This window comes from Colwellia sp. TT2012 (assembly GCF_001440345.1).
GTDB lineage: Bacteria > Pseudomonadota > Gammaproteobacteria > Enterobacterales > Alteromonadaceae > Colwellia.
Genome location: NZ_LJYX01000015.1, coordinates 1 through 57671, shown reverse-complemented (window position 1 = coordinate 57671; position 57671 = coordinate 1). Strand labels below are relative to the sequence as shown.

The following is a 57671-nucleotide window of genomic DNA, read 5'->3' as shown; positions in this document are numbered from 1 at the left end:
ATTTTTTATTTTTTCAGTTGGCATAGTTTTAGCCTACTCATTTTTATTGGTTTTAGTTGCTATATTGTCATACAAAAAATGAGGGTTTTTTATCAAAATCATCATCAGGTCAATCTATTACGTGCTTTAGGTACTTCGAGGACTGAACAGGTGTACATCATTGAATCGTCAATCCCAACGGCATTCACTGGTGGGTTACTAAAACCATCATGTTTTGTTTCTACAGGTCTCATCGAACAACTAAGCAGCGATGACATTGACATAATAATTCAGCATGAACTCGCTCATTTGTACTATTCTGACCCATTAAAAAAATGGTTTTTTTCATTTTTTTCTGCTTATTTCACTGCTCATGTTAGAAAATTATTGAGTGCTATGATGTCGCTCTCAATGGAGCAAGACGCGGATTCATTTTTTATTAACAAACAACAACAACAACAGTCATATAAGGTTGCCAGCACCTTGATCAGGTTTACTAAATTGGCAGCTAATTACTCTATTCATCCACAATACAAAAATGAATTATTTGTTCATTTCTGTCGTGATTCACTCGAACAGAGGGTGATGCATTTACTCAACGACAATCAACTAAAACCATTTCCTCTAAGCGTTGTTTTGATAGCAATACTGCTCTTAGCTTTAGTTTCAACCATGTCGGTAGATAGCCTTCACCACGTAATTGAAACGCTATTTACTCATTAAACACACATTTATAATCTTACTCTAAGGTATTGAGAATGACATTTTTTTTAAAAACACGTTCTTGTAAAAAACCGATTGCCAGTCGGTTTTTTGCAAGGGTTCATCCCAAGCGTAAGAGTATTTTATTGATGCTTGCATCACTCTTACCAATCTCGGCTTTTGCCCAAGAAGCTCCTTTGATTGCCGTTGATTTACGTAGCGCTGTTGATTTACGTACTGCCATAGTAAAAACAATAAGTATGCATGTAGAACTTAAATCATTCATCAACCAAACAGAGGTTTATGCTGGCTATGCTCAACAAGCAGGGGTTCAATCTAGGCCAATAATCAGCTTTTCAATTGAAGATGCCTTAGGGACTGGTGAGCATAGCGGCTTCAAAAGTGCCCAATCTACCTTGTCGATATCTTGGTTATTAGATGGAGAGTTAGTGAAACGTAAAATGGCAACAGCCAAACGGTATGGCTCAACCGTTGCTTTAGAGCGTGAAATTAAAGCGTTAGATTTAGCCGCACAAACGGCACGTTATTTTATACAGGTCTTAGTTAATAAAGAACGATTGAAATTAGCAAAAATCAACTTAAAGCAAGCTAATCATTCATTGAAAGCAGTGAATAAAAGGGTAAAAGCGGGAAAGTCTTCTTTAGTGAATAAATTAAAGTCTCAAGCTGAAGTGGCTAAACGAGCACTAGAGGTCGAGGACTTAACACACGAAGTTGATGCCAGTAAATTTCAATTATTTGCACAATGGACACAAAAAAACAGTGGGGATTTCGATAACGAACAACATAAGGAAACTAAGGTAATTGGATCATTGCTATCTTTGCCATTAAGTGACAACTCTGATTTTGATTCATTTTCTAATAAATTATTTAGTAAACTAACGCAAACACCTTCAGTAAACCTTTTTGCAACTAAGCAGCGGATTGCCCAATCAGAAATAGAGCTTGCACGCATTGAAACCAAACCATTATGGAAGTTTTCAACTGGCTTACGTCGTTATGAAACAACAGATGATTTTGGTTTAATCGCTGGTATTTCAATTCCTTTTGGTGATTCAAATCAAAATGAAGGAAAAATAAGAGCCTTACGTGCCTCCAAAAATCAGTTAGAAACAGAGTCACTCGCTCTCGTTCATAAGCTTAACACTCAGTTATATGTACTTATCGAGCAAATTAAGCACGCATCGCATGTTATTCATGCGGTAACATACAAAATCATTCCCGTGTTAGAAGAAGCCTTTATCGAGGCCGAGAAAGCCTACAACGTTGGCAGGTATAGCTATACCGAGTGGATGAATACTCAACAAGAATTACTCAATGCTCAATCAGATTTGATAGGCGCTTATCAAAACGCTCACTTAAATAACATTGAAATAGAGCGTTTAACCGGTATGTCCCTATTTACCATCAATAAAGCCTCTAATGCTCCCTTTAACACCCCTTTTAACGAAAAAAGTAACGAGAAATAACCATGAGATCAACATTTCAAATATTAGCGCTAATAAGCACACTCTGTTTTGTTAGCTTAAGTGCAAGTTTCTCAAGCTACGCAGTTTCTCAGCAAAAGGTTGAAGAGGCAGAACCAGAGAAAGGACCCAATCGTGGTCGAATGTTACGTGAAGATAATTTTGCTATTGAGTTAGCCATTTTCGAAACAGGCGTTCCTCCTGAATTTCGTGTATGGGCAACAAAAGATGGCAAAGCAATTGATTCATCAAAGGTTAGTCTTAATGTAAAGCTTATCCGATTAGGCGATGGTACAGATGACATAGGCTTCTACCAAGAAGGAGAGTATCTTCGTGGTGATATGGTTATCTATGAACCTCACTCATTTATTGTTTCTGTCACCGCTAAATATCAAGGGAAAACTTACAATTGGCAATATGACAACTTTGAAGGACGGACAAAAATTGCTGGAGACATAGCACAAGCAATGGATATTTTTACTGAAGTTGTTACCCCATCTACCTTTCATGAAACAGTAAAAGTTTATGGAAAACTAGTTTTACCTAGCGATGCAACCAGTCATGTTTATGCTCGCTTCGAAGGGGTAGTGAAAACAGTTCATGTCAAATTGGGTGATACAGTTAAGAAAGGTCAATTACTCCTTACGGTAGAAAGTAACGAAAGCCTGCAATCATACCAAATATTTGCCTCTCAAAATGGCATTGTTAGCGCTGTTCATGTTACCTCAGGCGAACAATCTAAAGGCCGTGCTTTACTCAAAATAACCAACAATGAAACTTTAATTGCGGAGTTGGCTGTTTTCCCAATGGATTTACCCACGGTGAACATTGGCGCAAAAACAACGTTAAGCATTAATGGTGTTGAAGAAAAACAACTCAGTAAAATTGATAGCCGAGTGCTAAAAATTAGAAGTGATCAAGCAAAAATATTCCGTGTCTTAGTCAATAATACGGAGTCTTTATTTTCTGAAGGTTCATTTGTGAGTGCGGAAATTGAAATTGGCTCATTTGATGTGGCGATAGCAGTAAAGCGTAACGCCTTGCAGAGCTTCCGTGACTTTACCGTCGTGTACGCCAAAGTCGGTGATGAGTATGAAGTAAGAATGCTTGAATTAGGGCGAATTGTGGGTGATGAAATTGAAGTACTAGGTGGTATTTCCATTGGTACCGAATACGTCACCAAGAATAGCTATATTCTCAAAGCCGATATAGAAAAATCTGGCGCATCACACGATCACTAAGTGTTACTGACAAAAGCTTATTAAGGTTTAGCTAATTTTTAGCTAAGTAAAGGAATAAAAATGCTCGAATATTTACTTAGATTTTCTATCCGTAGAAACTCAATCATTATGCTGGCAGTGCTCGCTTTTGCAGGGCTTGGCATTTGGAATTTTACTAATCTAAGGATTGATGCCGTACCTGATATTACTAATGTTCAGGTAATAATCAACACTGAAGCACCAGGTTATACGCCACTTGAAGTAGAACAACGGGTAACTTATCCATTAGAAACAGCATTAGCTGGCATACCTAATTTAGTCAGCACACGTTCAGTATCTCGCTATGGATTAGCGCAAGTTACCGCCATATTTAGTGATGAAACCGATATTTATTTTGCTAGACAGCTAGTTAATGAAAGATTAATGTCAGCAAAATCAGATTTACCTTTTGGCTTAGAGCCAGAGCTTGGTCCAATAGCAACCGGATTAGGCGAAATCTTCATGTTTACGGTTGATGCCGAGCCTGGTGCACGCAATGATGAGGGTAAACTTATAACACCTACGGATTTAAGAACCGTGCATGATTGGATCATTCGACCCCAGCTAATGCAAGTGCAAGGTGTGGTGGAAGTGAACCCCATTGGTGGTTTTAAACGTGAAATACTCATCGCTTTTGAGCCTGAAAAATTATTGGCCTTTGGTGTTAGTCAACAAGATGTTATTCAAGCAATCCAAGATAATAATAGCAATAAGGGTGCAGGTTTTATTGAGAAAAATGGTGCTCAGTGGCTAATACGTATTCCAGGACAAGTGCAAAGCTTGCAGGCTTTAGCTGATATTCCATTAAGAACCACCGATGGTAGTGTGATCCGAATTTCAGACGTGGCAAAAGTACAAGAAGGCAAAGAATTAAGAACGGGCGCTGCAACTCAAAATGGTAGAGAAGTGGTGATGAGCACTGTCTTTATGCTCATCGGGGAAAACAGCCAAAAAGTAGCTAAAGCAGTTGGCATTAAATTAGACGAAATAAAAAGCTCTTTACCCAAAGGGATAACGGTTACTGCTGTTTATGATCGGACAAAACTGGTTGAAAAAACACTTGATACGGTAAAAATGAACCTACTTGAAGGCGCTTTGTTAGTCATCGTGGTGTTGTTTTTACTACTTGGTAATATGCGAGCGGCACTGCTTACGGCTGCCGTGATCCCATTTGCCATGTTAATGACAATAACAGGCATGGTACAAGCGGGAGTGAGTGCTAATTTAATGAGTTTAGGGGCACTGGATTTTGGTCTACTGGTTGATGGTGCGATTATTATAGTTGAAAACTGTTTGAGGAGGCTGAGTTCAGCGTCGGTCAATGGCCGTACGATGCCAGTCAATGAACGTTTAACCTTGGTATTTGAAGCGACGAAAGAAGTTATTCGTCCGGCATTGTTTGGTGTGTTTATTATCACAGTGGTTTATTTACCTATTTTTGCCCTTACGGGGGTTGAAGGTAAAATGTTCCACCCTATGGCCATTACGGTTGTGATTGCTTTATGTTGCGCCATGCTCTTATCGGTCACTTTTGTGCCAGCAGCAATCGCTATTTTATTTAAAGGTCCTGTTAAAGAAAAAGACAACATTATCATGAAGTCATCTTTGGCACTGTATCGCCCGACATTGAATTTTGCCCTTAAAGCTCGTTGGTTGATTGTAGTATTAGCGGTTGGACTGGTGGGCTTAGCAGGATTCTCCACGACTAAACTCGGTAGTGAATTTGTGCCAAACCTTGATGAAGGTGATATAGCCATGCATGCCTTACGTATTCCAGGCACATCGTTATCGCAATCCGTTGAGTTACAAAAGATATTAGAAGAAAAAATTGCTCTAATGCCAGAAGTAGAACTGGTCTTTGCAAAAATAGGGACCGCAGATGTTGCGACAGATGCTGTGCCACCGAGCGTTGCTGATAACTTTATTATTTTAAAACCACGTAGCGAATGGCCTGATCCAAATAAGTCTAAAGCACAATTTGTCGAAGAATTAGCGGCAGTTGTTGAGCCGATACCCGGTAATCGATATGAATTTCTTCAACCGATACAAATGCGCTTTAATGAATTACTTGCAGGTGTTCGAGCTGAACTTGCTATTAAAGTATTTGGTGATGACTTTGAAACATTAACGGCTTTAGGAAGCAGTATAAATGCTGCAATTGCCAACGTAGAAGGTATTGCAGATGTTCAAGTTGAGCGAACTACGGGTTTACCTATGTTGACCATTAATCCTAAGCTTGAGCAACTGGCAAAGTATGGTATCAGCATAAAACAGTTACAAGATCAGTTAGCAACCGCCTTAGGGGGGACAGTTGCGGGTAAATTCTATCAAGGTGATCAACGTTCTGATATTGTTGTACGTTTACCTGAAGCATTAAGAACCGATATTGATGCCCTTGCTTATTTGCCCATTCAAATGATTGATAACAGCTATGTGCCATTACAAGAAGTGGCTGAGCTACTCTTAATTGAAGGCATAAATCAGGTTAACAGAGAAAATGGTAAACGTCGTATAGTGGTTACCGCTAATGTTAGGGGGAGGGATTTAGGTTCATTTGTTCAGGATATTCAACGGGTAATCGAAACATCTGTTGACATCCCAGCAGGTTACTGGATTGAATATGGCGGCACTTATCAAAAACTACAATCAGCAGTTAAGCGATTATCTATTGTGGTTCCTATTACTTTAGTCATGATCATAGGTTTACTTTTCTTCGCATTAGGCTCATTTAAAGATTCGATGATTATCTTTACCGGTGTGCCTTTGGCCCTAACTGGCGGCATATTTGCTTTATTACTAAGAGATATACCTTTTTCAATTTCAGCGGCCGTAGGCTTTATCGCGTTGTCGGGCATAGCGATATTAAATGGTTTGGTTATGGTGTCATTTATCAGAGATTTGCGTCGAGACGGTGCTGCATTAGATACCGCTATTATTGAAGGAGCTTTGACCAGACTAAGACCTGTACTTACAACAGCACTTGTTGCCTCACTAGGTTTTGTGCCAATGGCGCTTAATACTGGCATTGGCTCTGAGGTTCAACGTCCACTAGCAACGGTAGTCATTGGTGGAGTAATTTCATCGACACTATTAACGCTATTTGTTCTTCCTGCGTTATACCGTTTATTACATAATAACAAAGAAAAATTTCATTCAAAGGAAACAGTTAATGTTTAATATTTCACAACGTTATGGCTTACTTAGTTTTATTGCCCTAATTGCCATATGGTTACCTATCGAAGTTTTTGCCCATGGTGTCGATGAGAGTACTCGTGCCTTTTTGCAGCAGAATACGGGCATACAAATAATTCCATTTTTGTATATCGGTGCTAAGCACATGGTGACGGGGTACGATCATTTATTGTTTCTCGTCGGTGTAATTTTCTTCTTATATAGAAGCCGAGATGTTTTGTTGTATGTCAGCATGTTTACACTGGGGCACAGTATAACGTTGCTTTATGGCGTGATCAGTGACATTCAAGTTAACGCCTATTTAATTGATGCAATCATCGGCCTCTCAGTTGTCTATAAAGGCTTTGACAATTTAGGTGGCTTTAAACGGCTTTTCGGTAAATCACCCAATGCAAAGTTAGCTGTGCTGATCTTTGGTCTTTTTCATGGTTTTGGTTTAGCCACCAAATTACAAGAATTTCAACTACCTGATGACGGTTTAATTGCCAATCTAATTGCCTTTAATGTTGGGGTTGAACTAGGTCAATTTACCGCCTTAGCCTTCATCCTATTAATTATTAACTTTTGGCGTAAACATAGTAGTTTTACTCGTTTTGCGACGAACACTAACTGCTTGCTGATGAGTGCTGGATTTACGTTAGTAGGTTTTCAACTGACGGGCTATTTCATTAACTAATTTACTAATTTACTAATTTACTAATTTTTTAAGTATTAAACTTTTACCTATTTTAAGAGATAAAACGATGCAACAAACAACTCCACAAACTATTACATTAACGAATGCAGCGCTGATCAAATACACAATGTTCAGCTTAGTATTCGCAATCGTCACGCTATTCACCATTATATTACCTGCTGAATACAACATCGATCCCACAGGTATAGGGCATGAACTTGGTTTAACAATTTTTCACCACGAAAAAGCTAATACCTCTGCTCAAAGCTCTACACAGAAAACATCAGAAAAATCAAAAGGTACAACAGAAACAATCGAAGTGATTGTTCCTGCTGGGCGCGGTGTTGAATACAAATTTATCATGACACAATATCAAAAACTTGAATACGAATGGATTACTGATGGTTCTACATTGTATTTTGACTTGCATGGAGAACCAGAAGGTGACACTACGGGATATTTTGAAAGTTATGCCATAGCAACATTGGGTGAAATGAAGGGGAGTTTTACTGCACCATTTTCAGGTTCTCATGGTTGGTACTGGAAAAACACCTCAGATTCACCTGTTAAAGTTCAGCTCATTGTAAAAGGCGAATATATGAAACATGGTCTTAAGTAATCACCACAAATAACCGAATAAAAAGTAAATACACTTTTAATTTTATTAAAACAACTGGAGTTCCAAAATTAAAAATCTAATGGCAGCTAAAGCTACTCAAAAACTAACTTTTAAGGATTTTGGTTTCAAGGTTGGAAAACTAAACGAGAATTGGAAAAACTTGACTATAGAAAATTTCAAATTACATGCAGCGGAAGGTAATCGCTATGTTGTTAGGGCTAACAATAAAACAATTGCTCAGGTGTTGTCTTTATTCTTTTTGTCTGCTTAGCTGTGGTGTTGCCTGCGATACAAGCTTGTTTCCATGTGCTGATTTGCTCAGGATATAAACCCTTAACTCGACAATACTCACTTAACTCAACTGCCGATAGTGTTGCGGTTTCCAATACAACTGCAAACTTTTCCTCACTTGAGCACTTATCTGATGAACTTACTTTTGACACGTTTAAACCTGAGGTATTAAATTGCTTTTGCCAACTATACAGGGTTGAGAGGTTTATGCCTTCTTGCTCTGCAAACTTTCGGACTGACAAACCACTTTGACTAAGCTTGTTTAATATTGCTTTTTTAAATTGACTTGAATACCTTTGATAATCCACTCGCTTTAACTTACCGCACCCTGTTTATTTATAAAATTAATTGAGGCGACAACAATCCTGACACAGGGGGATTTAATGACGATGGTTATTGCAGGCACGATAGTATGATCCAGTACCCGTACATTTCTTCTTTTTAAAAACCTTAAAAACCTCAAAAACCAGATATAAATAGCACCATCTAACGTATTCTTGGTGCGCACAGAGGACATAGGTAGTAACAGATATGAAAGGTCAACTTTCCGATCACATAGCTGACATAAATATCATACTTGTATGAAGTTTGGAGGGTAAAGGGCTTTTATTATTCCTATAATCAAAGACTTTTTTGGTGTTCGTCATTTAAGAGTGCATTAAACTGACCTTGTTATACAATGAAACATACAAGGTAAAATCTGAAAATGAGGTATACAACCCTCAGACTGGTCTTTGATGCAAAGTTGAACTTGATAAATTGGGCGTATATATTCCTGTACTCAATCGATGTAATGAGGAGAGAATTAATGAATGTAACGATATTGGGAGCCGGTGCTGGTGGTTCGGTTACAGCCTTCGATTACGCCAATCATGGGCATTCTGTCAGGCTGTTCGATTTTCCAGAGTTTCCCAGTAATATCGAGGCGATAGCCAACCAAGGAGGTATCTATGCAGAAGGAGATATCTCGGGGTTTAGCCCTGTAGCCTACGCAGGACATGACATCGATAAAGCGTTAGAAGATGCCGAGCTTATTTATGTCATAGGGCCTGCATTCAGCACATTACCATTCGGTGAAGCCTGTGCGGGCAAACTAAAGTCTGGACAAACCGTTATTATTAGCCCCGGGTCCTGTGCAGGTGCTCTAGTATTCAAGCAAGCTGCTGGACTGGGGCTTGAGGATGATTCTGTAAGGATTGCGGAAACCCACACTCTACAGTATGCCGTTCGCCTGATCGAAGCGGGCCGAGTGCATGTATTTCTTAAATTGAAAGCTGGCAATCTTCTGGCTGCGCTGCCTAGCCGACATACAGCTGACATATTGCAATTGATTGCGGATGTATATCCGGGAATGGAACCAGCACACAACGTGATCCAAACCAGTCTGCAAAATGCCAACCCCGTCATTCACCCTGCCGTATCCTTGACTAACGCAGCACGCATTGAAGGGGCAGGAGATTTCCTGTTCTACGAAGAAGGTGTGACCGATTCTGTGGGACGGCTCATTGAGGCTGTCGATCGGGAACGGATTGCCATCGGCGAGCGTCTGGGTATTACCATCCTCTCTGATCCTGAAATAGGCATACATCAGGGCTATATGCGGGAAAATAACTATGGCTCAGCTTATCGAAAAGCGCCTGGTTTTCAGGGTATTCCTGCCCAACCACAACTTGATCATCGTTATATTAATGAGGATGTAGGTTACGGTCTTGTGTTCATGTCTGGGCTGGCGAAGCAGGTCGGCGTAGATACTCCGAGCATTGATGCCATCATTCAGATCACGTCGGTACTCATGAATCGTGACTATGCAGCAGAGGCGCTACGCACCCCAAAATCACTCGGTATTGCGGGCCTGTCAGTAACAGAACTCTACAGCCTTTAATTCAACTATTCCGACATCTTTCAAGAGTATACGCTATAATGAAGACACAAAATTTACACTGACCATTTTACTACCTGTAGTAATCAGTTTAGTTATTGGAATTAGGTACTTTTGAACTAGTGTTTTAGAAAACTTATTCTAAATCCACATCTACACATCTACACATCTACATTTACTGTTTTATGGTTTCAAAGGGTAAGTATTTAACCCTTGAAATAAGATCAATCATTAAAAGGAAGAATAATGAAAATCACCATAATTGGAGCTGGTAACGCAGGTTCTGCTTGTGCGTTTATGGCTGCCGAGGCTGGACATAAAGTAAGACTATTGAAGACATCAAATCGTATTACACATGATGAGCACTTTGAAGCAATGGTCAGCAATAAAGGAATATATTGCGTCAATAACACCAACAATGGCCATTTTACCGACAGTGCCGTTGATGCCGAAAAAACTTTCCAACCATTGGAAATGATCACGCGAGATCCCAAAGAAGCGATTGAGGGAGCAGATGTTGTGATGATTTTCATTCAAACTACATACCATCAAGCTTTAGCTGAACGGATTGCAACGTATTTTCAGGATGATCAATTGGTCATGTTAGTCCCAGGATACGCAGGAAGTGTGTTTTATCATCAATTTTGCGATAATAATCCAATCTTTGCTGAGGGTGAATCAACCCCTAATGATGCAAGAATAGTCTCACCTGGTACAGTAAAAGTCTTATTCAAAAATGTCAGAAACTCTCTATCATTTTTTCCAGCTTCAAGAACTACTGAAGGCATGGCAATTGCCTCCCGTTTATTTCCTGCCTATAACATTGAAATGAACAACGTTCGAAAACATATATTCGAATCAGCACTACATAATCCCAATATCATTGTTCACACAGTGGGCATGTATGTTATGTACCCGATGCTTGAGTATTGTGCAAAACACCATCCTGATGAAGTTCCATATATGTACAGAGACGCACTTTCGACAGACATGGCATGGCTGATGATAGAGAAATTGGACGCGGAAAAAATGGCGGTATTAAATGCTCTAGGATGTGAAAAAATTCCTTATCTAGATGCTTGTTTATTTAGAAACGAAGAAGATCTCACGCAAAACCCAAGAGATGTATTTGAGAGTTATAAATTATCATCACCACCTGGCCCCTATAGTTTTGATAATCGTTACATTACAGAAGATGTTCCTATGGGATTGGTTTTATTAGCATCATTAGGTGATAAATTGAATATTGCTATGCCTGAGTGTCATCGCTTAATAGAGATGTGTGGTGGCATTTTAAAAAGAGATTTTTATAAGGAAGGAAGAACCTTAACTTCATTAGGTTTAGGTGCGTTATCAACAGAGGACCTATTATCTTTTGTCAATGACGGTATAGTACCAATCAAAAACTGATTGCATAATGAAGGAGGAGGTAAGTATAAATTTTATACTTACCTCCTCACTACACAAACCAATTTATTTTGAAAATTTCTTCTATGGTCAGCTATCCCTAAGATAGTGAGCATAAAAGTGAAGTCTTTTTTGCAATTAATTAGGACCACTTTGTGGTAAAAGTGAGCCTTAGCTTTTAACCCATGGATAGTTAAAAACAGTTCACCGCTAATGACTTCTTGGTGCGCAAAGGGGAAGTATGAGTTTCAAGTTTTAGTGTTTGTCGAGGTCAACTGAACAACAGTTAGTTGACCTCAGCAGGTCGACAGCCAACTTAATAATAATTGGTAAAGCGGACGTTCCCAAAATCGTTTTTGAGACTAATTTCATGATCAAAAAAGCATAATACAGTTATAGAACGAGAACAATAGCTATGACTGCTGCAAGCTCATTGCTGCCACTGAGAGTCCATCTTAGAACGCTAACTTTTACCAGACTTTAGCATTTAAGAAATTCTACTGACAATGTTTGTATGTTTTGATCTATAACGGACATAACTAAACAATCACATTACGCTAGTAGTTTCCTGGTAGCTGACATTCCCTATAGATGAAAACAGGTGTCGTTTGATGATAAAGTTTGCGACTGAATGGTTCAGTGTGAATGAAAGCTTTGAAGCGTCATTCGTAATTAATCTGGTAACTCTAACTTGGTACTGTCAACTTAAGCAAATTAGTAGTGACTAGCGCCAAAAATATGAGCGTAACTTATTGATTCATGGTCTAGATGAATTCAAAATTCAGGTAAACACCGCTTTTTATATTATATAGTGAGTGAGGCATACACTGAAATAAAAACCGGGGTTGGTGCCCCGGTTGATGTTTATAAAATTATAACGCTTTATGGATAGTCGAATGGGCCAACGGTGGACTCGTTATTAGCTGCATCCTTGGAACTAACGTAAAAGGTGTAGACACCCTTACCACCACGGAACTCCATACGATGTGATGTCACCAAAGCCGCATTGCTAAATTCACCACAACAGCTAAAGATAACCTTAGAGCTTGCGGGTTCATCAGTAGTCCATGTAATTTCAAAACTGTTGCCTTTTGTTTTTGCAGAGTTGACATTTGAAATCACCGGTGGCGTCGTATCTCCACCACTACCACCACTGCCAGCACTTACACTCACCGATTCATTGCGGGTATTGGATGCGCCCTTATTATCCGTTACCTTCAATGACACAATGAAAGTATCAGTTGCGCCGAAGGTATGGCTAGAAATAACCCCTGAGGCGCTGTTACCATCTCCAAAAGTCCAGGCATAGTCGTCAATAGTGCCATCAGGGTCGCTGCTGTCACTGCCATCAAATGTACACCTGAGATCAGGGCAATTCGAGGTAAAGGCAGCCGTGGGTGATTGATTGCTACTACCGCCACCACCGCCTAGGTACAGCCATGCATCATAAGCCTGGACTAATCCATAGCCATAGGCAGCATCACGGCCAGGTTCTCCAAGGTCGAGAGCAGTTTGTGTTAATGCATAACGAATGTCAGCGTTTGTAGAACCAGGAGAGCCACTCCAGACAAGTGCTGCAACACCTGAAACATGTGGTGTGGCCATTGATGTGCCATCCCATGCTTCATAACCGCTCCCAGGCTGAGTAAAAGTACTTGCTACAATACTAGAGAACCCTAGCTTAGCTGCAACAATCGCCTGACCATCAGCCTGACTCAATGAGATAGCTGGTATAGTTGAAGAATTACCCTCTCCTAATGTACCTACAAATCCACCAGGTTCATTATTATAGATGACAGCAGCAATGCCACCACCGATCCGCACATTCGAAACCTTTTCAAAAAAACTGATATCGCCACGTTCACACATAACTACCCGTTCAAACCAGCTGCCAGCACTGTCACATAAACCACCATTGATTACATCTCCTGTGATAGTAGCCAATGCTGCATATTTTATCTGACCACCACTATAGGTTGTACCATCAACAGTTAATGAATTATTAGCAGTCCAGGGTACTGTGCTTAAGACTGCAACACCAGGTGCAGCTATTTCAACCGAGCTGTTTTGTTGCGAAAAATCTGCAACCATATTATTTACATCAACTGCGGCGACTGACATCACGGAATTATAGGAAGCGGGGTAACTCTTGCGGTTATTACCATCATTACCAGCTGCGGCAATTAGCAGAATGCCATCATCGTATAACTTGGAAAATGCCCGTTCTTCTGTCCTACTCTTTGAAGTGCCTCCTAGGCTCATGCTGATAATATCTGCACGAGCAACCTGGCATCGATTAGCAGCATCCACCAGTGTGGAGCTATACGTCCACGCACAGGTTGAACCACCAAATACCTGGACAATGAATAATGAAGTGCTGCCAGGATTGACGCCAACTACACCTATGCCGTTATTGGTTGCGGTAATAGTACCGGTAACGTGTGTACCGTGACCACAGGTATCATTATTCCATCCGGATGATCCGGATGGAAAACCTCCAACTACATTCACGTCCATCATATCCTCATGGGCAGTATGCAATCCTGAATCAATCACACAGACCATTTTACCACTTCCGTCAGGAACCCCATAATCAACATAACCATCGCGATTAGCATCCCAGATATCTCGTGCCTGTACTGCATCAATACCATAAGGAACAGATTGAGCAGATGGGTATCGTTTTACATCCTCTTCAATCAGCTGGATATTAGGGTTATTTCTTAGCGCCTGGATAGCTTTTGTTGGCAGAGTTACAGCAGCGGCATTCAGATTATCAAAACGATAATGTATTTTTGCACCGGCTGTTGAAAGTGCACTGAGAGCCTGCTCTGATTTTTGTGGTGCAAATTGCACCCAAAGACGAGATGTGTCAGGTGCTGCAAAAATGAAATTTGAAGCTGTGAAGAAAAATACAATAATAAAACTTTTGACTAAAATACGCATCACTTTGTGCCCCATAAGTCATTTATTAATATCTTAATGTATCCCTTAAAAAAAATCTTCCTAGTAACTATATTAGCATAATAATAGAAAACTTAAGCTTTACGCTACTGCCGTCTTCGAGAGTCAATTCATATGCCAAGCATGCCGTTCACCAGAAGCCTCAATACCCCTGGTTTGGTACAGTGTTCGTCGACCTTATTCCTCTGACGGTATGGGCATTGAATCGGGATAGTACTTTGTTACGGCCAGCTTATTGAAAACCGCTGTATTGATGATTTCACTCACCGATTGAATCAAAAAACCAGAAGTTTTAGGCATTAATAGGCAAGCCATTGCTGTCAAGGGATTCCGTACTAAGCCAATAGCAATCTTGAACATTGTCGAAAGGACTGATTTGTTGTAATTGACCCGGCCAAGTTGGCCTGCTCTACAAAATAAATGTTTCCAAGTTTAGATTACGTGCAGGCAAGACCAGCACAACTAGTTCCATCTAGATTAAGCGCCGTTGGTAGTTAGTAGTCGTGTCCTGCCAAATCCAACTGACTGGCCCAGTCAATGGAGGACTGCCACGGCATTTTTCCGTTGTCCCCCAAGATGGTCGATAGGTTTGATAGACAATTCATGCGCCAATTTAAAATTTCGTCGCGATCTCATACCGTTAAAAATTTGAGTTTGAAGTATTGATGTGGGGGTCTATATAATTCCTCTCCCCCTTATTGAATTTTCTCCAGTAATTGGGCGTTCCAAGCTCTGTAATGGTTTAATGAAACTGTAGAGTTTTACAGCTTAAAAGAAAATCATGGGTATTACTGTAGATGATTGTAAGGAACGCTTTGAGCTTTAGAGGGGATGTAGATGATGGGGAGCGTAATTTGCTTTTCGTGATCATGAAATGAGTCAAAAACGATTTTGTCAACGTCTGCTAAGTTGAAGGTTTTGAAGTTAGCTATTGATTTATTTAGGTCAATTAACTGCTGTACAGTTAACCTAGATAAACACTCACAATTTTAAAATATTACTTCCGGGTACAGGGTATAAAAAGTTGCACAACTAGCATAAATAAATTGCGAGCTGTTACTTGGTGATATATTTATACGGAATAATGAATATTCCGTATGAAAATGTAATTATTATTATGTAGTGTTATGTACTTAAAATAGCGTTAAAAGTGTGGGTAATGTATTTTTTAGGGTGAATATTAATATTTTAAGAATAATTTTTCGCTCTATATATTCAAGTGGTATGAATATATATTCATAAAAAGATTGACTCAGTCCCCTTTTACGGGTAATTTTCCGACCGCTTTACATAATAATTTTCATTAATGGCAGTTCGTCTCATAAAGACTCAGTAGAAGTCTGGCGTGCAATGCTCAAGAAATTCTAAATATTATTCTGAAGGATCAATAGCGCACATTTTGAGTATTTAAAATATCGGTCTTAATTAGCAAGCAGCTTTATGAGCCAGAAAAACAGCTAATAGAAATAGTTAGATGAATAGGAATAAGCAATGAATGATATGAGCAAAAAAAACCAAGGCCTTTATCGCGCCGAGTTTGAACATGACAGCTGTGGCATTGGTTTTGTCGCCAACCTTAAGGGTAAAAAATCTCACGATATTATTGAGAATGCACTCACCATGCTGAGTTGTATGGAACATCGTGGTGGTACTGGTTTCGACGTCAAAAGTGGTGACGGTGCCGGTATTCTTATTCAAATTCCCCACGATTTTTTTAGTCAAGAAACTGCAAAATTAGGTTTTAGCTTACCCGATGCCGGAAACTACGGCGTTGGCATGATTTTCTTTCCCCGCGAGCAAGAACAACGCGAAGCGTGTCGAGATATTTTAAACCAAAACATGACTGAATTGGGCTTAACCTTAATCGGTTACCGTAATGTGCCAGGTGATAATTCTATGTTAGGTGCGGCTTCACTTGCAACCGAACCGAATATTGAACAGGTATTTATTGCTAAACCAGCAGCATTAACGGCCCAAGAATTTGAACGCAAGTTGTTTGTTTTGCGTAAATACACCTCGCATAAAATAAATGCCAGCATTGCCAAAGAACGTGACGAGTTTTATGTCACTTCGATGTCATCAACCAAAATTGTCTATAAAGGTCAATTTACTACTGCGCAAGTTCGTCAATATTATCTTGATCTTCAAGACGAGCGTACCATCTCTGGGTTGGCGATGTTCCATTCTCGTTTTTCAACCAATACTTTTCCCGCTTGGCGACGCGCGCAACCATTTCGTTATATCGCCCACAACGGTGAAATTAACACAGTTCGCGGGAATATTAACTGGATGAATGCCCGTGAAGCATTGTTCAGTTCAGTGAATTTTACTGATGCTGAATTGAAAATGTTGAATCCTGTTTGTAATAACGACAACTCTGATTCTGCTAATCTTGATATGGCCATTGAGTTATTGGTGTTAAGCGGACGTTCGCTAGCCCAAGTCATGATGATGATGGTGCCTGAAGCTTGGCAGACTCAAGATAATATGGATCCAAGTAAACGGGCATTCTATGAGTATTACGCTTGTATTATGGAACCGTGGGATGGTCCTGCATCACTCTCATTTACCGATGGTAATATTATTGGTGCGACCCTTGATCGTAACGGTTTACGTCCTTCTCGTTATTTGTTAACCGAAGATGGTACCTTGATTATGGGCTCTGAAACAGGTGCCCTATGTGTTGATCAGTCAACGGTTGTTGAGAAAGGTCGTCTTCAACCGGGTAAAATTTTCATTGCTGATTTAAAGCAAGGTCGCATTATCAGTGATGACGAAGTAAAAGAGACCGTTAGTTCGGCCCAGCCTTATGGTCAGTGGTTAGCAGAAAACAAAATTGAGTTAAACCAATTACCGGTATCAACGGCTTCTATTGCCCAACCGCCAGTGGCGGAACTTAGAAAAATTCAAAAAGCCTTTGGTTACACTAGCGAAGATCTTAACTTAGTGCTTGCTGGCATGGTTAGTACGTCGAAAGAGCCATTGGGTGCTATGGGTACAGATACGCCATTAGCCGTGCTTTCAGATCGTCCACAACATCTATCACATTATTTTAAGCAGTTGTTTGCTCAGGTGACTAACCCACCAATAGATCCGATTCGTGAAGAGTTGGTGATGTCATTACGTGGTTACATTGGTAAGTCACTTAACTTGCTCGAGGAAACAGCCGCGCATTGTCATAAGGTTGAAATTGAACAACCGGTATTAACCAACGAGCAATTACGTAAATTACAGCATATTGATAACGACCACTTACAAGCAAAAACCATTAGCATCACGTTTAAAGCCAATGGTGAAGCGGGCGCACTTAAAAAGGCACTAGATCGTGTTTGTTTGTACGCCAAAAATGCGGTTGAAGATGGTTATGCAATATTAATATTAAGTGATCGTGCAGTTGACAGCGACCATGTTGCTATTCCGTCGGTATTAGCAACCGCAGCGGTGCATCATTATTTAATTCGTGAAAAATTACGCTCTTACGCGGATATTATTCTGGAATCTGCTGATATTCGTGAAACTCACCATTTTGCTACCGTCATTGGTTATGGTGCAGCCGCGGTAAATCCATACTTAGCACTAGAAAGTATCTATGGTTTGCGTGATGAAGGGATACTTAATAGCGAATTATCAAATGAGCAACTCACGGAGAAATACACCGCAGCGGTAGGCAGTGGTTTATTGAAAATCTTCTCTAAGATGGGTATTTGTACCTTACAGTCTTATTTAGGTGCGCAAATTTTTGAAGCTTTGGGTATTAACTCAGACGTTGTTGAGCAGTACTTTACCGGTACTGTCAGTAGAATTGAAGGTTTAAGTTTAGACCAAATTGCTCAAGAAGCACTTTTACGTCATCGTGAAGGTTTCCCTGAAGCTAGCCGTATTGCCATTGAAAACTTATTACCAACAGGTGGCGAGTACTCATGGCGTCATGATGGCGAACGTCATCTATTTAGTCCAACGGTTATTCGTTTACTGCAGCATTCAACGGCAAGTAACGATACTGAGCAATTTAAGCAGTACACAAAAACAGTGGATGATCAAAGTAAAGAGGCCTTTACTCTACGTGGTTTACTGGAATTCAGTAGCGATCGTCCTGCTATTCCATTAAGTGACGTTGAACCGATTGAAAATATTTTCAAACGTTTTGCTTCCGGTGCCATGTCATTTGGTTCAATCTCGTGGGAAGCACATACCACGTTAGCAATTGCCATGAACCGTATTGGCGGTAAGAGCAATAGTGGTGAGGGTGGTGAAGATCCTATTCGTTTTACCCCGCTAGAAAATGGCGATTCTATGAATTCGCGCATTAAACAAGTCGCTTCTGGTCGTTTTGGAGTAACCAGTCATTACTTGGCCAATGCGGACGAGCTACAAATTAAGATGGCACAGGGGGCAAAACCGGGTGAGGGTGGTCAGTTACCAGGCGATAAAGTGGATGCTTGGATTGGTAAAACGCGTGGTTCTACACCAGGTGTAGGTTTGATTTCACCGCCTCCACATCATGATATTTATTCTATTGAAGATTTGTCTCAGCTTATTTTTGATCTTAAAAACGCCAACCGCGATGCCCGTATTAACGTTAAGTTAGTCTCAGAAGCCGGTGTTGGTACTATCGCCTCGGGTGTCTGTAAAGCTTATGCTGATGTGGTACTGATTGCTGGACATGATGGTGGCACAGGTGCTTCACCACTTAGCTCAATTAAACACACGGGTTTACCGTGGGAACTTGGTCTAGCTGAAACTCATCAAACCTTGGTCCGTAATAAACTGCGTAGCCGTATAACTGTACAAACGGATGGACAACTTAAAACACCACGCGATCTAGCTATTGCCACCTTACTTGGCGCGGAAGAATATGGCATGGCAACCACGGCATTAGTGGTTGAAGGTTGTATCATGATGCGTAAGTGTCATTTAAATACTTGCCCTGTTGGCATTGCTACACAAGATAAAGGTTTACGCGAACGCTTTACCGGTCGTGCTGATATTTTAGTTAACTTCTTTACCATGATGGCTGAAGGTTTACGTGAAATCATGGCTGAGCTAGGTTTTAAAAGCATCGAAGAGATGGTTGGTCAGACTCAATGTCTTAAACAACGTACTGACGTTGAGCATTGGAAATATAAGGGTGTTGATTTAACGCCGCTACTTTACAAAGAAGAGTGCGGTGAGAACGAGACGCTTTATAAGTCAATTGATCAGAAACACCTTATTGACGATATCATCGACCGTAAGATGATAAAAGATGCGCAAGTGGCGCTAGATACTCAGCAAAGTGTTGCCCTTGCATACGATGTTAGCAATACCGATAGAACCATAGGTGCGATGATTTCCAATGAAATCTCGAAGAAGTACCAAGCCGAAGGCTTACCAGAAAATACTATCAGGGTTAAGTTTAACGGCTCCGCTGGTCAAAGTTTTGGTTGTTTCTCCGCCAAAGGCCTGCGCTTTGAACTTGAAGGAGATGCCAATGATTACTTTGGTAAAGGGCTTTCAGGCGCAAACCTGGTGGTATACCCAAGTAAACAAGCTAAGTTCGTCGCCAGTGAAAATATTATCATTGGCAATGTTGCCTTATTTGGCGCAACGTCAGGCAGCGCCTTTATCGGTGGTGTTGCCGGCGAGCGTTTCTGTGTTCGTAACTCAGGTGCTACAGCGGTTGTTGAAGGCATTGGTGATCACGGTTGTGAATACATGACCGGTGGTATAACGGTTATCTTAGGCGCTACGGGTCGTAACTTTGCGGCGGGTATGTCTGGTGGTGTCGCTTATGTACTTGATAACAAGAATGACTTCGCCCCTAAATGCAATATGGAAATGGTGTCACTGGAAACAGTGGATACCGATGCTGAAAGTCTTGAACTAAAAGCATTAATTACCCAGCATTTAAATGCTACTGGCTCAGCTGTCGCTAGTGATTTACTCAATGATTGGGACAACAGCGTTAAGCGCTTCGTCAAAGTCATGCCAGTTGATTACAAACGCATGCAAGGTTACATGACTGACGTGCGCAATAGCGGAAAATTTGACTCAGAATATGACATTGCCGTTGAAGCTTTCGATATCCATTTAAACAACATAGCTAGCGCTAAAGCTTAAGCTGACAAGGAGAATATATTATGGGAAATCCAACAGGATTTATCAACCTAGGTCGTGCCTTGCCAACTGAACGCCATGCAGGTGAGCGCTTAATTGACTGGCTTGAAGTATATGAAGACATGCCAAAAGCAGAGGTCGAGCAACAAGCTTCTCGATGTATGGATTGTGGTGTACCCTTTTGTCAATCGGCGAAATCAGAGTTTGCTCCGGTCGTTGCCGGTTGTCCGGTGAACAATGTTATTCCTGAGTGGAATGACTTGATTTACCGAGGACGTTGGCAAGACGCAGTAGAGTTACTGCATAAAACCAATAACTTCCCGGAATTTACTGGCCGTGTATGTCCAGCACCTTGTGAAGGCGCTTGTGTGCTAGGTATCAATGCAGATCCGGTAGCCATTAAGCTTCATGAAAAAGAAATTATTGATCATGCCTTTGACGAAGGTTGGGTGGTGGCTCAAGTTCCATCTGCTCGTACCGGTAAAAACGTCGCGGTAATTGGTTCGGGTCCGGCAGGGCTTGCTACTGCTGCACAGCTCAATAAAGCCGGTCATATGGTTACTGTCTATGAACGCGCCGATCGTATCGGTGGTTTGTTGATGTACGGTATTCCCAACATGAAATTACAAAAAGAACTGGTGCAACGCCGCGTTGATATATTAGCGGAAGAGGGCATTGTTTTTGTCACCAATACCGAAGTGGGTAAAGACATTAGTGCTGAACAGCTTGAAACAGATTTTGATGCGATAGTGTTATGTATTGGCGCCACGGTGCCACGCGACTTACTTGTTGAAGGCCGTGAACTGAATGGCGTTCATTTTGCCATGGACTTCCTTAGTGCAAATACCAAAAGCTTACTTGATAGCCAGCATAAAGATGGTAAGTTCATTAATGCGCAAGGAAAAAATGTTGTGGTCATCGGCGGTGGTGATACCGGTACCGATTGTATTGGTACTTCATTACGTCATCAGTGTAAAAATACGGTGCAACTAGAAATCATGCCGCGTCCGCCAGAGAAACGTGAAGATAAAAATAACCCTTGGCCACAATGGCCAAAACGTTTGTTGGTTGATTACGGTCAAAAGGAAGCGATTGCCATTCAAGGCCAAGATCCACGTCAATATTTAGTGATGACTAAGAAAATTGAAAGTGACGGACAAGGTAATGTCAAAGCGGTTCATACCGTTGATATTACTTGGCAGCGTAATGACAAAGGTCAAATGATGCCACAAGAAGTTGCCGGTAGTGAAAAAGTACTTGCTGCTGATATCGTCCTTATCGCTATGGGCTTTATCGGGCCTGAAGGTGGTTTAATTGAGCAGTTTGGTCTTGAGCAAGACAATCGCTCTAACATAGCCGCAGAATACGATAAGTTTACTACCAGTAAAGAAGGTGTGTTCGCAGCGGGTGATGGTCGTCGTGGTCAAAGTTTGATTGTTTGGGCAATTGATGAAGGTCGTCGTTGTGCGCGTGAAGTCGATTGTTATCTAATGGGAAGTAGTTACTTGCCATAATGAATTTGTTTCTAACCCACTCTATATTTAAACAATAAGCCTCTCCATGTTGCTAATGGCGGGCTTCATTGATAAAAATTGCCAACTCCCGCCACATTCTAAGAAACCGAAACTTTAACGAGTTGCGGTTTTTTGTATTCAGGCGTAAAAAAAAGCAAAGGGTTGTAGCGCAGCCCCCCTAGCGTAGCGTTAAAATCTGGATTCACCGCTATTGTTTAAAACTGGTTGACTCTCGCTTAACAAGTCTAGGGATATGCTTGCAGCTTGCGTCACTAGTGTTTGTAGAGCGCTTTGCTGTTATCTCAAGCCCGATATTAGCGGCTTGCATGGCCATTTCTTCAATAGGGTAATTTAGCGTGCTCAATTTTGGTCTTGAATATCTTGACAGTAACACATCATCAAAACCGAGGACTGAAATATCTGCTGGCACTTTAAAACCATTATCTTCTAGGGTCGAAATTGCCCCAATTGCCATAGCATCGTTATAAACAAATAACGCAGAAAAGCGTTTGCCTGAAGCCAGTAATTTTTGCGTGGCCATTTCCCCGCCTTGCAGGGTCGGCTCGCCATATTCAATAAGATTTCGCTCAATATCAGCGCCAACCGATTGTAATTCGGTTTGGAAGCCTTGTAGGCGCAGTAGTGGGTCGTCTATTTGATGTTTACTCGTTATACAGGCAAAGCTTCGATGATTTAAGGCTAATAAGTGACGTGCGGCGATTCTACCACCCTCAAGATTATCTAACCAAACACAGCGCTGTGCTATTGCTTCAATATAGCGGTCAATCAGTACTAAGCCGGGTACTTTAGTGGCCAAATCAATTAAAGCTGCATCTGATAATTTTTTGCTATGCACCACCATGACATCACAGCGCCTTTCAATTAATACATTGATGGCCTGCATTTCTGTTTCGGCACTTACTAGTCCGGTACTTAATAATAATTGCATGTTGTTTTTGCGGGCTACTTGCTCAACACCATTTGCTAATGAGGCAAAAAATGGGTCGATTAGATCAGGAATGACCACACCTATCGTGGTACTTTTTTGCGTAACTAAAGCGCGCGCATTGGCATTAGGGCTGTAGTTTAATTCCTGCATCACCTTTAATACCTTTTCAATAGTCTTTTTACTGACTTTTGGACCCTTGTTTAATACGCGTGAAACGGATGCCACTGAAACACCCGCGATGCGAGCTACGTCTTTTATTGTTGCCATAGAGTAAATGTTTACATTATTGGATTTAGTTAAATACCGAATGAATATACACTAATTAATACTATTTCAGCAGAATATCCTTACTGAAATGATCTCTTGCAGATAAAAAGGTAAACGTTTACCCTTGGGTTCAAGTTTTCACTTATTCACTTTTGAAAATATTATGACTGTAGAATTTGACCCAACGGAACACCCGCACAGAAGATATAACCCACTTATTGATGAATGGGTGTTGGTTTCTCCTCACCGAGCAAAGCGACCTTGGCAAGGGCAAGTAGAAAAGCTTGATGAACAGCAAAAGCCTGCCTATGACAAAGACTGCTTTTTATGTGCAGGTAATACCCGTATAAATGGTAAGGTCAATGATGACTATAAAAATACCTTTGTTTTTACTAATGATTTTGCCGCGATAAAAAAAGACACTCCAATCGTGAGCAGTAATGACCCACTTTTTAAAATGGCGACAGAACGGGGTGAGAGTCGTGTTATTTGCTTTTCACCGGATCACAGTAAAACCTTGCCGGAGTTATCAATAGAGGACATTTCTTGTATTGTTGATACGTGGCAAAGTCAATGTCAAGAATTAGGGGAAAGCTATAGCAGCGTGCAGATTTTTGAAAATAAAGGCAGTGTTATGGGCTGCTCTAATCCCCATCCCCATGGCCAAATTTGGGCGCAACAGCAACTGCCGACCTTAGTGATGAAAAAGCACAATGCGCAGCAGGCTTACTATGAGCAATATGGCAGTAATTTATTGCGCGACTATGTTGTTAGAGAAATCGAAAATAAAGAACGCATTGTGGTGATAAATGATGATTGGCTAGTTGTGGTACCTTATTGGGCAGCATGGCCGTTTGAAACTTTGTTACTACCACGCTTTGCCGTGTCACGTATAACTGAGCTGAATGTAGCGCAAAAGTTATCCCTCGCTGATATTCTTAAAAAAATCACCATTAAATATGACAATTTATTCAATTGTTCTTTCCCTTATTCTATGGGGTGGCACGGTGCACCTTTTGATGGCCAGCAACATGATGAATGGACTTTGCATGCCAGTTTCTTCCCGCCGTTATTAAGGTCGGCCACGGTGCGGAAATTTATGGTCGGTTATGAAATGATGGCGGAAGCGCAACGAGATATTACCGCAGAGCAAGCAGCGCAAAGACTGCGTGGTTTACCGAATATTCATTATAAGGAGGCAAACTAATGACTCAAGTTAATATTGAACTAGATGAACTTGCCCGACAATTATTTCAACAGCAATTTCAATCTTCAGCTGAGCTAGTTTGCCATGCACCTGGCCGAGTCAATTTAATTGGCGACCATACCGATTACAATAATGGCTTTGTTCTGCCCGCCGCTATTAATTACGGTACTACCATTGCTGCATCAGCTCGCGAAGATAAGGTTATTAAAGTTTATGCCCATGATTGTCACCAGCAAACTAACGAATTTAGCTTGACTGAGATAGTGTTTGATCAGCAGATGATGTGGAGTAATTATGTTAGAGGCACCTTACAAGCCCTAATGAAAACGTATCCTGACATTAACGGAGCGAACTTAGTGGTTACCGGAAATGTGCCGCAAGGTGCCGGTTTAAGCTCATCGGCCAGTTTTGAAATTGCTATCTTAAAAGCCTTTAGCCAGCTTTATCAATTAGATTTAACGGGTGTTAATGCCGCGCTTATTGGCCAGCAAGCAGAGAATGACTTTGTTGGTTGTAACTGCGGCATTATGGATCAACTTATTTCGGCCATGGGACAGCAGGGTCATGCCATGCTGCTCGATTGCCAAGATTTATCCTTTGAAGATGCGCCTATTCCAGATGATTTAACGCTGTTTATTGTAAATTCCAAGGTAAAACGTGGCTTGGTAGACAGTGAATACAACTTAAGGCGTCAGCAATGTGAACAAGTTGCCAAGTACTTTGGTGTTTCTGCCCTACGGGAGGTCACCATAGAGCAACTTAATTCAGCCAAAGAACAACTTGAGCCGGTATTGTTCAAGCGTGCCCGTCATGTTATTAGTGAAAATACTCGTGCCGTAAATACTTTAAAAGCGTTAAAAGCCAATGATATGGCAACCATTAGTGCCGAGATGAAAGCGTCTCATATTTCTTTGCGTGATGATTTTGAAGTCACTACCAAGGAAATGGATGGCTTAGTTGCCATGATTGATGGTGTATTAGGATCAAAAGGTGGCGTTCGCATGACGGGTGGTGGTTTTGGTGGTTGTGTTGTTGCCTTAGTGCCAACGGCTTTGGTCGAACAGGTAAAGGATGTAGTGAACAGCAGATACGAGCAAGAATTTGGTTTAAAACCAAGTATTTACTTATGTATTGCAACACAAGGTGCATTTAGATAATCGTTGGAATGAATAACAGGCACAAATATAAAAATTATAACTAAAAGTAAAAGGTGAATAAATTATGGAATTTGCAAACAAATTGGGGACGATAGATAGCACAATTTTTATTGTCTATGTCATAGGGCTGTTGTGCCTTGCCTTGTGGATTTCTCGCAATGAGAAAAAAGAAGGGACGAATACAGAAGATTATTTTTTAGCCAGTAAATCATTGCCTTGGTGGGCAATTGGTGCCTCCTTAATTGCCGCAAATATTTCAGCGGAACAAATTATTGGTATGTCAGGCTCGGGTTATGCCATGGGTTTAGCCATTGCTTCCTACGAATGGATGGCCGCCATTACTTTGATCTTAGTAGGTAAGTATATGCTGCCTATTTTTCTGAAAAACAACATCTTCACCATGCCGCAATATCTAGAGCAACGCTTTGATAATAAAGTAAAAACCACCATGGCAATTTTTTGGCTGGCGGTCTATACCTTTGTTAACTTAACGGCGGTGTTATGGCTGGGTGGCATGGCCATTGAAACTGTTGCGGGCGTCGATTGGATGTTTGGCATGATATTTTTAGCCGTTTTCTCAGTGGCCTACTCTTTATATGGTGGTTTAAAAGCGGTCGCTTTTACCGACATTTTGCAAGTGGTGTTATTAGTTTTTGGTGGCCTGTTACTGAGTTATTTAGCGCTAGATGCGGTTGCTGATGGCCAAGGAGTATTAGTTGGCTTCGGCATTCTTACCGAACAAATGCCAGAGCATTTTGACATGATCTTAAGCCCAGAGAATGAACATTATATGAGCCTGCCTGGCATCTCAGTGTTAATTGGCGGCATGTGGGTGATGAACTTCAGCTATTGGGGCTTTAACCAGTATATTATTCAGCGCGCCTTGGCCGCTAAAGATCTTAAAGAAGCGCAAAAAGGTATCGCTTTTGCAGCCTACCTTAAATTGCTGATGCCGCTTGTTGTGGTCTTGCCAGGCATTGCCGCGGTTGTGCTTTATCCAACATTAACTACGCCAGATCAAGCTTATCCATCGATGATGGCAATGTTGCCAGTTGGCATTAAAGGTTTAGTCTTTGCCGCTTTAGTTGCGGCGATAGTGTCATCGCTGGCATCGATGACTAATAGTATTTCGACCATCTTTACCATGGATATTTATAGCCAATTTAAACCGAATGAAAGCCAACGACACTATGTGCATATCGGCCGTATTGCCGCGTTAGTTTCTTTGTGTATCGCCTTAATTGTCGCTCAGCCATTGTTAGGTGAGTTCGATCAAGCATTCCAGTATATCCAAGAATTTACCGGTTTTTTCACCCCAGGCATCGTGGTGATATTTGTTTTGGGTATGTTCTGGAAAAGAGCTACCTCAATGGGCGCGTTATCGGCTGCCTTAGGCTCGGCAGTGTTTTCGTTAGTACTTAAGTTTACTTGGCCAGAATTACCCTTTATGGACCGTGTTGGTTTAGTCTTCTTACTGTGTTTAGCACTTTGCTATTTGGTCTCTATGGCAGGTAAAGCACCGACGGAAGATAACAGTGTTGATCTATCACAAGTAAGTTTTACCACCACTAAGTCATTTAATGTTGCCGCAATTGGTGTGGTACTTATTCTTACTGCTTTATACGCTACTTGGTGGTAAGCGTGAAAAGCTCTTATGCTACCACTGATGGTAGCTGAGAACGTGGTTATTAACATGTGATGGATTTAGCCCAATGCAGTGTTCCGGCTGTAGCTTGGTTAAATCGTCACAGTGAATTTAGCGGTGTTTCAGCCATCCAATTTGAAGTGTCGCCTAGAAGAGCAGGAGATCTTGCTGTCTTTTGGGCGAACGCTATAAAGGTCTAGAAAATGATGATGGATATCTGGCGTTGGCAGTTAAAAAACCTTAAGGGCGATGTAGCTCAATGCACCCCATGGCAAGAGAAGTGATAACAAAAGTGGCAATACAATTGGAAACCGAATTGGCAACAGTAACCCTGACTAATGACTTTGGCATGTCAGTTGAAATCATGAATTTTGGCGCCCGAATTCAATCCATTAAATTTCCAGTTAATTCTAAGCCCACGGAAATGATATTGGGCTATGCCTCGGTAACCGATTACTTAACGGATAAATTTTATTTAGGGGCAACCTGTGGCAGGGTGTGCAATCGTATTGCGGGTGGTAAGTTTGAGCTTGCTGGTCGTCAAGTTCAGTTAGCCTTAAATGATGGTGCAAACTGTTTACACGGCGGACCCGATAATTTTTCTTTACGCACTTGGTCTATTGATAAAGAAACAGTCACTCATTCTTCGGTGACTTTATTCATTATTTCCCCTAATGGCGATCAAGGTTTTCCTGGAAACTTAGCGTTATCTGTTACTTATCAGTTAAGTGCTGACAATAAACTAAGTATTCAATATTCGGCGAGTACTGATTCAGCTACGCCAATAAACTTGACTAACCATGCTTATTTCAACTTGGGTGAAAATGATTGCCAATCACTCTATTTACAAATGATGTCATCGGCATTGCTTGAAACCGACGCGGCTAATATACCCACAGGTAAGATCCTATCCGTAGCAGAGACAGATTATAACTTTAGAGAGCCTGCAGCTATTGGCTATCGACAAGAGCATACTGAAGATGAATCCCTTAAAACAAAAAACGGTTATGATCACTGTTTTATTTTGGATAATACGCCGTTTGAACAGCCTAAAGCAATTCTTACTTCACAAAAAAACCAAATTAATTTGTCTGTTTATACCGACCAACCAACGATACAGCTTTATACGGGCTTCTACTTAACTGGAAAATTTACCTCGTACCAAGGTTTATGTTTAGAAGCGCAAAATTATACCGATGCGGACAATAATAAACATTTTCCCAGTAATATATTGATGCCAAATCAACAATATCAGCGGAAAATTATTTATAAATTTGAGTCGATAAATTAGATAAGCTGTTATGGGGGCTAGAGTATATAGTCAGCTACCTTTGAAAATTCAAAGTTGAGAATGCTTATCTATGGTCATCAATCAATATCAAAGGAATAATAGAGATCACTTGATTGTTCAATACCACTGACGATTTCTAACCATAGTCGATTAAGTAAATACAGCCTTACCGTCAATTCATTAATAGGCTCATATACACCAATACCATACTTTAAATAAATACGGTTGCCAATATAACCACTTATGATTGCTTGTGTGGTATCGCCTTCACCTTCAGTATCTATGGCAATATTATTAATGAATGGTAGCTGCTCTAATCGATCAAATAAGCCGACACTATTCGTTACACCAAAACCGATCAACATACTTGCAGCGGCTGTGCTATTACTGCCACCAGAATCTAAACCTCGCCCTCTCGCTAAATAAGACAGTATTTCAGGCGTTTCCATCGTTGGGATTGAGAATAATTGTATAGCTAAAGTGTCGGCTAAGCCGGTTATTTTTAGTCCAACTTCAATATCTTCGGCTTTAATATGCCTAGTCGCGCGCAAATTAAAGTAGGGGTTATCAATCGGACCGTTAAAGCTCAGTTCACCTTTTTCAATCGTTAATCGTTGTCCGTAGGCTTGGTAGGTACCCTTTGCTGATTGAATATTACCGAAAACTTGTAACGGTTGTTTCTGCTGTTGCTTAAGCTGCAATTGGCCAAATAAGTGACTTTTTAACCCTTGCCCCGATACTTTAAACGCTTTGGCGATATTAATGCTGACATTGGTTTTAATATCAAACCCAGATTTTTTTTTAAAAACCTCCCGCCCATATTGATCAACTATAATGACATCATCACTTAGGGTAATACTTCCCTGAGGCAGTTTTTCAATATTATAGCTCCCATCAAGCACATCTACATTGCCACTAAGGGTTAATACTTTATCTTGCAGAGAAAAATTCAATGCGGGTGATATTGTCATTAGCAATTGTGGCGGAAATACTAGGGGTATCTGTTTGGCAGTAAGATCTATATCCATAGTAAAACCCTCTTGCCAGGCAAGGTCACCATTTAACGTGGCCTTGTTACCCTTGATAAAAAATTGCCCAAGTATTTTGGCCTGATTATTGTAAATTTGAATTTCAGCGTTAATGTCTGTCAGTTTATTGGGGTTTTGACTCAATAATAACTCGCCATTATCTAGCGCTATACTACCGTTGACAATAGGAGCCTTTATCGTTCCGTTAACGGTTAGCATAGCCGTTAAGTTACCTTGCAAATTAACCACATTAGCTATGACTGCTTGTAAGGGCTGTAAGTTGAAGTTATTAAGTACTATTTCACTCTTAATAGGAAAATCATCAGTGAACGTAATCTTTGAGTTAATATTAATAAGTGTTTGTGCTTGCATATCTTGTAACTGAAATTGACTGGTAAATTGGCCATCGTTTACCTCAAACGAAAGTTCACCCTGGTGCCACTGGCTAATTTGTTGCTCACTGTACTCGTTATATACTTTTATATTACCTGAAGACAAAGTAAAATTAGCTTTTGCCCAAATTGCTTGAGTGGGTGACCATTGTGCGGTTAACTCACCGGTAACCTTACCCTTTAGTTGTACCTCCTCGGGTAAAATTAATTCATCCATTAAAGATAAATCTATGTTTATCCCTAGGGTAATATCACCTGATTCACCCATAATGGCATTGTCAGGTAAACAGACCTTAAGCGCTGTACCTTGCCAGCAATGTTGCTCAATGAATAACTGCTGTTTAGCTAGATTAAAACCTAAATAAAAAGCGTTATTATTGCGCCAAGTGATGTCTTTATACGTTAAGGCACTGTGTTCAACTATGCCTTGCCAATCGTTTAGTGCATTATGCCATTGACCTGACAATTTTAGTTTGCCCGCCAAATCCCCTTGCCAATCAAGCTGTAATTGCTGTTTATTAAAGTCACCAGAAAAATTAACGGCTATATCATGGAAGCTTAGGGTGTCGTTGTTAGCGGTGATGTCCAAACGTTCACTTTTTAATGTTAGGTGGCTTTTATGATTATTAAATGGCTGATAATTTGCGGTAATTTCGAACGATGGGCTATGAAACTGCTGCCAATGTATATTTTTTAGCTTGCTATTCAGCGTAATAACGGGCTCTTTTTTATTACCCATTATGGAAAAATCACTGCTGATAGCGCCGCTAGCAAAGGGATACCAGCGATTAATCTCACTAATTCTGAGTTGACCGTTAACATGCCAATTATTATCTCGGAAGGTTTGTAAGGTTAAGTGGTCTTTATCAACGGCAATTAACAACTCACCTTGCGCTAAATCTCCTGAAGAGAAATAACCTGATTGATTTATGGCGATGTCACCTCTAATTATTATTGCCGAATTATTAAGGGTGCCAGAGACATCGGTGTCTTTAATCGCGAGTGACCAATGTGACTCTGACCAAGTGCCAGTGCTGGCAATTTTCCCTAAAAGTCGACCATTGATAACGTCAGGCACCATTGATTCAACAAGACTGGTTTGGGCTTCGGTGTTTTTGTCTGTACGGGCGGTTTGGCTGATATTAGTGCTGTTATTATTGATGTTAGTCTCTTTAGGAAAAACTAACGCCTTAAGGCTAATCTCCGGCAAGGTAAAGCCAGCGGAGTCAGCAAATAATTGCCACGTTATTTCTTTAGACTTAATAAAGTCTATATGCCCGTGTAAGTTTAATTGACTGTTTGAGTCCTGCTCGTTAAACGCTAATTTTTCAAGGGTAATTAAACCTTGTTGGTGTTTAACGGTTAATGCTAATTGGGCATTTTTATAACCATAGCTATTGAGTCGGCTGGTCAAGTTAACCGTTTGCTGGCTTAAATCACCGGCTAGGTCTAAAGAAAGTGATGAAGGCTGGCCGTATTGCGCTAAAGACCAGGGCAGGGGGAGTGTATCGGCCGTTAATTGTAGTTTAAAGGGGAGTTGCTGGTCGGTTAAGTTAATTTTCCCTTGGCTGTTTAATACAACGCTACCTTTACTGGCAATATTTACGCTTAAATCATCAATCGACCCTTGCAGTGATAGCTCAATAAATGAATCAGACGCTTCTGGCCAATGTGGTATTTTATCTAATCGGGCAACCAACTGAGCATTAATTTTATAAGGCGGTACAAGCTCAGTATTTAGTGTTAACTGCTGTATTGCAAAGTCTGTAGTTGCGGTTTTAAAGTCCGTTATATTAACGTCACTTTTAACCCAAGTACCGCTAAGGTGGCTTTGTTGATAAGGCCATTGACTATCATTATTAAGGGTACTATTTAGTGTGATGTTTTTCTGTGTTTGATCATCGACTATACGTAACTTATCAACGAATAATTGTTGAATATTTAACGATATGGGTAAATAGACTTTTGGTAGTGTACTAAAAACAGCATATATTGAATTTGTGCTATTACTGTTTTCAGCGTTATTTTGTTTAGAACTATTGTTTTCATTGTTGCTATTTTTGTCGAACGTTATGGTTAATTTGTCGGCATTTGGCTGCAAGATAGTAAATTGACTTGCCTTAATATCTACTTGCGCGGTGAACTGCTCAATATCTATTACCGTTTGGTTAATCACTATATGGCTGTTATTAATTTCTACTGTTTGCGCTTCAATAGCAAATGGCATAACAAACAAATGGTCATCATTTACCGTATTACTCGCACGCTTAGCCGACGTATTATTTTTTGTATACGTTAGCGAAAAGCTAGCTAACTTAAGTGCTTTAATACATAATTTTTTTTGCCAACTACAAGAAAAATCAATCTCAGCGACTAAATCCTTAACCTTAATGTCTAAAGTGGCTAAGTTAAGATGAAAAGAGTTGAGTTCAATATCTCTGATTAAGGAGCCAGCTTTGTAGTCAGCATGAATGCCATCAATGTTGTTCAGTAAGCTAATCGTTAAGCGGCTGCCTATAGGTGTGGTCAGTAAAATAGTGACTAAACAAAGTAATAGCGTTAACCACTTTGCTATTTTATAGGTTATTCTGCGCCAGGTCACAGTTCAGCGCCTAAGTTGATATGAATACGCCAGTTGCTATCATCACCATCAATGCCATAGGCGAAATCAAATTTTACCGCGCCCACAGGGGAGATATAGTGTAAACCTGTGCCAAAAGAATACACGGGTTTAAATTCACCTTTATTGGCGGCGCTGCCACCGTCAGAAAATAGGGCAATACGCCATTTATCGTTCAGGTAATATTGATATTCTATGCTTGCTACTAAGAGGCGAGTACCGCCGACAACGATAGGCTCGCCTTTCTCAGGATCCGATGATGAGGGAATCGTTGCACCAATAGATTGATAGGCAAAGCCCCTAATACTTTGATCGCCACCGGCATAAAAACGTAATGATGGCGCTAATTCTGCATCTCTATCAACATAAATGGCGCCAAATTCGGCGCGGGTAACCAGGCGGTGATTAGTTTTCAATGTGGTAATATAATTCCAACGGCCATGAATTCTAAAGAAACTATTGTCCGAACCTGCTTTTAAATGCGCCCCTTCTATATTATAGGTTTGGCGAAAACCTTCACTGGGATCTAATGGCGGGCCTGAGCGTTTTGTTTTTGACCAAGTAATACCGGGAATAAGATAACTTGCTGCATCTAACTCGGACCAATCAATATTCGGTACTTGCTCATCAAGTTCGTATTGCCAGACCTCTTTATGATAACGAGTATAAATTTGCCTTTGCCATTTATTGTTACTGACCAGCCGACCAATTTGAGTTGAATAGAATTTTGTTTTTTGCTCTGCATAGTCCACATTTTCAATGTTAATTTGAAATTGCAGTAAATCTCGGCTTAGGTGGTTTAAAGGAATACTATAAATGAATTTACCTGTTGGATTTATTTCAGAATATTCAAACTTAGTTTCTTGAAAGTGTCCATATTTATTAATTAAAGGCGTACGCCAAGCCGCAGAAAGACGAAATTCTGTATCGGTGGCATAACCAATGCCCAAATCGATTTGATGACTTTTAGCGGGCGTTAGAGCAACATTAATGGGCAGATAAAATTGGTGATTAATATTATCCTCAATTTTATCTGCGGGCACTGCGATGATGCTGCCAAAGTACTGAGTAGCTTCCAGTTGATGCTGTAGTTGATGAAAAGCGGTGGTACTATAATATTGATTTTTCTGAAAGGGGATTAAATTGGATAACAATTCAGGCTCTAGATCAAAATCATTAAAGGTAACGTCGCCAAACCGGTAACGAGGGCCACTAGTATAGCGCAAAGTAATATCAGCGTAATGATATTGATTTTTGATCACTATTTTACTTTCAGTTAATTCACCATTGAAATAACCACGCTGTAAAGCTAAAGCAAGCAAATCTGCTTTTAACTTTTCATACTTGCCATGATGAAGGTTTTCACCTGGTTTAATCCCATGATTAATAAGTAATGCTTGGAAGGCGGGGTCTTGACTCGCTTCACCATCAAGGCTAATAATTACTTTATCTATTAAGGTAGCAGTGTTTAGCGTTATGTTAAGGTTAAGCCGCCATGGCTTTGCACTCGTTTTTTCAGCAATAGTATTGTTGTCAATTACTTGGCTAATAATCTCTGCTTGATAATAGCCTAGTGCTTGTAGTGCTTCGCGGGTGTTATCTTTGGCGCTATAAATAAAAGCAGAGCGCTCTAAGTCACTCTCAGGTAATTTACCTAAATGAGCCCGTATATTATTGAGGACAATTTTTGGCAGTTGACCATTGAGTGTGACCACTAAATTACTGGCGTAAACAGAGTGACTTAAGATAAGTATAAAAAAGCCGCTGGCTAATGCCCTAAAATAAAACACTATACGCTAAGCCAATAATCAGTGGGTATCATAATGCTAACGTCGCGACCTAGGATAAAACGATGAATTAAACGGTGTTTTTAGCTATTATCGCATGAATACAAATATAAAAGCGACTATAGATGTATAAGAAAAATGCTTACTATAAAACTTTATTAGTTATGTTTTATAGGGTTAGCATTAAAAGGACTAGCCGGTGATTTATCCTGTTATGCAACTCATCTCGTTTTGTTACCCACTTTCATCCTTTAAGTAAATAATAATTTTTTTTGTAAGTAAAACCAGCATAGCTTTGCTGTTTTTTAAATCAACTTGATTGTTAAAAAGCCTAACAAACAGTTTTTATTACTTTATTTAACACTTTTCGCATTTAACGCTTTACAAAGAAGGTGCCAGTATTTAGAATGCGCCCACTTTCGAGGAATAGCAAAACCTTTCCTTTTAAGTAACGTGGTGAGATGGCTGAGTGGTCGAAAGCACCGGTCTTGAAAACCGGCGAGGGTTTGTAGCCCTCCTAGAGTTCAAATCTCTATCTCACCGCCACATTCTAAGAAACCGCAACTTTAACGAGTTGCGGTTTTTTGCTTTCTAACGTTAAAAAAAACAAGGGTTTGTAGCGCAGCACCTACGACATAGAGTTCAAATTTCAATCTCACTGCCACATTTAGAAAAACCCGTTAATCGAAAGGTTAACGGGTTTTTTGCTTTTACAATGTTTAAAAGTAGCAAAGGGTTTGTAGTGCAGCACCTACGACATAGAGTTCAAACATCAATCTCACCGCCACATTTTAATAAACCGCAACTTTAACGAGTTGCGGTTTTTTGTTTTGAATGAAGTAAGGGTAATCGATAGGTATTAGTTGGTAGAGCAGAAGCTGCAATCTATAGTCCAAATACCGATTAGAGACACAGAGATAAAAACTAATATATCGAGCTTCTGTTAGTTCGTCTTAGGTTTATTATTAACGTCTACCCATTTTTTATGATATTAATCAAAGTTTCACCAAAACAGTCTTTTAATGTCAGATAATTATCTTTATAGTAACTACAGGTTATTCAAGGATAGTTATATGAAAGACAAGGAAAAAATCGCATTATTTATTGATGCGGATAATGCACCCGCGGCAAAAATAGATATCATACTTTCTGAGCTTGCTCGTTATGGTGTTGTGAATATACGAAGAGCCTACGGCAATTGGAAAAGCCCTTGTATCAAACCTTGGGAAGATGTTCTTCACGAATATGCGATCCAACCGATCCAGCAGTTTGATTTAACCAAAGGGAAGAATGCCACTGACATTGCACTTGTTATTGATGCTATGGATATTCTCTATACCAAAGATGTAGATACTATTTGTTTAGTGTCCTCTGATTGTGACTTTACACCGCTTGTGACCAGAGCATTAGCTGATGGCAAGTTTGTTATCGGTTTTGGTGAACGTAAAGCGCCAATGGCATTTGTGAACAGTTGCTCCAAATTTCTTTATCTTGACGATATCGCCACAGAAGAAAAAACAATAAATAAACCGAGACCTAAACCAAGCATTAAAAGTGATACCAAGCTTATGAATATGCTTCGCCAAGCGGTTGAAGCTTCTGAAGATGATGATGGTTGGGCTAATTTAGGGCCCATTGGTAAACATATATCTAATCATGCCTCGTTTGATCAAAGGAATTATGGTTTCAAAAAGCTCAGTGATTTATTTGCAGCGATAGATTTATTTGAAATGAAGCAAACCAATGGCTCAGTTACTTGGATTAGGGATAAAAAAAGAGCAAGACAAGCTATCGCCAGTTAAAGACAGGATGTCAGCATGAATTTAGATATTTACCTCAACATGATATTCAGTGCCGCTTGGTATTTAATACCGATCTTCATATTTGCTGTTATCATAAAATCCGCATGGTTCAAAGGCGTACTTGGTGAATGGCAAGTTAACTTGCTCATTAAGTTTTTTTTAGACAAAAATGATTATCACCTCATTAAAAACGTAACACTGCCAACTGATGATGGAACCACCCAGATAGATCACATCCTAGTGTCCAAATACGGTATCTTTGTCATTGAAACCAAAAACATGAAAGGTTGGATCTTTGGTAGTACTAATCAAAATCAATGGACGCAACAAATCTTCAAGCACAAATCAAAATTTCAAAATCCACTTCATCAAAATTATAAGCATGTCAAAACGTTAGAAGCTTGTTTGAAAACAAAGAGTGATTCTATATTTTCAGTCATTATCTTTATTGGTGATAGTACATTTAAAACAAAAATGCCTGATAACGTTAGGTTTGCACGAGGTGGTATTAAATATATTAAAAGTAAAACTGACGTCATTTTTAATGGTAATGAAGTAACAAACATTATTGAACAGATTGAAAGTGGACGATTAGAACGAAGTTTTAAAACAAATCATCAACACATTAAGCATGTTAAAGAAATAGTAAAAGAAAAATTAAACACTAAGTCCTGCGTGAAGTGCGGCTCTTACATGGTAATACGTAAGTCCACTAAAGGTAAAAACGCAGGTAATGAATTTTGGGGATGTAGTGCATTTCCAAAGTGCAAATATATAATTAATAATAAGGCGTATTAATGTCTCATGATGCATCAGCTACTTGGAGTGGCTTTAATTACCAAGGGAAAATCGCTTTATATCATTCACTTAAGCTCATTGTTGAAAAGTTGAGAAGTAATAATAGCTTAAATGATTATGAACTCGTACTAGAAAACCATGAAGATTTCGACATTAAAGGACCAAATGGGTTTGAGTCTTTTCATCAAGTTAAAGCAATAAATCAGACGGCATTTAGTATATATGAAGATGCACTTTTAGCTATGTTATTGCAATTGGATTCGCCACAATATTCGACAGTTACAGGTTATTTACATACTTGGCGACCATTACGATGGAATGGTAATGATAGTTTTCATCTAAAATTAAAAGGCATTATTAATAAAATCATTGTTGATGATATAGCAAACCCGGGTAATTGTAATGTAAGTAAAGCATTTACCAATAACGTCAATGTTAATAAAAAAGTCAAAATAATAAGACAGGCAAGACTATCCGATCCACGAATGATTGATGTTGCTAGTGTTGTTGCTAGAGCTAATCAAATATGTAATTTAAATCCTCCAAACCCTGTTTATAAGCGAATATATCTATATAACTATGGAACTGAACCTGCGTGTCAATTAGATCAAATCGATCTGAAAGTAAAAGCTAAAATAGACGAATTACTAGAATTTAGGAAAATTCCAGTTAGTGATATTGGAACAGACAAAATTTTCTGTTGTTTACTGGGGAAATTAGATCGAAACATAATTGAGAAGCATCAAAACTTGAATACAGGGCAGTTAACTCCCATTGCTTTCTCTGATATTTTGAACATTGTTGAAAATGAAAATTTAAGAGATGGTGATGAAGCCTTCCTTGCTGGTCAATTCAAATTGCATTTTGTTAGATCTTTTGAAGAGTTTTTGGACGATGATGAATTATGTTCTGGTGCTGAAGCTAAAGCTTATTATGAAGGTGATTCTAACTTAAACACCGTAATGGAGGTTCTATTACAGTTATCAGCAATAGAATTATGGGATTACTTTAAGAAATTAAATCCACAAATTTCTTTCGATACTAATAGTGTAATTGACCAAGCTTTTACAACAAATTTAGATAACTTAAGAAATTATTTATTCTTGATATTCACTCAACTATGCAAAACAAAATTAAGCCATGTAACGCAACATAGTCAACTTACCTATAGGGTTGGAGCAAAAAGCTATTTGCCTACAACAATTGGGAACAACACTAAAAAACAAGTTGTCATAGGTATTATGCAAAATAGTAATGCAATTATGACACTTTTTGAAGTGAATGCCTTGGTCACCGGTGATGATAGGACGACACTTCAAATAAATGATTTTTTAGATGTACACAATAAAGTTAGTGATGTAAATCTAGATAATTATTATGAAGATGAATCTGTTGAGGATAAAGAAAAAATTTCACAAATATCAAGAAGAATACGCCTAATAAATATTCAACAAGCTACTTTAGAGTTAAATGATGCTTAATTTGATAAAAGACATATGTAATGCAAATAATTTTAGAGTTATCGAATTTGAATGCGGGTTGGAGATTTATACTTCATATGTAGCAATCCCAAAAGAGTGTAATAAAAATCAAGAGTATTTCTTACTGGTTACTAGTGATCAATTAAGCGATGAATTAGTAGAGCGTTTATTAGTATGTGATGCTGAAACCATGTTGGACAATCTTGAAAAAAGTTCATTTGCGGATGAAAGTTTAACAAAAAATTGTACTATGATCTTATGCTCACTGGTAGGTAGTGTGTCAGATCACTCACTGTTAAAGTTTGAAGAAAATCCATATCATTTTAAAAAAAATGTAATCAGTTATTCTTCAGATGAACTGATGTCTTTAAATGAAGTCTTGTCAGGAGATTTTTGTAATGAACATCTTAATCTGCTTATGAGTGCTGATTCTGGTCAAACTTTTGAGAAGTTTAAATCCGGTACAATTGAAGAAGGTAGCTATTTCCCTCTATTAATAAGAATTATAACCAAATTGCCCTTTGTACATTATATCCCTCAATCGAACCAACTTGATAACATTGAAAGTTTTGTGATGGATGCCTTAGATGGACAAGATATTCATTTATTAGATCTTATCTGTAGCAGAGAGTTAACCCAAGAATCCATGAATACATTGATTCTTGGTGAGTGGTTAAATCATGAGTAATTTATTTAAACTTGAAAAGTTAACCTTTAGAAACTTTAAACTGTTTGGTGATGAATTTGTTATCAATTTTAATTGCAACGAACTCATAGTTTTTGATGGCCCAAATGGTCATGGAAAGACAACGATATATGATGCTATAGAATTAGCTTTAACAGGAGATATAAGGCGACTCGCTATAGTTGAAAACCAACAGATACCATCAGATGTTGTTGTTGCACATAAAAACAGAAGAGATTGTTTTGTAGAAATAGTGCTCAAAAATTCGCATGAGACTTTACAAATAAAAAGAAGCTTAAAAAAGGATAAGCCACAGGGTGCCACTAAAATAAGTAACTTTAAAAAGCTATGGGATCTTAGCTTGACTACGGATAGCGAAAGTAAAATTATTACTCAACAAGAATTAAATAAACTAATAGGTAGTGATAATTTAGAGCGGGATTTTACTTTATTTCATTATGTTGAGCAGGAAGATACTGCTCATTTCTTGAAAATGAAGACAGAAAAACAGAGAGCAGAAGCCTTATCTGTACTTTTTGGCGATACAGTTCAAATGAAAGAAAAAGTGGCTAAGGTTAAATTGTTAGAAAAAGAAATCAAAGATATTATTAAAGATAAAAGCAAAGAAAAAAAATTACTTAGCTTAAAAAATAACTTTGATAGTTTAACTTTCAACGAGAAAAAGTATCAATTAGAATATAGACATCTATTAGATTGGAACAATCAAATAGAATGGGATAAAGAGATCATAAATGGGCTTACAAAAGATAAAAGGGATAACTTCTTTTTCGAACTAAATAAAATAAAACGCTTAATTGAACACAAAGAGTATTACCTTTATCAACGAAAGTATCACATTGCAGTTCAGCAAGAAAAAACCTTAAATAATTTCTTGGGCTATTCACAATATGTGAGCCGTTATAATGAACTAAAGGGGAATTTTGATAAAGCTCAATTAATCACAAGTATTATTAATGACTTAAATGCTTCTAAATTAGAAACTATTTCTGAAAATTCTTATTTACCAGATCTATTAGATTGTTCTGGTCAAGCGGCATAAGACACATTTATTGTGGACTGCTCAAACTCAATGGGAGAGCAATCATTGTTTGATGTATGAAGCCTGATCTGATTGTAATATCGGATATAAGCTTCAACATCTTCCTTCATACCACAGCGTGTTAAATGATAAATATTTAACAGCCATTCGTTTTTCAAACTACCAAAGAAGCGTTCAACAACTGCATTATCTAAACAAGCACCACGACCACTCATTGACGCGGTAATATTGTTGTTTTTTAACTGTTGCTGAAAGCGATGGCTAGTATATTGAGAGCCTCGGTCACTGTGAAATATCAACCCTTTAGTCGGTGTTCTAAGGTTCAGCGCCATTTGCATCGCTCTCTCCACCAAATTAACGGTCATACGCTTATGGATTGACCAACCGATAATGCGGCGAGAGTATAAATCCATAACAATCGCTAAGTACATCCAACCTTGACCCGTTCTGAGATACGTCACATCGCCAGCCCAAATTAGATTTGCTTGCTTTGGGTTAAACTGCTGGTCGACTATATTATCTGCAACGCTATGGCTGTGCTTACGCATCGTTGTTACTTTATACGCAATGCGCTGTTTAACTTGTAAGCCAAGTTTATCCATCAAACGAATAACTTTGTCACGGCCAACCACAAAGCCTTCTTTACGCAGTTTTTTCATTAACTGCCTAGAGCCTAAACTTTGTCGGCTTTCTTTAAATAAGGCTTTAGTACGTCGGTACAGCATCAACTCTGACTCACTGATTATTTTAGCGGGCCGATTGAGCCAGGCATAATAGCCGCTGCGACTAACATTCATTACATCACACTGCTTTTTTACAGGGAAAATGCCTTCGTTCTTTTTAATAAAGTTAAACTTTACTTCATTTCTCTTGCGAAGAAGGCACTGGCCTTTTTTAAAATTTCTTTTTCCATACGCAGTTGTTTGTTTTCTTTACGAAGTTTCATTAATTCACTGCGTTCATCACCACTTAAACCCGTACCTGTCTGCTTCTCTTCAAACTGCTGCTTCCAGCCATAAAGTAAATTTGCTCTGATCCCTAAAGACTGTGCTGCATCAGGGACTGTGTAGCCTTGATCGATAACTAAAGCTACAGCTTCTTCTTTAAATGCTTTCGTGTAAGTTTTGTATTGTCGTTTTTGATTCATAAACACCTCGATTAGCTAGGATATTATCCTTTATCAAAGTGTCCAATGCCATTAAACCAGATCAGATTTAGTAGATTATAAATTTAAGAGTGAGTTTTATTTTGAATTAAAACAAATACTTAAAAGTAGAATACAAAACACATCAAGCTCTAAATTTATCTCTGAGGTCATAGAGCTTAGAAGACAATTATTAAGTCATTCAGGACATACTGAAAGTACTGATAGCTGTTTGTTTTGCGGTACTAAATTTGAAGAAGCAAAACTATTATTTGACTCGATTGAGTCTAAAGGAGCATCTTTAAAATTATTACTATCTAAAGATGAGCAACAGATACATCAGCTTCAAGATAATTTTGTCAAAAATAGAATTAATGTGATTTTAGATGTTTTTAAAATGTTTATAACTTCTCTTGAAATCCCTTCAAAAGAACATTTAGAAAAATTAAGAGCATCAACTATAGACATTCCAAGGTTTGAAAAATTAAGAGGTTGGTTATTAGAGGAAAAAATTAAATTTTCAGATCTTTTGCTTGAGTTTAATGCCAAGTATTTTGATTTAAATCAGGTTGTTAAGAACACGCATGAGCTTCAGCATAGAATTATTCAAAAAATATCTCCAAGCTCAGAAAGTTATGAAGAAAATAATACTAATTTTAACTTTGACAATACTTTTGCTATTTATTTTGAATCTAAAACCATGTATATCGAAAGGTCGAGTATAGTAAACGTGGACCAAAAAATAGCGTTTATAGATAATTTATATATTGATTCTATATCAACAGATTTAAAGGTTTTTAAAAAAGTTTCCATTGAAATATCTATGCTGGAAGAAAAGCAAATAGCAGTAAAAAGACTCATTAAAAACTTAAATACAGCAATAAGTCGATATCAAAAACTTCTTATCAAAGATATAGAAGTTCCATTTTATATCTACTCAGGGAAAGTTTTACAAGCTCATCAATCAGGTATCGGTAATGGTATTTTCATTAAAGATAAAACAGGCGGGGATACTCTTAAAAATATACGTTTTGTCTCAAATTGGGATAGTGACCATGACGTTTTAAATACAATGAGTTCAGGTCAAATTGCTGCAATTGTTATTACTCTTTATTTGGCTCTTAACAAAGTTTATGCCCAAGGATTTGGCTGCTTGCTAATAGACGACCCTGTACAGACAATGGACGAAATAAATATGATCTCGCTTGTCGAATTATTAAGAAATGAGTTCTCCGATAGCCAAATTATTTTGTCGACACATGAGGATCATGTATCAAAATACTTCTTATATAAATTTCTTAAATATCATCTTAGCGTTAGACAAATAAAACTAATCGATAGGAAAGAATTTCAACTATCTAATCCTAGAAGCAGACCATTAGTTAGTGCTTAATTGAGCTATGCTCTAAATAACTCATTAATTCACATTAGTGGGTTATTTATAGTTAAGATCGTCTTCTTTAAAACCATTTAATTTTTTAATGGCAATTTTATTTAATAAAACCAGTGCCCATATTCGTCCCATTCGGCCCGCCACATTCTAAGAAACCGCAACTTTAACGGGTCGCGTTTTTTTTTCGTTTTGAATTTGATACTTTCAATGGTAACGGGAAATAGAAGTATTGTTATATAATATTCGCCATATGCACTCATCATTGATTATTTAACGCGGAATTCACATGAATTTAGAACAAGCTTTATTAGATATAGGTAATGCACAAGACAACGAATTACCTATTACAGGTCTCGAAGTGGTTAAAGCAAATTGGTCGGAATTTTATCCTGAATTAGAACGGCTGATAGATCAATTTATTGCAGATGATACCTCGTTAACCGACGAGCAGCAGGCCGTTTTATTTTTTGGTACGCTATTATTAGCGGAATTAAAATATTCTCCAGCGTTAGAAAAGTGTTTGCAATTATTTTCACGTAGCGATACGTGTTCAACACCTCTTGAAGGGGTTTTTGGCGATGCGCTTACTGAATTAACTCCGACCTTATTTTATAATGTGGTCGATGGTAATACACAAGCATTGTGTAATTATATTGTTGATGGTCATCAAGCTATGTATTGCAAAGCGTCTGCTATTGAAGCTGTATTTGCTCAGTACGAAGCGGGTATTATTGATGAATTCGTATTAAGTGCACATGTAACTCGATGGATATCTGTATTTTCGGCTTTACCGAGTTCAACCAATAGCTTTTTAATTAGCGCATTAGCCGATTCTTGCATTGAATATCAACTTGATAATTTTAAATCTCAGTTTGTTGCCTTAGGTGATAAAAATGTATTTGATGAAGAGCGATTTAAATATGACGAAGTAAAAGCATGGCATAAGGCTGATGCACGTAAGTTGATTGAGTCTGGCATGATTCAAACAGACTTTAATGTTGTTGATACCTTAAGTGCTTGGGCTGATGATGACTCAGAAGATGAAGAACTCGATAGTCTGGTAAATAAAGATTTTGATGATTTTGCTTCGTTAATGGGGGAAGGCGGTTTATTGGCTAATATGCTTTACGACGAAAATACAATTTTAGAGAACAGTGTGCCCGTTAGTTCATTACCTACGGCTGGCCGCAACGATCCTTGTCCGTGTGGCAGTGGCAAGAAATATAAGAAGTGTTGCTTAAGGTAGGTCTGTAAACTGGCATTGCTCATTGAGCTTTATCAGTGAGGCAGCTAAATAGTCATAACTACATAAGTAAAACTACATAGTCAAAAAGTGCCTCAAACCTACCTCGTTAGGGGCAATAATATCCTTATGAATAAAATATGTTAATCGAGAGATTAGCGGGTTTTGGTTTTTTATTATTCGCCGTGTATTTTAGCCACATCTTCTCGCCATATAGTTTATTACCCATTGAATACCAGTATGGCTATGTAGTTAACGTCATCTTCGAAGTCCCTGTTCGAAGATCTATTACCTTCTAGAAATGGATCCCCGATTAAAACACCACGGGGATGACGTTCCTAAACCATGTACATAGGCATATAATTTAAAGCGGAACAAACCCTATAAATGAAAATATTTTTACTTACCCATGAACGTGAATTGCATAGAGCAACCAATACTGGCGCTCTTGCTTTAGAAGATGCTAATGAAATTGTTGAGCGTATTCTTTGGCAAAGAGTAAACCCTAATAAAGACCTAGTTAGACTTATAGAAAATAATGAGGCGGTATTACTATATTCGAAGGCAGAGTCATCACCGGTAATAACACCGGCACTGTCACTGGAAATAATACCGACAACGGAAACGTCATCGGTCTTATCGTCGGTAAAGATTGAAGAATATGACAACATCATTATTATTGATAGTACCTGGCAGGAAGCAAAAAAAATATTCAACCACAGCGCTTATTTAAAAAATGCTCCGCAATTCACCTTGAAAACAGTAAATAATTCTTTATACAAACTTAGGGCGAATCAACCTAAAGGAGGTCTATGCACCATTGAATGTATAATCGAAGTTTTAAGACTTAAAGGGCTAAATAAAATGGCAGCAGAATTATCAATAAAATTCGAGCAGTTTAATGGCTAAAAAATCAATAAAAAAATATGCCGGAAGGCAGTTTATAGTTTGAAATAGGCAGACAAACCTTTAACGTGGAAGTACAAAAGAATATTAGACTTAAGCAAAACAACGCCAAGTCAAAAGAGAATTTATTGTGGTTAAGAGATAATACTTCCGCACATATTCATGCTGATCTTATTTTTGGTTTACCCGGCGAGACCTACGAGACCTTTAAAGATAGCTTCAACCAACTGTATCATTGCCGTCCTCATGAAATTCAAATGGGTATTTTGAAACGCTTGCAAGGTAGTCCAATTATTCGACATACCGAAGCATTCGACCTGCGTTTTAATCCATTACCGCCGTTTAATATATTAAGTACTGACAGGGTGAGTTTTACCACCAAGCAACGTATTAACCGCTTTGCCCGTTATTGGGACATGATTGTTAATTCAGGACGCTTTAAACACTCATTACCCCATATTCTCTCTGAGGAACCGTTTGATGATTTTATGGCGATTGCCGAGTGGATTTTTAACAAAACAGGGCAAATACATTAATTTTACTGCTTGTCTGTGTGTTATTTGGTGATTCATCATTATTTTTCGAGATAAAATTAAATCATCTCTAACTTTGTCATCACTTCAATATTTCCACCTATTGCTTGGTAATCTATACGTAATGTAAAGCCTTAAATGACTCCAGAGTATTGCAATATTTTGACTCTTTCAATGCATGTGAACGGTACTGGTGATACGTGAGTTAGCGTATAACTCTGACAATATATGAAGGTCAGTGTTATCAATTTTTTTCAACGTATTTTAATACTCCTTTTATCATTTCATCTTTGTGAGCCAAGGGAATTATGTGAATAACTCAGCGGTTAAACAGTTATTAAATTTTCTTTAGTTATAAAAATATTCATATAATTTTTTTTGTTGTTAAGTGTCATATTACTTTAATAAATGTATGTCATATTAGTAAATCCAAATCAGCAAACATGTAAGTTGTTGATTCTCCGTAAAATTAAACAAAATAATATAGACTAAAAAATTCATTAAGGTAGTAGAAATGTTAAATAAATTTAAATTTAAAAGCTTAGTTATTGCTATGGGGATGACCTGCGTGGCAATGCCAACCATATCGGCTGAACAGGTGCAAGAAGATGCCGAAATTGATGAAATTATCGTTGTGGTTGGCTCTCGTGCCGCACCTCGTTCTATTGCTGATTCTCCAGTGCCTGTTGATGTAATTGGCGCTAAGGAGCTAATGGCTAACGGGACATCTGATATGAACTCATTACTCAGAGCGGTAACCCCTTCTTATAATGTCAGCCCCCAAGCCATATCAGATGGTGCCACCGTAGTTCGACCCGCAAATTTGCGAGGCTTATCTCCAGACTCAACCTTAATTTTAGTGAATGGCAAACGCCGTCATAGAGCCTCTGTCATCACCTTTTCGGGTGGTGGTATTGCCGATGGTGCACAAGGGCCTGATGTATCAACTATTCCTGCTATAGCCTTAAAACAGATTGAAATATTACGTGATGGCGCATCCGCTCAATATGGCTCGGATGCTGTCGCGGGTGTGATTAACTTTGTCCTAAAAGATAATGATAGTGGCGGTCAATTTGAATTGAAAGCAGGTCAGTTTTCTGAGGGTGATGGTGAGCAGGTTACTTTGTCCGGTAATTTTGGCTTGAGTTTAAGTGATAACGGTTTTGCTAATTTTAGCTTTGAAGTTAATCAACAAGAGGCTACCAGCAGAAGTACACAACGAAGCGATGCACAAGCGCTCATTGATGCCGGTAATACCTCGGTTGCCGACCCCGCTCAAACATGGGGTTCACCTAAAATTTCAGATGATTTCAAACTGTTTTTAAATACCGGCATTGAGCTAGCTAATGGTGGCGAAGCTTATATGTTTGGTAATTGGTCTGAAAAAACCGTTGAAGGTGGCTTTTTCTTCCGTAATCCACAGACCAAAAGTGGCGTATTCAAAGGGCCAGTTCTTGACGATGGTACAGCAACTCTTTTGGTTGCTGATTTAACTCCCGGTGCCACAGATAATTCTGCTTGTCCTCTTGTGCCCATTATTAATAATGTTCCAGACGCTGACGCTTTAGCCTCTTTGGCATCCGCTAATTGTTATGCGCATAACCTGCGTTTTCCTGGCGGATTTACACCATTTTTTGGTGGTGAAGTGGTCGATCTTTCTTTAGTGATGGGAACTCGTGGTGAGTTCAGCGATGGTACTAGTTATGATTTCAGTGGTAGTGTGGGAGAGCATTCAACAGAATTCCACATGAGTGATTCAGTTAACTCATCTATGGGGCCAAATACTCCTACTGAATTTACCCCTGGAGCATACGCTCAATTGGAGAAGTCTATTAATGCAGATTTTTCTAAAGAATTAGACTCAGTAATGGGTTTAGATTATTTAGTGGTCTCTTATGGTTTAGAATTCCGCCATGAGACTTTTACCATTACCGCGGGTGATGAAGCATCATGGCAATTAGGTCCTTTAGTTACACAAGGATTTAGTATCGGTTCAAATGGTTTTCCTGGTTTTAAACCTGCGGATGCGGGTGCATCTTCACGCACAAGTAAAGCGGTCTACTTTGATACTGAAGCAAACATTACTGAAGATTTTTTAGCGCAAGTCGCGTTTAGATATGAAGATTTTAGCGATTTCGGTTCATCTTTTAACTGGAAGCTTGCCGGTATGTATGACATTAATGAGTCATTCAAAATTCGTACTTCAGTGAGTACTGGTTTTCGCGCTCCGACTATCGGGCAAAATAATGTTCGCGCGGTACAAACTCAAACTGAAAATGGCATATTAGTTGATGTTGCCACATTACCACCCACTCACCCGGTATCAGTTAAGTATGGTGGCATTGCCTTAACACCTGAACAGTCAATAAGTTATTCTTTGGGCATGGTTTATCAACTTGATGAATTTTTCTTAACGGTAGATTATTTTAACATTGAAGTAACCGACAGAATTACGCAAACATCTTCAATTAAAGTAAGTGATGAAGATCGCCAAGAACTTATTGATGCGGGCGTTACCGATGCCATCGGTTTATCAAAAGTTAAATTCTTTACTAATGATTTTGATACCACGACTCAAGGGTTCGATGTGGTCGCGAATTATTCGAATGAAATGTTCGGCGGTGAGATGAAATATGGTTTAGCTTATAACTGGACCGAGACAACCGTAGACAAATACGGTGAAAATGTTAACCAAACTAAACTTAATCGTTTAGAAAAATCGTTACCTGAGCACAAAGGTTCATTCACGGTAAATTATCAAGCTGATTCATGGTCATTAATGGCCAGAGCTAATTATTTTGGCGAATGGTCGCAATTTGATCCCGATATCCCTGGTGATGCTGCGATTCTTTTAGATACTGAATTTGCTTATTACTTTGATAATGGTGCCGGTTTTGCCGTAGGTATTAATAACTTGACCGATGATAATGGTCCTGTTGCTGAAGGCGCTCCTAGCGGACGTTCATATTCATCAACGTCACCATACGGCTTTAATGGTCGCTTTGTTTATGCGAAGGTCACTTATAGTTTCTAATCGATATTAGGCCGTAACTAAAAAGTAAAACCAACACTGATGTGTTGGTTTTGAAATATTTGACATTGCTGTCATTGAAAAAAAGTGATTGCATAAATTCGTCAAAATCCTGCCTATCTTTAGCTAATACAATTAAAATAAAATCAGCGTCACCTGTAACGTAATAACATTGCAAAGATAGAAAACATTTATACCAAACGGATTAATAAATTGACCAACTTAGCGCTACATTAGCGAGCTTAGAACAAATAAAATGAGTTAAACATAGTTATTCTATATTTTATTCATTTTGTGAGGTTATCAGTTTGCTAATGAGCTCCCGAAGGGCGAGTTTAAAAGGCATATATGCTGCGTTATTGATTTTGAGAAGGACGCTACAAGGATGGAGCTTCTTAGAGAATGCAGGAGCACATTCTCCTGAATAACCATTCTCTTCAATCAATGCCTTGCCTCTAAGCCTTTTAATTCTCGCTAAGTGATCAATTAATTAGTCCGATTGGTATTACATAAATTAAGAGGTATATAATATGAAATTTTTGGTGCTGCTTTATGCAGTTTTTTTTATCGGCATCTGTAACGCTCAAAGTTTAAAGACAGAAAATGTTGTCCTTATCACACTAGATGGTCTGCGTTGGCAGGAGGTATTTCGTGGTGTAGATGAAGGGCTTCTGAAAAATAAACTTTATACAAAAGGTGTCGATGCACTGAGGAAAAATTTTTGGCATCAAAACCAGGCTAAACGGGCTGAGCTGTTGATGCCCTTTCTGTGGCAGACTATTTCTCATCAAGGAGTGCTCATTGGCAATCGCGATAATGGCAGTTATATGAATGTAACTAACCCCGCAGTGGTGTCCTATCCGGGTTACAGTGAGATTTTTACTGGCTATGTAGATCCGAGTATTGATTCCAACAAAAAAATCTGGAACCCCAATATTAATGTGCTGGAATGGATAGAAAATCAAGCTGGCTTTGCCGGTAAAGTCTCCGCTTTTGGGTCTTGGAACGCATTGCCCTACATACTAAATACTAAGCGTGCTACTAACTTAACGGTTAACGCGGGTTTTGTGCCAGTGAAGGGCGATCTTTCAAATGTTGAAAAATGGTTGAATCAACAATTGGCAGATACTCTTGGCACCTCGGATAATACACGATTTGATGCGTTTACACAGGGCTATGCAATTGAGCACATCAAAAAGCACAAACCACGCTTAATATACATAGGTTACGGCGATACTGACAACTTTGCTCATGATGGACGTTACGATCAATACTTAAAAGCAGCACACCGGAGCGACCGCTTTATTGCTGAACTATGGGACTTACTACAACAAGATCCACACTATAAAGATAAGACAACTATGATCATTACTACCGATCACGGCCGTGGTGAGATGCCACAAGCGTCCTGGAAACACCATGGCACAGCCTTGTACATGACGCAAAGTGATAACAAAGAATACACTAAATACCAGAAAACAGGGATAGTGGGCTCAAATCAGATATGGGCAGCAGTGATAGGACCAGACACGCCTAGCAAGGGATTGATACAAGGCAAAGAACCTTGGGAACAAAATCAGATAGCTGCGACAATTGCATCATTTTTAAACCTAGACTACAACCAGTTTCAGAAAAAAGCGGGCGCACCGATTGAAGCCGTCTTTAATAACTAAAGTCAAATTGATGGTGGATTTACAAGTGGAGAGCCACACTGTTGGCTAACGGGTTATGGCATTGAAACACTTGAATAAAACACAAGCAGGCGACCTAGTAGTCTATGACCGTAAGTGCGTAATTAAGCAGTGTGCTTAATTACGCGCTTACTTTAATCCAACATTAAAGTGGTTTTGTAATATTGACTTCACCACTTTAAATTGTGCAGGTAGAACTCTATTTCTCTTTTTTACCATATATAAAATTTCTATTACTGGCTTTTTAGGTTTAAGTATTTTTAAAAGTTGAGGTTCTTTAAAACTATCAACAGCACTTTTAGGTAGCACAGTAAAACCTAGCCCCTTGGCTACTGGTTCTAATATTTGACTAATTTGATTAACATAGCCAGTTACAGGCAGTTGCTCAATATTTAAGTGGGTAAAATTTTATTCCAGATTTTGTGAAAAATATAGCGATAGGTAATGCTTAGCATTAGGGTGATTAATAAGACCTAACTTGGTTAATAAATTCCCATCAACATTCTCAATTTCAGTATTGGCCGGAAGCACTAAGCAAAGATGCGGTTTCACCTTTAGTTAATACCACGGGTAATTTAGCTTGTCGCTGCGATTTATTAAAATTTAATGACAATGACAGAGGGGATCCTAAAAACTCACGATATAGAAATACTAATGAATTAAGGGCAATTGTTTGTGTCTCTGGTGCAACATTTTCTTCGTTGGATAAGTAAGTTAAATATTGTTCAACTTCTTTATTATCCAGTTTTGATGGATGTTGCTTGTTGTTGAAAATAATATATCGCTTGATCCAATAAATGTAAGTTTGAATAGTCCTTTTAGCAAATCTACGTGTGATCATAAATTCACCAATGCTATTTAAAAATAACGATTCAGACATAGTAAAAATAAATATTTAATAGCTGTGTTTGTATACAGTATAGCTGGGATTGTAAATGTGTCTTTGATAGACGGAATATTTCCGTAATGCACGCAATAATGAAAAAGTTAAAATTTTATTAAAGTCTTTGATATTAAATATGAAAGAGAGTATTTTAGTATGAATTAAATATCATGATAGAGAGAATAATTCCGTGTTTAAACACGGAATTATTCTCTCTATTAAGCTGTTATGCGTCACAATTATCTCTACCACCGAATACTCAAAACACAAATAAAGGAATGTACTAATGAGTCCAAATGAACTAATTAATCTTTTTACAAAGCACAATCTAATACCTAATGATCCAGAGGAACAAGAAGAAGCTCTGGATCTAATTGATGAAGATGAAGATTCTGAATTAAATGCTCTTGAGTTATTAGCTGAGTTCGCGGCTGATAATTCTATTGATTTATCTTTGGGTGATTGTGTTCCTAAAGATGTCATAGGGGAATTTATGGCTAATTTTGAACAAGTGGCTGAAGTATCTAAAGGTAAGGTTAAAGCACAAAATCTTAAAGTAACACCTGAGGTTGGTACGACTGTGAATGAAACTAAAGATATCGAAATAACTTTTGATTGGAATTCAAAAAATTATAGTTTTTCTTTCTCAAAAGTTGAACCTGATGGATTTATCGATGAGTTTTCGAAATGGGTATTTGAAGCTTTTGATGGTAATTTTTTGTTTATCAAGGATGACCTCTCATTTGGGTACGTAATACCGAAAACTCTTATTAAAGAGTTAGAGTCTATCGGTTTAGAAAATGCCGTATCGTAAGTTAAACGCATAACAAGGCGCTCAAACGGAAAAATTACAGTTGGCTGCGCTCGTGCCTCGCACATTTTAGCCAACTGCATTTTTCCGCTTAGCTTAGCGTTAGCAGTACTAGCAATTATGAGTACATATCTAAGTTTTTGAGTTAGAATCAAGCTGTTTTTATATTAGGTTAAGGAGTTATTATGAATAATGATATTAAAGGGATTTGTCTTTTCTTAGGGTTAATTGGCATAGGTTATGTTGCTTTATTAATAGTCGTCGCGTTGCTTACAGGTGCTAAGATAGTCAAAAGCATTTTGTTCATTTCTATATTTTCATCATTCCTAATTAGTTTGGGTTTAACTCATCAAGTCAAGAGCCGTTTATCAAATTACCTCAAGTCATTATCTTATAAGCAGTTGGTGTAAAGTACTGCTAACAAGCTAATTAATAAGGACAAAAAACAGTTGGCTGTTTTCGTTCCTCAACATTTTAGCCAACAATTTTTTGCCCATTATTAGGGCGTTAGGCTTTTCTTTAATTCAGATGAAAATGGATATTATGACGAATAAAATTACTAAATTAGAAAAAGTAGGTTTTGTATTAGTTTCACTTATAGTTTTATTGCAGGGCTTTTATGGCACTCTTGCATTCATTGATCCTGCCACCTTTTCTACAGTAAGAGGCACTGAACTTTTTTCTGCTATGGATGCTGATTGGGTGAAAATATATGGATCACGTACTATTTTTATTACCTTAATTTTTGGTTATCTTTTATATACTCGAAATCATATTGTTTTAATGTGGGGTGCATTATTTGCTGTTGTTATGCCAATTACAGACGGGCTACTTGCATATGAAGCTCAAGCACCATTTAAGGTTGTTGCTAAGCATATCTCCACTATTTTGTACTTATTAATAATATTCTTTGTCTTAAAGAAGGTTGTTGCTCAAAAAGTCTAACAAGCAAATTAATCAGGACAAATAACAGTTGGTTTTTGCTCCTGCGTCGCCTATTTTAACCAACTATCATTTGCCCATTATTTGGGCGTTAGGTGAAAAGGAAATTAATCCTCTATGGAGAATCCATCAACTTTATTAGTCGTTCAAGACCTTCTTATTTCAAAAAAGTTCTACGTTGATGTCCTTGGTCTAATTCTTGTCGAAGAACATGAAGACAGTTTAAAGCTTAAAAGTGGCTCACATAATGTGTTCATGTTTGGAGGATCAATGGAGGCAACAAACTATGAACACGGGTATAATGCAAATTCATCATTGGTGCTTACGGTTAGTAATTTGGATAACAAAATTAAAGAGTTAAAATCAAAGGGGGTTGTATTTGTTCACGAGTCCCCTAATGAAAATAGATGGGGCCGCTATGCAGCTTTTAAGGATCCATCAGGCATCGTCAATGAGTTAATGGAGTTTTTCACCTAACAAGAAAATAAACAAGGACACGTAACAGTTGGCTACGTTTCGCTTCGCTACACAATTTTAGCCAACTATTACTTAGCCTGTTATTTAGGCGTTAGTTGTACCGCTAAACAAGTGAAGTTTTATTGCAAAAGCGGTGTTTTATAAATAGGTTTGGTCTGTGTTTTAGGTGAGTTTTCGCCATTAACTTTTGCTCTTTAACCAGCGAAATTCAACCTCATTTGTCAATTGAAGGTTTAATGCGTTCGCTTCTAAACGGGTACTTGCGTGGCTCAAAAGTCAGGCTTTATTTTGTAGCGGTACGGGTATTCTTTATTATTAATTTACGCAGTATGCTATGGTAACTTGTTGTTAGCGTAGAGCTTTTAATCCCAACAACTAACAAGACATTCAAACGGACAAAAAACAGTTGGTTGTTTTCACTCCGTTCAACATTATAACCAACAATTTTTTGCCGCTTAATGTGGCGTTAGTTGGCACCACTAAATCAGCCCAATATTTATGTGTCAGAGCGGTATTTTCTAAATTTTCTTTGTGAGTTACGCCTCCGTTTTCGCCAGAGAGGTTTGGTTATATTCGCTAATAGGCTTTACGCTTTTTAAGACACTTTGCGGTAAAGCCATTAGCTAGTTCAGGCAGTATTGCTTGGCTCAAAATTCTTGGGTTTTTGTGTAGTAGTGCAATATTTTTGCACCTTCCGTTTAAATAATAAATATGGTAACTTGTTGTAAGTTTAGTGCTTTTAACAATCTGCAACTAACAAGAACATCAAACGGAAAAATTACAGTTGGCTTTTTTCGTTCCTCAAAATTTTAGCCTACTATAATTTTCCGCTTATGTAAGCGTTATATCTCTAATGGAAGGATCCAGTATGAATCAAAGTAAAGCTATCCCTATCTCAATCTTATCAGGATTAATTCTTGGCTTAATTGGCGTACACCTAATGGGTTATGTCGCCGCAATCGCAATACCCAAAGAATACTTTATGTGGTTTAAGGAAAACCTTTTTGTTGAACTTGGAATGGTTATACTCGGAATAGTTGAGCAATTTTTTGGTTTTGGTCTGCTGGCTCTAATTACCGGATATGTATTGGGTAAAGTGACCCTTTCTAATTGGTTAGTTAATAGTATTATCTGCTATTTGTCAGTCTTATTTTATTTTTCGGTAGGTTCGGCCTTCGTATACGGTGGTTCTATATCAAATCCGTTTGCGGGAGTTTCAATTTTATATTTCTTACCATCGCTTGTATTACCTGCTTGTTTAATCGCTGCAACTTATATAGCGTCTACGAGATATAACAAGAAAATCAACAAGGACACGTAACAGTTGGCTACGTTTCGCTTCGCTACACAATTTTAGCCAACAATTACTTAGCCTGTTATTTGGGCGTTATATTTACAAAGAGGTTTGATGCAGATTTTCAACATTAGTCGCATAAATACAGATTTTGGTATCTTTCGCGTATCTGGTGATTGGTGGTTTAATAAACCTGAAGTTGAAAGTATTAACATTAAATCAATCGAAGTCATGGGAACTGATGGTTGGGTTTTATTAAACAAAACTAGCGAAAGTAATTCTCAATTAATTAATAATTTACTACCACTATTGTTGTCTCATTTATTGTTAAAAAATAGCGAAGTGTAAACGTAAATATAACAAGCAAATTAATCAGGACAAATAACAGTTGGTTTTTGCTCCTGCGTCGCTTATTTTAACCAACTGATATTTGCCCATTATTTGGGCGTTATGAGTTTACGTATGAATCAAGTTTTGAAAGTATCAATAACTGAAGGTTTTAAAAACACTTCTTTAGGATTTGTGAGAATAAGAAAAAACCTGAACGTCACTCATTTTTCAGACATTGAAACTGAGGGGTATTTAAAAGAAATTCTATTATCAACTCCTCTTGAGGATATAGAAACGAAGGGTAAAAATCATTATTTCAAATGCGTTGCGAGAAATGCAATTTTAACTGTTAACTCTCATAGTTTTACTATCATCACAGCAAAGACAATTAATAAGAGTCCGCGGATAAAAAACTCATAACAAGCACTTCAAACGGAACAAAAACAGTTGGTTAGGTTCCGCTTCGCTTCACATTTTAACCAACTATTTTTGTCCGCTTAAGTGGGCGTTAGTTGGCACCACTAAATCAGCCCAACATTTATGTGTCAGAGCGGTATTTTCTAAATTTTCTTGGTGAGTGCCTCCGTTTTCGCCTATTCGGTTCAGTTATATTCGCTAATAGGCTTTACGCTTTTTAAGACACTTTTGCGGTAAATCCATTAGCTAGTTCAGGCAGTATTGCTTGGCTCAAAATTCTTGGGTTTTTGTGTAGTAGTGCACTATTTTTGCACCTTCCGTTTAAATAATAAATATGGTAACTTGTTGTAAGTTTAGTGCTTTTAACAACCAGCAACTAACAAGAACATCAAACGGAAAAATTACAGTTGGCTGTTTTTCGTTCCTCAAACATTTTAGCCAACTGTAATTTTCCGCTTATGTAAGCGTTATGAATTATCGATTTCCAAAAGGATTGAGCGTGATTAAGAATTTTATTACCTGTGAAAAAATTACCGATGATAATAGCCATGGTGGAGAAGGCACTATTGAAATTCAAAAAGTGTTTCGACGTGAAGACTTCAAAGGTGCATGGGATTTTGCTTTACGCGTATGTATGCCGCCTAACTCATCTATGGGACTCCATGATCATGGAGAAGATGAAGAAATGTATATTATCCTCAATGGCGAAGGGCTTATGACTATTGAAGGTGAAACCCAACGTGTAAGTAAAGGTGACATGATCTTAAATAAACCACATGGTACTCATGGGTTATTAAACGATAGCAGTCAAGAACTTGAGCTACTTATAATTCAAGCAAGTCTCAAGCAGTAAATTCATAACAAGCAAATTAATCAGGACAAATAACAGTTGGTTTTTGCTCCTGCGTCGCCTATTTTAACCAACTGTTATTTGCCCATTATTTGGGCGTTAGCAGTAAAAGGATTTATCCCAACATGAAGTATTCAATCTTATCTCTATTTATTCTTTTGTCTGGTTGCGCTCAAAACTCAGGCATAATTCCAATGGGTGGTGAAACATATATGGTTTCTCGTCAAGCCGCCACTGGGTTTACTGGTATGGATACACTAAAAGCAGAGGCTATGACAGAAGCATATGCACAATGTCAAAAGTCACAAAAAATGGTTAAGGTTCTAGAAACTATTGATGCAAAACCACCATTTATATTTGGTAACTTCCCTAAAACTGAAATTCGTTTTAAGTGTGTTAAAGAGGCTTAAACTAGCAAATTACTGCTAACAAGGCATTTAAACGGAACTAAAACAGTTGGTTAGGTTCCGCTTCGCTTCACATTATAACCAACAATTTTAGTCCGCTTAATGCGGCGTTAGTTGGCTAATAAAAAAGATCGTCTAAGTGCTAAATAATTCAGTTTCACCAATTCACTGTTTGGTGCTTTACCACGAATAAGTTAGTCACTTTTATCACGTTTCTGAAAGGTGTATTAGCGTAACTATTCGCTCTAAATAGTGAGTGTAATGGCTCAAATTCACGGTTTAGTATGTTCATTACGGTGCGTTTAAGTTATTGTTGTACTTGGTGAAAGTATGTTGCAACTAACAAGCAAATCAACAGGGACACGTAACACTTGCTCGGTTCCACTTCGTTTCACATTGTAGCAAGTATTACTTAGCCCGTTATTTGGGCGTTAGTTGTACACGTATTATGGAGTTACCGTGCATCAATCAAATTTTTTAAAGTGGGTTCTGCTAGCCATTTGTTTAATCGCAATTCTAGCTGGTGTTTTTCAAATAGGTAAACTAGTTGGCCTTGCTCTTTACTCCAATGATTTTAGTATCACTTCAATCAAAATATGGCAGGTAGGCTTAATTAGCTCAGGTATTTGGGGTGTTTTTGAGTTTGTAAGAACCATGAAAAAGTTGAAAGTTTCACCCAAGTACAACTAACAAGAAAATAAACTAGGACACGTAACAGTTGGCTACGTTTCGCTTCGCTACACAATTTTAGCCAACCATTACTTAGCCTGTTATTTAGGCGTTAGTTGGCTAATAAAAAACATCTTATAAGTGCTAAATAATTCAGTTTCACCAATTCACTGTTTGGTGCTTTACCGCGAATAAGTTAGTCACTTTCATCACGTTTCTGAAAGGTGTATTAGCGTAACTATTCGCTTTAAATAGTGAGTGTAATGGCTCAAATTCACGGTTTGGTATTTTCATTACGGTGCGTTTAAGTTATTGTTGTACTTGGTGAAAGTATGTTGCAACTAACAAGCAAATCAACAGGGACACGTAACACTTGCTCGGTTCCACTTCGTTTCACATTGTAGCAAGTATTACTT

At 38.5% G+C, this 57671-nt stretch carries 44 protein-coding genes, 1 tRNA gene and 1 pseudogene (1 of these 46 running past the window's edge); 37 read left to right on the top strand and 9 right to left on the bottom strand.

Going from position 1 to position 57671, the window contains the following annotated elements:
- The 7 genes from ASU03_RS08705 to ASU03_RS21465 form a co-directional block, all read left to right on the top strand.
- Positions 1-702 carry the 3' portion of a M56 family metallopeptidase gene (locus tag ASU03_RS08705; RefSeq protein WP_057831472.1) on the top strand. 273 nt of this gene lie to the left of the window's left edge, so the window shows 702 of its 975 coding nt (coding positions 274-975); its start codon lies off the left edge, out of view; the stop codon is at positions 700-702.
- 35 nt (positions 703-737) lie between these two features.
- Positions 738-2171, top strand: coding sequence for a TolC family protein (locus ASU03_RS08700; protein ID WP_231731542.1), 1434 nt, complete (start codon positions 738-740; stop codon positions 2169-2171).
- 2 nt (positions 2172-2173) lie between these two features.
- Positions 2174-3409 (top strand): efflux RND transporter periplasmic adaptor subunit, encoded by a 1236-nt coding sequence (locus ASU03_RS08695; protein WP_057831471.1) that lies wholly within the window; start codon positions 2174-2176, stop codon positions 3407-3409.
- A 60-nt stretch (positions 3410-3469) separates the two neighbouring features.
- On the top strand, positions 3470-6604 hold the full coding sequence (locus ASU03_RS08690; RefSeq protein ID WP_057831470.1) for an efflux RND transporter permease subunit: 3135 nt from the start codon (positions 3470-3472) through the stop codon (positions 6602-6604).
- Positions 6597-7295 carry a HupE/UreJ family protein gene (locus tag ASU03_RS08685; protein ID WP_057831469.1) on the top strand — a complete coding sequence of 233 codons (699 nt, stop codon included), beginning with the start codon at positions 6597-6599 and terminating at the stop codon, positions 7293-7295. The genes ASU03_RS08690 and ASU03_RS08685 overlap by 8 nt, the downstream gene beginning before the upstream one ends.
- A gap of 67 nt (positions 7296-7362) precedes the next feature.
- Positions 7363-7914, top strand: a complete 552-nt coding sequence (locus tag ASU03_RS08680) for a hypothetical protein (RefSeq protein ID WP_057831468.1) — start codon at positions 7363-7365, stop codon at positions 7912-7914.
- A 79-nt stretch (positions 7915-7993) separates the two neighbouring features.
- Complete coding sequence (locus ASU03_RS21465) at positions 7994-8185, top strand: DUF6488 family protein (protein WP_231731541.1); 192 nt, start codon at positions 7994-7996, stop codon at positions 8183-8185.
- On the opposite strand, the pseudogene tnpA reads toward ASU03_RS21465, so the two are convergent.
- A pseudogene (tnpA, locus tag ASU03_RS08675) lies at positions 8148-8513 on the bottom strand (IS66 family insertion sequence element accessory protein TnpA); the annotation flags it as partial. The gene ASU03_RS21465 and the pseudogene tnpA overlap by 38 nt on opposite strands.
- Positions 8514-9013: 500 nt before the next feature.
- On the opposite strand from tnpA, the gene ASU03_RS08670 reads away from it, so the two are divergent.
- Both ASU03_RS08670 and ASU03_RS08665 read left to right on the top strand, forming a co-directional pair.
- Complete coding sequence (locus tag ASU03_RS08670; protein WP_057831476.1) at positions 9014-10087, top strand: NAD/NADP octopine/nopaline dehydrogenase family protein; 1074 nt, start codon at positions 9014-9016, stop codon at positions 10085-10087.
- Positions 10088-10330: 243 nt separating this feature from the next.
- On the top strand, positions 10331-11494 hold the full coding sequence (locus ASU03_RS08665; RefSeq protein ID WP_057831467.1) for an NAD/NADP-dependent octopine/nopaline dehydrogenase family protein: 1164 nt from the start codon (positions 10331-10333) through the stop codon (positions 11492-11494).
- An 879-nt stretch (positions 11495-12373) separates the two neighbouring features.
- Here ASU03_RS08665 and ASU03_RS21770 read toward each other — a convergent pair.
- Positions 12374-14437 carry a S8 family serine peptidase gene (locus tag ASU03_RS21770; RefSeq protein WP_197411227.1) on the bottom strand — a complete coding sequence of 688 codons (2064 nt, stop codon included), beginning with the start codon at positions 14435-14437 and terminating at the stop codon, positions 12374-12376.
- A 1509-nt stretch (positions 14438-15946) separates the two neighbouring features.
- Between ASU03_RS21770 and gltB the strand changes: the two genes are divergently transcribed.
- Positions 15947-20554: a glutamate synthase large subunit gene (gltB, locus tag ASU03_RS08655; RefSeq protein WP_057831465.1), complete on the top strand. Its 4608-nt coding sequence runs from the start codon at positions 15947-15949 to the stop codon at positions 20552-20554.
- 20 nt (positions 20555-20574) lie between these two features.
- The gene (locus ASU03_RS08650; RefSeq protein WP_057831464.1) at positions 20575-22065 is read left to right on the top strand and encodes a glutamate synthase subunit beta; all 1491 of its coding nucleotides are present in this window, start codon (positions 20575-20577) and stop codon (positions 22063-22065) included.
- Positions 22066-22273: 208 nt separating this feature from the next.
- Here the strand turns inward: ASU03_RS08650 and ASU03_RS08645 are convergent, their stop codons facing one another.
- Positions 22274-23281: a LacI family DNA-binding transcriptional regulator gene (locus ASU03_RS08645; protein WP_057831463.1), complete on the bottom strand. Its 1008-nt coding sequence runs from the start codon at positions 23279-23281 to the stop codon at positions 22274-22276.
- 163 nt (positions 23282-23444) lie between these two features.
- Here ASU03_RS08645 and ASU03_RS08640 point away from each other — a divergent pair, with 163 nt between their 5' ends.
- The 4 genes from ASU03_RS08640 to ASU03_RS08625 all read left to right on the top strand — a co-directional run bounded on the left by ASU03_RS08640 (position 23445) and on the right by ASU03_RS08625 (position 28581).
- The gene (locus ASU03_RS08640) at positions 23445-24488 is read left to right on the top strand and encodes a UDP-glucose--hexose-1-phosphate uridylyltransferase (RefSeq protein ID WP_057831475.1); all 1044 of its coding nucleotides are present in this window, start codon (positions 23445-23447) and stop codon (positions 24486-24488) included.
- Positions 24488-25645, top strand: coding sequence for a galactokinase (gene galK / locus ASU03_RS08635; protein WP_057831462.1), 1158 nt, complete (start codon positions 24488-24490; stop codon positions 25643-25645). The genes ASU03_RS08640 and galK overlap by 1 nt, the downstream gene beginning before the upstream one ends.
- A 64-nt stretch (positions 25646-25709) precedes the next feature.
- Complete coding sequence (locus ASU03_RS08630; RefSeq protein ID WP_057831461.1) at positions 25710-27284, top strand: sodium/sugar symporter; 1575 nt, start codon at positions 25710-25712, stop codon at positions 27282-27284.
- A 265-nt stretch (positions 27285-27549) separates the two neighbouring features.
- Entirely contained in the window at positions 27550-28581 is a 1032-nt protein-coding gene (locus ASU03_RS08625; protein WP_057831460.1) for an aldose epimerase family protein, read from the top strand.
- Between the two features lie 77 nt (positions 28582-28658).
- Here the strand turns inward: ASU03_RS08625 and ASU03_RS08620 are convergent, their stop codons facing one another.
- Positions 28659-32603 (bottom strand): translocation/assembly module TamB domain-containing protein, encoded by a 3945-nt coding sequence (locus ASU03_RS08620; RefSeq protein WP_057831459.1) that lies wholly within the window; start codon positions 32601-32603, stop codon positions 28659-28661.
- The gene (locus ASU03_RS08615; protein ID WP_057831458.1) at positions 32600-34411 is read right to left on the bottom strand and encodes an autotransporter assembly complex protein TamA; all 1812 of its coding nucleotides are present in this window, start codon (positions 34409-34411) and stop codon (positions 32600-32602) included. The genes ASU03_RS08620 and ASU03_RS08615 overlap by 4 nt, the downstream gene beginning before the upstream one ends.
- A 452-nt stretch (positions 34412-34863) precedes the next feature.
- Here ASU03_RS08615 and ASU03_RS08610 point away from each other — a divergent pair.
- From ASU03_RS08610 to ASU03_RS08585, 6 genes are all read left to right on the top strand, one after another.
- Positions 34864-34954, top strand: a tRNA-Ser gene (locus ASU03_RS08610).
- A 527-nt stretch (positions 34955-35481) separates the two neighbouring features.
- The gene (locus ASU03_RS08605) at positions 35482-36210 is read left to right on the top strand and encodes an NYN domain-containing protein (protein WP_057831457.1); all 729 of its coding nucleotides are present in this window, start codon (positions 35482-35484) and stop codon (positions 36208-36210) included.
- Between the two features lie 15 nt (positions 36211-36225).
- Positions 36226-37008, top strand: coding sequence for a nuclease-related domain-containing protein (locus ASU03_RS08600; protein WP_057831456.1), 783 nt, complete (start codon positions 36226-36228; stop codon positions 37006-37008).
- Entirely contained in the window at positions 37008-38489 is a 1482-nt protein-coding gene (locus ASU03_RS08595) for an ABC-three component system protein (protein ID WP_057831455.1), read from the top strand. The genes ASU03_RS08600 and ASU03_RS08595 overlap by 1 nt, the downstream gene beginning before the upstream one ends.
- Entirely contained in the window at positions 38479-39177 is a 699-nt protein-coding gene (locus tag ASU03_RS08590; RefSeq protein WP_057831454.1) for an ABC-three component system middle component 1, read from the top strand. The genes ASU03_RS08595 and ASU03_RS08590 overlap by 11 nt, the downstream gene beginning before the upstream one ends.
- Positions 39170-40234: an ATP-binding protein gene (locus ASU03_RS08585; RefSeq protein WP_057831453.1), complete on the top strand. Its 1065-nt coding sequence runs from the start codon at positions 39170-39172 to the stop codon at positions 40232-40234. The genes ASU03_RS08590 and ASU03_RS08585 overlap by 8 nt, the downstream gene beginning before the upstream one ends.
- Here ASU03_RS08585 and ASU03_RS08580 read toward each other — a convergent pair.
- Positions 40222-41381, bottom strand: a protein-coding gene (locus tag ASU03_RS08580) for an IS3 family transposase (RefSeq protein WP_157465867.1) whose coding sequence is annotated in 2 segments (ribosomal slippage) — positions 40222-41132 and positions 41132-41381 — 1161 coding nt in all. Because the reading frame shifts where the segments join, the coding sequence is not laid out codon by codon here. The two genes, ASU03_RS08585 and ASU03_RS08580, sit on opposite strands and share 13 nt — an antisense overlap.
- A 229-nt stretch (positions 41382-41610) precedes the next feature.
- On the opposite strand from ASU03_RS08580, the gene ASU03_RS08570 reads away from it, so the two are divergent.
- From ASU03_RS08570 to ASU03_RS08550, 6 genes are all read left to right on the top strand, one after another.
- Positions 41611-42771, top strand: a complete 1161-nt coding sequence (locus ASU03_RS08570; RefSeq protein WP_057831450.1) for a hypothetical protein — start codon at positions 41611-41613, stop codon at positions 42769-42771.
- A gap of 286 nt (positions 42772-43057) precedes the next feature.
- A complete protein-coding gene (locus ASU03_RS08565) occupies positions 43058-44017 on the top strand; it encodes a YecA family protein (protein ID WP_057831449.1) in 960 nt (319 codons plus the stop codon).
- A gap of 137 nt (positions 44018-44154) precedes the next feature.
- Positions 44155-44313, top strand: coding sequence for a hypothetical protein (locus ASU03_RS20690; RefSeq protein ID WP_157465866.1), 159 nt, complete (start codon positions 44155-44157; stop codon positions 44311-44313).
- 88 nt (positions 44314-44401) lie between these two features.
- Complete coding sequence (locus ASU03_RS20685; protein WP_057831448.1) at positions 44402-44923, top strand: tRNA-uridine aminocarboxypropyltransferase; 522 nt, start codon at positions 44402-44404, stop codon at positions 44921-44923.
- 65 nt (positions 44924-44988) lie between these two features.
- Positions 44989-45456, top strand: coding sequence for a DUF4080 domain-containing protein (locus ASU03_RS20680; RefSeq protein ID WP_057831447.1), 468 nt, complete (start codon positions 44989-44991; stop codon positions 45454-45456).
- A 511-nt stretch (positions 45457-45967) separates the two neighbouring features.
- Positions 45968-48487 carry a TonB-dependent receptor plug domain-containing protein gene (locus tag ASU03_RS08550; RefSeq protein ID WP_057831446.1) on the top strand — a complete coding sequence of 840 codons (2520 nt, stop codon included), beginning with the start codon at positions 45968-45970 and terminating at the stop codon, positions 48485-48487.
- Here the strand turns inward: ASU03_RS08550 and ASU03_RS19850 are convergent.
- A complete protein-coding gene (locus ASU03_RS19850) occupies positions 48471-48662 on the bottom strand; it encodes an Lrp/AsnC ligand binding domain-containing protein (protein ID WP_082627223.1) in 192 nt (63 codons plus the stop codon). The genes ASU03_RS08550 and ASU03_RS19850 overlap by 17 nt on opposite strands.
- A 352-nt stretch (positions 48663-49014) precedes the next feature.
- Here ASU03_RS19850 and ASU03_RS08545 point away from each other — a divergent pair, with 352 nt between their 5' ends.
- On the top strand, positions 49015-50157 hold the full coding sequence (locus ASU03_RS08545; protein WP_057831445.1) for an alkaline phosphatase family protein: 1143 nt from the start codon (positions 49015-49017) through the stop codon (positions 50155-50157).
- 147 nt (positions 50158-50304) lie between these two features.
- Here ASU03_RS08545 and ASU03_RS22080 read toward each other — a convergent pair whose 3' ends face one another.
- Both ASU03_RS22080 and ASU03_RS08535 read right to left on the bottom strand, forming a co-directional pair.
- Positions 50305-50556, bottom strand: coding sequence for a LysR substrate-binding domain-containing protein (locus ASU03_RS22080; protein WP_442855133.1), 252 nt, complete (start codon positions 50554-50556; stop codon positions 50305-50307).
- Between the two features lie 130 nt (positions 50557-50686).
- Complete coding sequence (locus ASU03_RS08535) at positions 50687-51055, bottom strand: site-specific integrase (RefSeq protein ID WP_057831443.1); 369 nt, start codon at positions 51053-51055, stop codon at positions 50687-50689.
- Between the two features lie 289 nt (positions 51056-51344).
- On the opposite strand from ASU03_RS08535, the gene ASU03_RS08530 reads away from it, so the two are divergent.
- The 9 genes from ASU03_RS08530 to ASU03_RS08490 all read left to right on the top strand — a co-directional run bounded on the left by ASU03_RS08530 (position 51345) and on the right by ASU03_RS08490 (position 56589).
- On the top strand, positions 51345-51872 hold the full coding sequence (locus ASU03_RS08530) for a hypothetical protein (RefSeq protein WP_057831442.1): 528 nt from the start codon (positions 51345-51347) through the stop codon (positions 51870-51872).
- 182 nt (positions 51873-52054) lie between these two features.
- The gene (locus ASU03_RS08525; protein ID WP_057831441.1) at positions 52055-52279 is read left to right on the top strand and encodes a hypothetical protein; all 225 of its coding nucleotides are present in this window, start codon (positions 52055-52057) and stop codon (positions 52277-52279) included.
- A gap of 133 nt (positions 52280-52412) precedes the next feature.
- Entirely contained in the window at positions 52413-52814 is a 402-nt protein-coding gene (locus ASU03_RS08520) for a DUF4267 domain-containing protein (RefSeq protein ID WP_231731539.1), read from the top strand.
- A gap of 114 nt (positions 52815-52928) precedes the next feature.
- On the top strand, positions 52929-53288 hold the full coding sequence (locus ASU03_RS08515; RefSeq protein ID WP_057831440.1) for a VOC family protein: 360 nt from the start codon (positions 52929-52931) through the stop codon (positions 53286-53288).
- An 868-nt stretch (positions 53289-54156) separates the two neighbouring features.
- Positions 54157-54609 carry a hypothetical protein gene (locus ASU03_RS08510; protein WP_057831439.1) on the top strand — a complete coding sequence of 151 codons (453 nt, stop codon included), beginning with the start codon at positions 54157-54159 and terminating at the stop codon, positions 54607-54609.
- An 87-nt stretch (positions 54610-54696) separates the two neighbouring features.
- Positions 54697-54930 (top strand): hypothetical protein, encoded by a 234-nt coding sequence (locus tag ASU03_RS08505; RefSeq protein ID WP_057831438.1) that lies wholly within the window; start codon positions 54697-54699, stop codon positions 54928-54930.
- A 114-nt stretch (positions 54931-55044) separates the two neighbouring features.
- Complete coding sequence (locus tag ASU03_RS08500; protein WP_057831437.1) at positions 55045-55332, top strand: DUF3781 domain-containing protein; 288 nt, start codon at positions 55045-55047, stop codon at positions 55330-55332.
- Positions 55333-55828: 496 nt separating this feature from the next.
- A complete protein-coding gene (locus ASU03_RS08495; protein WP_057831252.1) occupies positions 55829-56182 on the top strand; it encodes a cupin domain-containing protein in 354 nt (117 codons plus the stop codon).
- A gap of 122 nt (positions 56183-56304) precedes the next feature.
- The gene (locus tag ASU03_RS08490) at positions 56305-56589 is read left to right on the top strand and encodes a hypothetical protein (RefSeq protein WP_231731538.1); all 285 of its coding nucleotides are present in this window, start codon (positions 56305-56307) and stop codon (positions 56587-56589) included.
- The last annotated feature ends 1082 nt before the right edge of the window (positions 56590-57671 follow it).

Coding starts and splice junctions, on each gene's coding strand:
- ASU03_RS08700 (WP_231731542.1), top strand. CDS start 738: ATGACATTTTTTTTAAAAACACGTTCTTGTAAAAAACCGATTGCCAGT.
- ASU03_RS08695 (WP_057831471.1), top strand. CDS start 2,174: ATGAGATCAACATTTCAAATATTAGCGCTAATAAGCACACTCTGTTTT.
- ASU03_RS08690 (WP_057831470.1), top strand. CDS start 3,470: ATGCTCGAATATTTACTTAGATTTTCTATCCGTAGAAACTCAATCATT.
- ASU03_RS08685 (WP_057831469.1), top strand. CDS start 6,597: ATGTTTAATATTTCACAACGTTATGGCTTACTTAGTTTTATTGCCCTA.
- ASU03_RS08680 (WP_057831468.1), top strand. CDS start 7,363: ATGCAACAAACAACTCCACAAACTATTACATTAACGAATGCAGCGCTG.
- ASU03_RS21465 (WP_231731541.1), top strand. CDS start 7,994: ATGGCAGCTAAAGCTACTCAAAAACTAACTTTTAAGGATTTTGGTTTC.
- ASU03_RS08670 (WP_057831476.1), top strand. CDS start 9,014: ATGAATGTAACGATATTGGGAGCCGGTGCTGGTGGTTCGGTTACAGCC.
- ASU03_RS08665 (WP_057831467.1), top strand. CDS start 10,331: ATGAAAATCACCATAATTGGAGCTGGTAACGCAGGTTCTGCTTGTGCG.
- ASU03_RS21770 (WP_197411227.1), bottom strand. CDS start 14,437: ATGCGTATTTTAGTCAAAAGTTTTATTATTGTATTTTTCTTCACAGCT.
- gltB (WP_057831465.1), top strand. CDS start 15,947: ATGAATGATATGAGCAAAAAAAACCAAGGCCTTTATCGCGCCGAGTTT.
- ASU03_RS08650 (WP_057831464.1), top strand. CDS start 20,575: ATGGGAAATCCAACAGGATTTATCAACCTAGGTCGTGCCTTGCCAACT.
- ASU03_RS08645 (WP_057831463.1), bottom strand. CDS start 23,281: ATGGCAACAATAAAAGACGTAGCTCGCATCGCGGGTGTTTCAGTGGCA.
- ASU03_RS08640 (WP_057831475.1), top strand. CDS start 23,445: ATGACTGTAGAATTTGACCCAACGGAACACCCGCACAGAAGATATAAC.
- galK (WP_057831462.1), top strand. CDS start 24,488: ATGACTCAAGTTAATATTGAACTAGATGAACTTGCCCGACAATTATTT.
- ASU03_RS08630 (WP_057831461.1), top strand. CDS start 25,710: ATGGAATTTGCAAACAAATTGGGGACGATAGATAGCACAATTTTTATT.
- ASU03_RS08625 (WP_057831460.1), top strand. CDS start 27,550: ATGCACCCCATGGCAAGAGAAGTGATAACAAAAGTGGCAATACAATTG.
- ASU03_RS08605 (WP_057831457.1), top strand. CDS start 35,482: ATGAAAGACAAGGAAAAAATCGCATTATTTATTGATGCGGATAATGCA.
- ASU03_RS08600 (WP_057831456.1), top strand. CDS start 36,226: ATGAATTTAGATATTTACCTCAACATGATATTCAGTGCCGCTTGGTAT.
- ASU03_RS08595 (WP_057831455.1), top strand. CDS start 37,008: ATGTCTCATGATGCATCAGCTACTTGGAGTGGCTTTAATTACCAAGGG.
- ASU03_RS08590 (WP_057831454.1), top strand. CDS start 38,479: ATGATGCTTAATTTGATAAAAGACATATGTAATGCAAATAATTTTAGA.
- ASU03_RS08585 (WP_057831453.1), top strand. CDS start 39,170: ATGAGTAATTTATTTAAACTTGAAAAGTTAACCTTTAGAAACTTTAAA.
- ASU03_RS08565 (WP_057831449.1), top strand. CDS start 43,058: ATGAATTTAGAACAAGCTTTATTAGATATAGGTAATGCACAAGACAAC.
- ASU03_RS20690 (WP_157465866.1), top strand. CDS start 44,155: ATGTTAATCGAGAGATTAGCGGGTTTTGGTTTTTTATTATTCGCCGTG.
- ASU03_RS20685 (WP_057831448.1), top strand. CDS start 44,402: ATGAAAATATTTTTACTTACCCATGAACGTGAATTGCATAGAGCAACC.
- ASU03_RS08550 (WP_057831446.1), top strand. CDS start 45,968: ATGTTAAATAAATTTAAATTTAAAAGCTTAGTTATTGCTATGGGGATG.
- ASU03_RS08545 (WP_057831445.1), top strand. CDS start 49,015: ATGAAATTTTTGGTGCTGCTTTATGCAGTTTTTTTTATCGGCATCTGT.
- ASU03_RS08535 (WP_057831443.1), bottom strand. CDS start 51,055: ATGTCTGAATCGTTATTTTTAAATAGCATTGGTGAATTTATGATCACA.
- ASU03_RS08530 (WP_057831442.1), top strand. CDS start 51,345: ATGAGTCCAAATGAACTAATTAATCTTTTTACAAAGCACAATCTAATA.
- ASU03_RS08525 (WP_057831441.1), top strand. CDS start 52,055: ATGAATAATGATATTAAAGGGATTTGTCTTTTCTTAGGGTTAATTGGC.
- ASU03_RS08520 (WP_231731539.1), top strand. CDS start 52,413: ATGACGAATAAAATTACTAAATTAGAAAAAGTAGGTTTTGTATTAGTT.
- ASU03_RS08515 (WP_057831440.1), top strand. CDS start 52,929: ATGGAGAATCCATCAACTTTATTAGTCGTTCAAGACCTTCTTATTTCA.
- ASU03_RS08510 (WP_057831439.1), top strand. CDS start 54,157: ATGAATCAAAGTAAAGCTATCCCTATCTCAATCTTATCAGGATTAATT.
- ASU03_RS08505 (WP_057831438.1), top strand. CDS start 54,697: ATGCAGATTTTCAACATTAGTCGCATAAATACAGATTTTGGTATCTTT.
- ASU03_RS08500 (WP_057831437.1), top strand. CDS start 55,045: ATGAATCAAGTTTTGAAAGTATCAATAACTGAAGGTTTTAAAAACACT.
- ASU03_RS08490 (WP_231731538.1), top strand. CDS start 56,305: ATGAAGTATTCAATCTTATCTCTATTTATTCTTTTGTCTGGTTGCGCT.